This is a genomic window from Pseudomonas sp. NPDC087598 (genome assembly GCF_044743525.1).
Classification (GTDB): domain Bacteria; phylum Pseudomonadota; class Gammaproteobacteria; order Pseudomonadales; family Pseudomonadaceae; genus Aquipseudomonas.
The window spans coordinates 54,107-98,132 of sequence record NZ_JBIUWQ010000021.1 but is presented as its reverse complement, the minus strand read 5'-3'; the positions used below and the strand labels follow the sequence as shown (position 1 = coordinate 98,132).

The following is a 44,026-nucleotide window of genomic DNA, read 5'->3' as shown; positions in this document are numbered from 1 at the left end:
CTGACCAAGCTCGGCGGCACCGCCATGGGCGGGGTGATTTTCGCCCTGGCCAAGCAATTCGGCCTGCCGATCCGTTACATCGGCGTCGGTGAAGGCATCGACGATTTGCGTACCTTTGAAGCCGAACCCTTTGTCCAGGCACTGTTTGCCGAACGGGAGCGTTCATGATTCGTTTCGAACAGGTCGGTAAACGCTACCCGAACGGTCACGTCGGCTTGCATGAGCTGAGCTTTCGAGTCCGTCGTGGCGAGTTCTTGTTTGTCACTGGCCACTCCGGTGCCGGTAAATCCACCCTGTTGCGCCTGCTGCTGGCGATGGAGCGTCCGACCAGCGGCAAACTGCTGCTCGCCGGCCAAGACCTGAGCACCATCAGCAACGCGCAGATTCCGTTCCTGCGTCGGCAGATCGGCGTGGTGTTCCAGAACCACCAGTTGCTGTTTGATCGCACGGTGTTTAACAACGTCGCGTTGCCGTTGCAGATTCTCGGGCTGTCCAAGGCTGAAATCGCCAAGCGTGTCGATTCGGCGCTGGAGCGTGTGGCGCTGTCGGACAAAACCGATCTGTACCCGGGCGACCTGTCCACCGGTCAGCAACAGCGTGTCGGCATCGCCCGCGCCATCGTTCACCGCCCGGCCTTGCTGCTGGCGGATGAACCGACCGGTAACCTCGACCCGCGTCTGGCGGCCGAGATCATGGGCGTGTTCGAGGACATCAACCGTCTAGGCACCAGTGTGCTGATCGCCAGTCACGACCTGGCGCTGATCGCACGCATGCGTCACCGCATGCTGACCCTGCAACGCGGCCGATTGATTGGCGACGGGGAGGCAGGGGAATGAGCGCAACACGTAGCCCCAAGGTTTCCGAGCGTGTGGCCCCGAAAGCCGCCGATCCGCAGCCGCCAAAGAAGAAAAAACACGACGATGACGATGGTCCGGATTTCGCCACGCTATTGCGTGCCTGGATCGAAAGCCATCGCGCCAGCCTGCTCGACAGCCTGCGCCGACTCGGTAAACAGCCGATCGGCAGCTTCTTTACGTGCATGGTGATGGCGGTTGCGCTGAGCCTGCCGATGGGCTTGTCACTGCTGCTTAACAACGTCGAGCGTCTCGGCGGATCGTGGCAGCGTGCCGCGCAGATTTCGCTGTACCTGCAACTCGATGCAAGCCCGGAGCAGGGCGAGTCGTTGCGCGAGCAGATCAAAGGCATGCCCGGCGTAGCTGATGCTGAATATGTCGGCCGCGATCAGGCGCTGGAAGAATTCCAGCAGCAGTCCGGCCTGGGCGAAGCCCTGCGCGAGCTGCCGGAAAACCCGCTGCCGGGCGTGGTACTGGTCACGCCGAACGAGGTCGACAAGTCGACGCTGGAAGCATTAAGACAAAAACTTTCCGAGCTGCCCAAGGTACAACAGGCACAACTTGATCTAGTCTGGGTCGAGCGTCTGGCCGCCATCCTCAAGCTTGGCGATCGTTTTGTCTTCGGTCTGACAGTGCTGCTGGTTTCTGCATTACTTTTGGTGATAGGCAATACCATTCGTCTTCATATTGAAAACCGCCGCACCGAGATAGAAGTGATTAAACTCGTCGGCGGCACTGACAGCTATGTGCGGCGTCCCTTCCTTTATATGGGCGCGTTGTACGGTTTCGGTGCGGGGCTGTTGTCCTGGGGAGTATTGGCGTTCGGCCTGAACTGGCTGAACGACGCGGTGGTTGGACTGGCCGGCTTGTACGGCAGTGATTTCGCGCTGGCCGGAGTGCCAGTTGCCGACGGTCTGTCGCTCTTGCTTGGCGCGGTGCTGTTGGGTTATATCGGTGCATGGATTGCAGTCGCACGTCATCTCAGGGAGCTGGCGCCGAAGTAGAATCTTTTTTGCGCGTGATTGGCCTTGCGGTTTTTTTGGGAACTTGTACTTGAATTCCCGGTCAATTTTTCGCAGTGCCGAGAGGCACGAGTATGTAAGTGGGAGGTTTTTTCGTATGACCAATTCTTTGCAACCTGCGTACGCGTTGGTTCCGGGTGCGAACCTGGAAGCTTATGTGCACACCGTCAACAGCATTCCATTGCTGACGCCGGAGCAGGAGCGTGAACTGGCCGAGAGTCTCTACTATGAGCAGGATTTGGGGGCGGCTCGGCAGATGGTGCTCGCCCACCTGCGTTTTGTCGTACACATTGCCCGTAGCTATTCCGGCTACGGTCTGGCTCAGGCTGACCTGATCCAGGAAGGTAACGTCGGCCTGATGAAGGCTGTCAAACGCTTCAACCCGGAAATGGGTGTGCGTCTGGTGTCGTTCGCTGTGCACTGGATCAAGGCGGAAATTCACGAGTTCATCCTGCGCAACTGGCGCATTGTGAAAGTCGCGACCACCAAGGCCCAGCGCAAGCTGTTCTTCAACCTGCGCAGCCAGAAGAAACGCCTGGCGTGGCTGAACAACGAGGAAGTCCACCGTGTGGCGGAAAGCCTCGGCGTCGAGCCGCGGGAAGTGCGCGAGATGGAAAGTCGCCTGACCGGCCATGACATGGCCTTCGACCCGGCTGCGGAAGCGGACGACGACAGTGCTTTCCAGTCGCCGGCCAACTATCTGGAAGACCACCGGTACGACCCGGCGCGTCAACTGGAGGATGCGGACTGGAGCGACAACTCCAACCACAACCTGCACGAAGCGCTGGAAGTGCTGGACGAACGTAGCCGTGACATCCTCTACCAGCGCTGGCTGGCAGAAGAGAAAGCCACGCTGCACGACCTGGCGCAGAAGTACAACGTGTCGGCCGAGCGTATTCGTCAGCTCGAAAAGAGCGCGATGAACAAGCTCAAGTTGTCGATCGCCGCATAACCGGCGCTCAGACAATAAAAAACGCCCCGATCAGCGATGATCGGGGCGTTTTCATTTGTGATTCACCACAACCCCTGTAGGAGTGAGCCTGCTCGCGATAGCGTCAGGTCTGTCACCACAAATGTGGCAGGCAAACCGCTATCGCGAGCAGGCTCACTCCTACAGGGATCTACTGCGTTTCAAATTATTGCGCCCAAGGTGCCCGGCGCGAATCGTTGAGCCCCAGCAGATAACTATCCCCGCCCAACTGGCTCATCTGCTGGCGAATCCACCCCGCCCGGCGCGACACGTAAGCCGTCGGATGGCTCGCACTCCATACGCGCGGGTTAGGTAGAACGGCCGCCAGATAGCTCGCCTGCTGCCGTGAAAGTGACTTGGCGCTCACGCCAAAGTGGTGGCGGGCCGCTGCTTCAGCGCCAAACACTCCGTCATCCCACTCGACGCTGTTCAGATAGACCTCAAGAATCCGCTGCTTGGGCCAAAACACTTCGATCAGCGCGGTAAACCATGCCTCCAGGCCTTTGCGCAGATAACTGCGGCCAGCCCACAGAAACAGGTTCTTCGACACTTGCTGGCTCAATGTGCTGGCGCCCCGGATCGAACCGCCCAGTTCGTTGTGCGCCAGCGCGGCCTGGATGGCGCCGAAATCAAACCCCCAATGCTCGGGAAACTTCTGATCCTCGCCGGCCATGACGGCCACTTTGAGGTCATCGGAGATCTCATCCCACGGTTTCCATGTCCGTTGCAGGTCGATCGGTTCGCCGTCGACCCAGGATTCAATCTTGCGTTCGACCATCAGCGCCGTTCCCGGCGGCGGCACGAAACGAAACACCAGGACCAGCAATACGCTGCCACCCGCGAACCAGAGCAGGGCCTTCGTGAGGCGACGAAAAATTGAACGCAGCATAGAGATGGCTTGGCCGAACCGGTGGAGCGGGCCATTATACAGACCCTGCCGATTGCGTCTGACTGGAGTTCTTCATGCTGCGTGGCTTTTTGATGCTGGCCGCTTTCTTCGGTTTTACTGGTGTTGCCTTGGGTGCGTTCGCCGCTCACGGTTTGAAAAGCCGCCTCACGCCCGAGTATCTGGCGATTTTCCACACCGGCGTCACCTATCAATTGGTGCACACCCTGGCGCTGTTCGGCGTCGCATTGCTGGCTACACAGATTCAGGGGCGACTGGTCACTTGGGCCGGCATTTCGTTCGCCATCGGAATTCTGCTGTTCTCCGGCAGCCTGTATGTACTGACCACCACCGGTATCAGCAAGCTCGGCATCATCACCCCGTTCGGCGGCCTGGCATTCCTGATTGGCTGGCTGTGCCTGGGGCTCGCCGCCTGGCGCTTGCAGCTAACCGCTTGACGCTTGGTGCTGACCTTTAGGTCATGATCGGGCTAGAATGCCAGCCCCTAAAAATGATGGCGGCGTTACGCATGCGCATTCAATTGAACGGCGAATCCCTTGAACTGCCCGACGGTGAAACCGTTGCGGCCCTGATTACCCGTCTGGAACTGACCGGACGCCGGGTAGCAGTCGAACTCAATCTGGATATCGTCCCGCGCAGCCAGCATGCCGACACCACGCTCAACGACGGCGACAACGTCGAAGTCGTGCACGCCATCGGTGGCGGCTAGTCGCCCGGCCTGCAAGGGCACAGAATTCTGCAAGACCCTCACCCCTCAAGAGGATTCCCCATGAGCATCGTTCGTAGCGACAAGCCTTTCGTCTTGGCCGGTCGTACTTACCAGTCGCGTTTGCTGGTCGGTACCGGCAAGTACCGTGACATGGAAGAAACCCGTCAGGCCATCGAAGCCTCGGGTGCCGAGATCGTCACTTTCGCCGTGCGCCGCACCAACCTCGGCCAGATCGAGGGCGAACCGAACCTGCTCGACGTGCTGTCGCCGGATCGCTACACCTTCCTGCCAAACACCGCCGGCTGCTACGACGCCATCGAAGCCGTGCGCACCTGCCGTCTGGCTCGTGAGCTGCTCGACGGCCACAACCTGGTGAAGCTGGAAGTGCTGGCCGACCAGAAAACCCTGTTCCCCAACGTGATCGAAACCCTCAAGGCCGCCGAAACGCTGGTCAAGGAAGGTTTCGACGTGATGGTTTACACCAGTGATGACCCGATCATCGCCCGGCAACTGGCGGAAATCGGCTGCATCGCGGTCATGCCGCTGGCCGGTCTGATCGGCTCGGGTCTGGGGATCTGCAATCCGTACAACCTGCAGATCATTCTTGAAGAAGCCAAGATCCCGGTGCTGGTCGATGCCGGTGTCGGCACTGCTTCCGACGCCACCATCGCCATGGAACTGGGCTGCGATGCCGTACTGATGAACTCGGCCATCGCCCACGCCGGTAATCCGGTGATGATGGCGCAAGCCATGCAACACGCGATCGTCGCGGGCCGTCTGGCCTATCTCGCCGGCCGCATGCCGAAAAAACTCTATGCCAGCGCCTCTTCGCCGCTGGATGGTCTGATCAAGTAAGAGCCATTGATGACTGAATCGAACGACACGCCTATCCAGACGGAAGAAGGCGACGAGCGCCAACACCGCCGCATCAAGAGTTTCGTGATGCGCGCCGGGCGCATGACCGAAGGCCAGCAACGCGGTCTGGATCAGGGCGCACCCAAGTTCGTGTTGCCGCTGGCTGATGCGCCAGTGGATTACGATCAGGTTTTTGGCCGTTCGGCACCGCGCTCGCTGGAGATCGGTTTCGGCATGGGTCACTCGCTGCTGGAAATGGCGGCGGCGGCACCGGAGCAGGATTTCATCGGCGTTGAAGTTCACCGTCCGGGTGTCGGCGCGCTGCTCAATGGCGTGCTGACTCAGGGCCTGACCAACCTGCGGGTCTACGATTGCGACGCGATCGAAGTGCTCAACCGCTGCATCGCCGACAACAGCCTCGATCGCCTGATGCTGTTTTTCCCGGATCCGTGGCACAAGAGCCGTCATCACAAGCGTCGTATCGTTCAGGCCTCATTTGCTGAACTGGTGCGCAGCAAGTTGAAAGTCGGCGGCATTCTGCACATGGCCACCGACTGGGAACCGTACGCCGAATACATGCTGGAAGTGATGAATGTCGCCCCGGGCTACCGCAACCTCGCCGAAGACGGCAAGTGCGTACCGCGCCCGGCCGAGCGCCCGATCACCAAGTTCGAACGCCGCGGCGAACGTCTTGGGCATGGCGTCTGGGACCTGAAGTTCGAAAAACTCGCTTAAGCATCACGCGATAAAAAATGTAGGAGTGAGCCTGCTCGCGATAGCGGACTGACAGTCACCGAATAGGTTGAATGTCAGTCCGCTATCGCGAGCAGGCTCACTCCTACAGTTGTTTTGGGTGTTCGAGAAGTTACAGGGTAGAGATGAAGCGCACCGGTACTTTCTCTGTCAGCCAGACACCGTTTTCTGCCTGATAGAACTTGAAGCCCTGTTCCTGCATCTGCCGTGCCGCGACTTTCAGGATCACCACAGTGCCGTAACGTTGCCCTACGGCTGAGGCGGTGGTGGTTTCTTGCGAGAGATGCACATGGTGACGCGATCCGGAGATCAAGCCTTGCTGGTTGATCGAGTCCATGAAGCGCGTTGCCGTACCGTGATATAGCGTCTCCGGCGGCTGCTTTTCCTCAAATTGCAGATCCACGCTCTGGGTCGAGTGACCCTGTACGGCGCGAATCTGCTGGCCGTCTGCGGAAATCGAAAAGCGCTTCTTGTCGCTGCTCGCAACAACGGTTTCGATCAGTGCGCGATCGAGAGTGCGACCGTCGCGTGCCGCACCGCTGATCAACACTTCGATATCCGCCCAGCCTTCTGAGTCCAGCGTAAGGCCAATGGCTTGAGGCTCGTGGCGCAAAACGAAGCTCAGAAATTTGCTTGTTTCATCCAGCAGTTTTTTACTCATGAACGTCCCTGTCTCTTCGCGCAATCCAATGTAGGAGCTGCGGCACGCTGCGATCTTTTGATCTTGAAAGAGCAGATCCAAAGATCGCAGCGTACCGCAGCTCCTACAGATGTTATGTGTGTACTGAAATCAGCGGCGGTCGGCGACTACGCCAATCAGCACCAGCACCACGAGCAGCACCGGCGCCAGGCTGTAGTTGTTGAACTGGCTCAGGCCCTTGATCACCCACGGTGTCGCGTAGATCAGTGCTGCGCCACTGCCGATCAGGCAGAGCAGTGCCATCAGTGGCACGCGCAGGGCGCCGGCGATGCTGCCCAGGCGTTGCTCGACCCAGCCTTTGAAGTCAGCGCCGAACAGCACCAACAGGCAGCCAACCAGCGCGAGGGCGATTTCCGAGAGGTTGCTGCGGCTCCAGCGGGAGACGGTGGCGAGCAGGTCGAGTATCAAATCCATGCGTTTTTCCTTGGGGCTGAAGTTGAGGGTTGGGCTCAGTTCAGAAATTGTTGCAGCAAGTCGTTGAGGAACAGCTGTCCGCGCTCGGTGGCCGCCAGACGTGACGGTTCGACCTGCAACAGACCGCTTTGTTCGGCCTCGCGCCGGCCTTCGGCAAGCGTGTCCAGCGACAGGCCGGTGCGCTCCGGATACAGACGCGATTCGACACCGGCGGTCAGGCGCAAAGCGTTCATCAGGAATTCAAACGGCATCTCGTCGTTGGTCAGCGCTTTTTCGCCAGCCTGGAAGCTTTTCGCCGGATTGAGATAGTCCTTCGGCAGACGCGTCTTCCACGTACGCACGATGCGCCCGTCCGGATGGCTGAGTTTGCCGTGGGCACCCGCGCCGATGCCGATGAAGTCGCCGAAACTCCAGTAATTGAGGTTATGCCGTGCCGGACGCCCCGCCTGGGCATACGCCGAGACTTCGTACTGCGCGTAACCGTGCTCGGCCAGCAGCGCTTGCCCGGCTTCTTGAATATCCCACAGCGTGTCGTCTTCCGGCAGCACGGGCGGCTGGTTCCAGAACACCGTGTTCGGTTCGAGCGTCAGTTGGTACCAGGAAATGTGCGTCGGCTTCAGTTCGATGGCCTGGCGCAAATCGCTCAAGGCATCGTCCAGCGACTGATCCGGCAAACCGTGCATCAAGTCGAGGTTGAAGTTATCGAACCCGGCCTGACGCGCCATGCCTGCCGCGCGCACCGCTTCGTCGCCGTTGTGGATGCGACCGAGGGCCTTGAGCTTTTCCTGCTGGAAGCTCTGGATACCGATCGACAGGCGATTGATCCCAAGTTTGCGGTAGGCGACGAACTTCTCTTGCTCGAACGTGCCCGGATTGGCTTCCAGGGTGATCTCGATGTCGTGAGCGAACGGAATGCGCTGCTCGACGCCTTCAAGCAAGCGTCCGAGGGCCTCGGCGCTGAACAGGCTTGGCGTGCCGCCACCGAAGAAGATCGAGCTGATTTCTCGGCCATAAACGGCATGCAGATCTTCATCGAGATCGGCCAGCAATGCATCGACGTATTCCTGCTCCGGCAAGACCGGGCTGGCGGTGTGCGAGTTGAAGTCGCAATACGGGCATTTGCGCACACACCACGGGATGTGGATGTACAGCGCCAGGGGCGGCAACGTCGGCAACGGCGCCCGAGGCGAAGAGGCGGCGCCGCCGACAATCAGCGACGACGCAGAAGAGTCACGGGTCATTTCAAGCCCAGACGCTGGCGCAGCAGATCCATTGCACGGGCGCGGTGGCTGATCTGGTTCTTGTCGGCCGGGCTCAGTTCGGCGCTCGACACGTCACGTTCCGGTACCCAGAACAGTGGGTCGTAACCGAAACCGTGCTCACCGCTGGCGGCGGTCAGAATCCGTCCATGCCACAAGCCTTCGCAGAGGATCGGCAACGGATCGTCAGCGTGACGCACCAGCGCCAGCACGCAGACAAACTGCGCGCCGCGCTCGGCTTCCGGCACATCCTTCAAGGCGTCGAGCAGTTTGGCATTGTTCGCCGCGTCGCCCTTGCCATCGGCATACCGCGCCGAGTAGATGCCCGGCGCACCGCCGAGGAAATCCACCGCCAGGCCGGAATCGTCGGCCAGCGCCGGCAACCCGGAAATGCGTGCGGCATTGCGCGCCTTGAGGATCGCGTTCTCGACGAACGACAGGCCGGTTTCTTCCGGCTCGACCTTGCTCCATTCGCCAATCGAGCGCAGTTGAACCGAGTCGCCGAGCATGGCCTGGAGTTCTTTGAGTTTGCCGGCGTTATGGCTGGCCAGTACGAGTTGCTTGAGGTTCATCATTCGCCGGGAAAGAGTTCTTGGTTGAAATTGATGGTGTTGATCTTGTCGCCGTTCTGCACCTTGATTTCAAAGGTGCGGGTTTCCTGCTGGTCCACCGGGTATTGGGCGATGTAGTAGATCGCACCCTGTTCGGTGATCTGGCGGAAATTCAACGGCACGCTCTGGCTGGTCAGGTCTTTGACCGTACCGGTGACGTTGGCGATCAACGGTTTGCCGTCCTTGATCACCGAGACATTGATCACGCCTTGATTCTTGCTGCGGATCAGCTCGGCAGCCTTGGCGATGTCCGGTTGCAGATACGTGGAGTTGAAGGTGTTGTAGTGCACCGTCACGTCGCCAAAGGTTTCCTTGCGCTCGCCCTTGATGACGTCGGCCGCCATGGCGCTGACGCTGAGGCAGGCAGTGAGTAACAACAACGCTAAACGACCCATGATCGTCTCCTCGAAAAGTCGTGGTTCAGACCGCGACCTTGTGATCGGCCAGCACGGGGCTGCTGACGCGGTAGATACCAATCTCACCTAATAGATTAGGCCATAGCTTACTGGCCCACCCGTGACGGTGCTGTTGATCCACGGCAAGCCGATCAATGACCTTCGCATCACGTTCGCGACAAAGTTCTTCAAAGTCTTCGAAGGTACAGAAGTGGATGTTCGGCGTGTTGTACCAGGTGTACGGGAGGAACTCGGACACCGGCATGCGGCCCTTGCTTGCCAAATACCAGCGGCAGCGCCAGTGGCCGAAATTCGGGAAGGTGATGATGCACTGACGGCCGACCCGGAGCATTTCGTCGAGGATCTTGTCCGGGTAATGCACGGCTTGCAGGGCCTGGGTCATCACGACGATGTCGAAACTGTTGCTGGCGAAGTTGCCCAGGCCCTTGTCCAGGTCCTGCTCGATGACGTTGACGCCTTTGGCCACGCATTGAGCGATGTTGTCGGCGTCGTTTTCCAGGCCATAACCGGTGACTTGTTTGTTGTCGCGCAGCCAGGTCAGCAGTTCGCCGTCACCGCAACCGAGGTCGAGGACGCGGCTGCCGGCGGGGATCCATTCCTGGATGATTTCCAGATCAGCTCTCATGGCTTTCTCACAACGTGATTCGGTTCATGTAATTGCCGAACGCCTGCAAGTAGCGCGGGATCGGAATCAGGAAGGCGTCGTGGCCCTGCGGCGCGTCGATTTCCAGATAGCTGACGTCTTTGCGCGCCGCCATCAGTGCATCGACCAGTTCGCGTGAACGGGCCGGGGAGAAGCGCCAGTCGGTGGTGAACGACATCACGCAGAACTTCGCCGTGGCGTTTTCGAAGGTCTTTGCCAGGTTATCGTCGAAGTTCGCCGCCGGATCGAAGTAATCCAGTGCCTTGGTCATCAACAGATAGGTATTGGCGTCGAAGCGCCCGGAGAACTCTTCGCCTTGGTAACGCAGATAGCTCTCGACCTGGAACTCGACACTGTGGAAGTCGTAGTTGAGCTTCTCGCTCTTCAGGCCTCGGCCGAATTTCTCGCCCATGGAGTCGTCGGACAGGTAGGTGATGTGCCCGACCATGCGCGCCAGCATCAAGCCGCGCTTGGGGATCACGCCCTGTTCCTGGAACGAACCGCCGTGGAACTCCGGGTCGGTGAGGATCGCCTGACGCGCCACTTCGTTGAAAGCGATGTTCTGTGCCGACAGTTTTGGCGCCGAGGCGATGGCCAGGCAGTGACGGACGCGATCCGGATACGTGATGGTCCACTGCAATGCCTGCATGCCACCGAGGCTGCCGCCAATCACTGCTGCCCATTGACCGATTCCGAGCAGGTCGGCCAGACGCGCCTGACTGTGCACCCAGTCTTCCACGGTGAGTACCGGGAAGTCAGCGCCGAACGGCTTGCCGGTCTCCGGGTTGATGCTGCTCGGGCCGGTGGAGCCGTTGCAGCCGCCCAGATTATTCAGGCTGACCACGAAGAACTTGTTGGTGTCGATGGGCTTGCCGGGACCGATGCAGCTGTCCCACCAACCGGGTTTGCGGTCGTCGGGGCTGTGATAACCGGCGGCGTGGTGGTGGCCGGACAAGGCGTGGCAGATCAGCACGGCGTTGCTCGCCTGTGCGTTCAGCGTGCCGTAGGTTTCGTAGATCAGGTCATAGGCGGGCAGCGAACGGCCACAGGCCAAGGCCAGCGGTTCGCTGAAGTGCGCCGTTTGCGGCGTCACCAGACCAACAGAATCGGGGGGAAAGGCAGCTGGCATCGACCCTGCTCTCGTTGAAATGAGGCGTAAGTCTAAAGACCGTGGGGGTTAGCGGCAAGCAACGATCAGGCCTGATCGTTCATTCAACACAACCCCTGTGGCGAGGGGATTTATCCCCGATCGGCTGCGCAGCAGTCGCAAAACCTGCTGACGCGGACTGGCTGGAAGAAAGCAAGGGGCGGCTTCGCCACCCATCGGGGATAAATCCCCTCGCCACAAGTACTGCACTGCTTGATCAGGGGCGCACCAGATCAGGCAAATTCGGCAGCTTCTTCGGCGAGCAGATTTTCACCCGCTTCTGCCGGTTCAACTCGCCACTGAGCAAACTGACCTGACTCTTGGAAACCCCAAACGCCTTGGCCAAAAAGCCCATCAGATAGGCATTGGCCTTGCCCTCGACCGGCGGCGCGGTCAGGCGAATCTTCAAGCGATCACCGTGCAGCCCGCAGAAATCATCGCTGCGGGCTGCCGGTTGCAGGTGACACTCGAGGATCAAGTCGTCACCGTCCCAGCGAAACCAGCTCACATCAGCAGGCGCAGGATTTCCGGCATCATCGTCATCACCGCCAGATTGTTGATCACCAGCATGTCGATCAGCTTCAACGCGAGGAAGGCGAAGATCGGCGACAGGTCCAGACCGCCCATGCTCGGCAGAAAACGGCGGAACGGCGCCAGGGCCGGTTCGCAGATCTGGTTGACCAGTTCAGCCCCCGGATTGTGGCTGCCCGGAGCGACCCACGAGAGAATCACGCTGATGATCAGGGCGAAGAAGAAAATCTTCAGGAACAGCGCGGTCACGCCGATGATCGACCAGATAAACAGTTGCAGCGGGTTGCCGGTGGTGCCGTAAGTCAGCAGCAGGGTCAGCGCCATCAGCGCCAGTTGCACCAGGATCGCCAGCACCAGCGACGACATGTCGAGGCCGAACAGGCTCGGGATGATCCGGCGCAGTGGCTTGAGCAGCGGCTGGGTGGCCTTGACGATGAACTGGCACAGCGGGTTGTAGAAGTTGGCCCGTACCAGTTGCAGCACGAAGCGCAGCAGTACGATCAGCAGGTACAGACTGCCGAGGGTTTGCAGCACGTAAACCGCTACGGTGTTCAATCCAATCATGTAAGGCTCCTTATTTGCCCAGTTGTTCGGCCATTTCGGCCGAGCGGTGCGCGGCGGCGCCGAGTGCGGTTTCGACCAGGGCTTCGAAGCCATTGGTCTGGAATGATTTGATTGCCGCTTCTGTGGTGCCATTTGGCGAGGTCACGCGGCGGCGCAGTTCGGCGGCATCGACATCGCTGGAAACCGCCATGTGCGCGGCGCCGAGGGCGGTTTGCAGGGTCAGTTGTTCAGCGATGTCTTGCGGCAGGCCGAGTTTCACGCCAGCCGCGGTCATGGCTTCGATCAGCAGGAAGAAGTACGCCGGGCCGGAGCCGGAGACCGCCGTCACGGCGTCCAGTTGCTGTTCTTCGTTCAGCCACAGCGCGATGCCGACGGCAGACAACAGCTCTTCGGCTTGCTGACGCTGCTCGGCGGTCACTTCACTGGTGGCGTAGAGGCCGCTGACGCCCTGACGCAGCAGCGCCGGGGTGTTCGGCATGCAGCGCACGATCGGTTGCTCGCCAAGCCATGCGGTCATGCTGGCGCAGGTGATGCCGGCGGCAATCGAGACCACCAGTTGATTCGGCTTCAGGCTCGGGCGAATCGCTTCGCACACGGCTTTCATGGCTTGCGGTTTGACTGCCAGCACGATCACGTCGACGCCATCGATGGCCCGAGCATTGTCGGCAAAGGTTTCAATACCGTGTTCGGCGCTGACCTTGGCGCGGGTTTCCTCGCCCGGATCGCTGGCGCGGATCTGCGCGGCTTCCAGACCCTTGGCGCGCAGGCCGCCAATCAGGCTGGCCGCCATGTTGCCCGCACCGATAAACGCAATACGTGTGTTGCTCATGTGTGGTCCTTATCTGGAAACGTTCAAGACTGGGAATAATCTCTGGCGCCAAACAGGGCCGTACCGATACGAACCCAGGTGGCGCCTTGGGCAATGGCCGACTCGAGGTCGTGGCTCATGCCCATGGACAATGTGTCGAGCGGCAGATCGAGGCTGGCCTGCAACTTCTGTACGGCAGCGAATGCGGCGTCCTGTTCGGCGCGATCTTCGGTCGGCTCGGGAATCGCCATCAATCCGCGCAGTTTCAGGCGCGGCAGTGCGCTGATCGCGGTGGCCAGCGCTGGCAGATCAGCCGGCGTACAACCGGATTTGCTGGCTTCGCCGCTGACGTTGACCTGAATGCAGATGTTCAGCGGCGGCAGTTCTGCCGGACGTTGTTCGGACAGGCGTTGGGCAATTTTCAGGCGATCCACGGAATGTACCCAGTCGAAATGCTCGGCAATGGCTCGAGTCTTGTTCGATTGAATGGGGCCGATGAAGTGCCAGATCAAGGGCAGGTCGGCCAGTTCGAGCTGTTTGCCCAAGGCTTCCTGCAGGTAGTTCTCGCCAAAGTCGCGCAGGCCGGCGGCATACGCTTCGCGCAGTGCTTCGGCGGGTTTGGTCTTGCTCACGGCGAGCAACTGGACGCTGTTTTCAGGACGGTGTGCGGCTTGGGTCGCGGTCTGGATGCGCGAACCAACGTGGAAAATGTTGTCTGCTATCGTGGACATCAAGAGGCGCCGGCGGTCTGAAGGTTCGCGGCATTCTACTGGAATTGAGGAGCGCTATGGATATCACTGAACTGCTGGCCTTCAGCGCCAAACAAGGCGCTTCCGACCTGCACCTGTCGGCCGGTCTGCCGCCGATGATCCGCGTCGATGGCGATGTGCGGCGGATCAATCTGCCGGCGCTGGATCACAAGCAAGTGCACGAATTGATCTACGACATCATGAACGACACCCAGCGGGTCGACTTCGAGAAACACCTGGAAACGGATTTTTCCTTCGAAGTCCCCGGTGTTGCACGTTTCCGGGTCAACGCCTTCAACCAGAACCGTGGCGCCGGCGCAGTGTTCCGCACCATTCCGTCGAAGGTCCTGAGCATGGAAGACCTCGCCATGGGCGACGTCTTTCGCAAGATCACCGATGCCCCGCGCGGGCTGGTACTGGTCACCGGGCCGACCGGTTCCGGAAAGTCGACCACGCTGGCGGCGATGATCGATTACCTCAACAGCCACCGCCATCACCACATCCTCACCATCGAGGACCCCATTGAGTTCGTTCACGAATCGCGCAAATGCCTGATCAACCAGCGCGAAGTCCATCGCGATACCCGCAGCTTCGCCACGGCGTTGCGCTCGGCCCTGCGTGAGGACCCGGATGTGATTCTGGTGGGCGAAATGCGCGATCTGGAAACCATTCGACTGGCCCTGACCGCCGCCGAAACCGGGCATCTGGTGTTCGGCACGCTGCACACCACCTCGGCGGCGAAAACCATCGACCGCGTGGTGGATGTGTTTCCCGGCGACGAGAAGTCGATGGTGCGTTCGATGTTGTCGGAGTCGTTGCTGGCGGTGGTGTCGCAGACGCTGATCAAGAAGATCGGCGGCGGCCGCGTGGCGGCGCACGAGATCATGCTGGGGACGTCGGCGATCCGTAACCTGATCCGCGAAGACAAGGTGGCGCAGATGTATTCGGCGATTCAGACCGGCGGGGCGTTGGGGATGCAGACACTTGATATGTGCCTGAAAGACCTGGTGACCAAAGGCTTGATCAGTCGCGAGCATGCGCGGGAGAAGGCGCGTACGCCGGATAATTTCTGAAGGTTGGAATGCAAATTTGTGGCGAGGGAGCTTGCTCCCGCTGGCTGCGCAGCGGCCCCAAAAGCTTGTGAGCGCTGCGCACTCAAGCGGGAGCAAGCTCCCTCGCCACAGGTGATTGTCTTAGCGTTGAACTACGCGCAGCTGCTTGCCGGCAGGTTCTTTCGGCAGCACACGCTTGGCAACCACGTAATGCTTTTCCCAATACGGCTTGTTCAGCGTATCGATGCTCACCGACTTGCCACGACGCGGCGCATGGATGAAGCGGTCGTTGCCCAGGTAGATGGCAACATGATTGACCCGACGGCTCTTGATGTTGAAGAAAATCAGGTCGCCGGGCTTCAAGTCCTTGCGTTCGACTTTCTCGCCGTGGCCGCTGGCCATTGCATTGGACGTGCGCGGCAGGTCGAATGTGGCGTCGTTGAACGCGTATTTCACCAGACCGCTGCAATCGAAACCTTTACTTGGGCTACTGCCGCCCCAACGGTATGGCGTACCGAGGACGTTGACTGCGCGGCTAAGGACGTTACTGCTTTCCTTGTTGGCCATCGGCGGTACCAGCTTGCCGTGGCTCTTGCTGCTCAGCGTGGTGACTTTGCTTTGCTTGCTTTTGCTCGATGGAGCAGAAGCATGGGATTTAGGGGTGAAACCGTTAACGTTGGGAAGACGTTGCTCACGATTGGTGGCGTGGGCGGCCAGTGGCATTAATAGGCAGATGGTTAGCCATGTCTTGAAAAATGGTCGCATTAGGCGTGGCTCTTCAGTGATAGCGCGCAACTTTATAACAGCTTTTTTGTCCCTTCCGAGGCCGTTGGTCGATTGACTCTGGAGGCAACGGAACCAAATAAGCGGCAAATTGACGCGATTGTCGGACAGAAGTCCTGTGCTACAAGGCTTTGAAGGTAGCAACGGTAACATTTGCCATACGTCGGCTACCTGTAAAAAAGTCACAAAGAATTCAAGAATATTTATCTATCGAGTGCAATGAGGTCTTCATGAACAGCTATCGGCTACCCCGAGTGAAGGAAAAAGATACCCACAGTAAATTGATCGGTTACCTGCTGTGGATCTTCGGATTCACCGGTGCTCACCGCTTTTATTACGGCAAACCGGTGACCGGGACGATCTGGTTCTTCACCTTTGGATTGCTGGGAATCGGATGGCTGATCGACGTGTTCCTGATCCCGGCAATGGATCGCGAGGCTGATCTGCGTTTTGCCGATGGGCCGATCGAATACAACGTGGCGTGGATTCTGCTGACCTTTCTCGGTGCGCTCGGCGTGCACCGGATGTACCAGGGGAAATGGATCAGCGGGCTGATCTACCTGCTGACGGGCGGATTATTCTTTATTGGCGTGCTGTATGACTTCTGGACGCTGAACGATCAAGTCTCGGTGCGCAACGCCGAAGGCAGAGGCGCCTTCCAGTAAGCCATCGCTGGCAAGCCAGCTCCCACAGGGATTAGTGGTGAACACAGAACCTGTGGGAGCTGGCTTGCCAGCGATTGGGGCAACCCGATATCAAGCCTGGTGGCTGATCCGCCCATCCACCAGGGTATAGCGAACCACACCCGGCAAACTGTGCCCCAGGAACGGGCAGTTCTCGCCTTTCGACAACCAGCCTTCACCCGCCACCGTCGAAGCCTTCGGGTCGAACAGCACGATATCCGCCGCACCGCCCACCGCCAGTTTCCCGGCCGGCAGACGCAGTGCCTCCGCAGGACCTGCGCTCAAACGTGCCAGCAAGGTCGGCAAGTCAAGCAAACCATCCTCCACCAGCGTCATCGCCAGAGGCAGCAGCAGTTCAACACTGCTGATGCCCGGTTCGGTCGCGCCGAACGGTGCCAGTTTGGCATCACGTTCGTGCGGCTGGTGATGGCTGGAAATCGCCGAGACCACACCGGACTTCACTGCTTCACGCAGACCATCGCGATCGGCACGGGTGCGCAGCGGCGGCTGCACGTGATAAAGGCTGCTGAAGTCGATCAGCGCTTCGTCGGTCAGGATCAGCTGATACAGCGCGACATCCGCCGTCACTTTCAAGCCACGAGCCTGCGCCTGAGCGATCAGGGCCACGCCGCGAGCGCTGGTCAACTGGCTGAAATGCGCGCGCACGCCGGTCTGTTCGACCAGCAGCAGATCCCGGGCCAGGGCCACGGTTTCCGCCGTTTCCGGAATCCCCGGCAGGCCGAGGAAACTGGCGACGGCGCCTTCGTGGGCCAGGCCACCTTCGGCCAGATCGTGATCCTGCGAGTTGAAAATCACCGTCAGATCGAACGTCGCCGCGTATTCCAGCGCCCGGCACAGGGTGCGGGTGTTGCGGAAGCTTTCCAGACCGTTGCCGAACGCCACGCAACCGGCGTCACGCAGCGCCACCAGCTCGGCGAGCTGTTCGCCGTCGAGGCCTTTGCTCAGTGCGCCAATCGGGAACACCTTGGTGTTGCCGGCCTCACGGGCGCGGTCGAGGATCAATTCGGCCACGGCGGAGGTGTCGAGCACCGGTTTGGTTTTCGGCGGGCAGCACAGGCTGGTCACACCGCCAGCCGCGGCCGCGCGGGTTTCGCTGGCAATCGAACCTTTACGGCTGTAGCCCGGTTCGCGCAGGGCGACATTCAGGTCTACAAGGCCAGGAGCGGCGACAAGGCCGCTGGCGTCGATGGTTTCTACTGCGCTGAAACCGGCCGGCGCGGCGCCGAGGGCGACGATCTTGCAGGCTTCAACGTGGATATCGGTGATTTGATCCAGGCCGCTGCTTGGATCGATGACGCGGGCGCCGAGAATGCTGAGCTTCACTGGGCGTTCTCCTGCTCGAATTGACGTTGCGCTGTTTGCCCGCTCATGGCCATCGACAGCACGGCCATACGGATGGCGATGCCGTAGGTCACCTGATTGAGGATCACCGAGTGTGGGCCGTCAGCCACCGCCGACTCGATCTCCACGCCACGGTTGATCGGCCCCGGGTGCATGACGATGCAATCGGGTTTGGCCCCGGCCAGGCGCGCGGTGGTCAGGCCGAACAAACGGTAGAACTCGCCTTCGCTCGGCAGCAGGCCGCCGGTCATGCGTTCGCGCTGCAGGCGCAACATGATCACCACGTCGACGTCTTTCAGGCCTTCGGTCATGTCGGTGTAGACCTTCACGCCGTATTGCTCGATGCCGATCGGCAGCAGGGTTTTCGGCGCGATCACGCGGATATCCGGGCAGCCGAGAGTCTTCAGGGCGAGCATGTTCGAGCGCGCAACCCGCGAGTGCAGGATGTCGCCGACGATGGCCACCGAAAGGTTTTCGAAGCTGCCCTTGTGCCGGCGGATGGTGAGCATGTCGAGCATGCCCTGCGTCGGGTGGGCGTGACGGCCGTCGCCGCCGTTGATGATCGCCACTTGCGGGCAAACATGTTCGGCGATGAAGTGCGCGGCGCCGGAATCACCGTGGCGCACGACGAACATGTCAGCGGCCATGGCTTCAAGGTTGCGCAGGGTGTCGAGCAGGGTTTCACCTTTACTCGCCGACGAGGTCGACACGTTCAGGGTGATCACGTCCGCCGACAGCCGCTGGGCCGCCAGTTCGAAGGTGGTGCGGGTTCGGGTGGAGTTTTCGAAGAACACGTTGCACACGGTCTTGCCGCGCAGCAACGGGACTTTCTTCACCGCCCGGGCACCGACTTCGAGGAACGAGTCGGCAGTGTCGAGGATTTCCGTCAGCAAGTCGCGGCGCAGGCCGTCGAGCGAGAGGAAGTGGCGCAGCTGGCCCTGATCATTGAGCTGCAGCGGGCGCTTGGTATCTAGAGGCGTCATCGCGAGGGGGACTCTCAATAGGGCGGATTAAGGGTTCAAGTCTTGCAGTTCGAGCGTCAGCGGCTCGGGGCCGGACAGCTTCACGCGCTCGTGGGCGGCCAGCGACAAGGTCGCGCCGACCACGTTCGGGCGGATCGGCAGCTCGCCGGCGTCGAGGTCGAGCAGGCAGACCAGGCTCACGCTGGCCGGGCGGCCGTAGTCGAACAGTTCGTTCATCGCGGCGCGGATGGTACGGCCGCTCATCAGTACGTCATCGATCAACACCAGATGCTGGCCTTCGATTTCGAAGGGCAGGGCGGACGGACGTACTTGCGGGTGCAGGCCGTTCTGGCTGAAGTCGTCGCGGTAGAAGGAAACATCCAGCGTGCCCAATGGTGCGTCGCTGCCCAGCTCCTTGAGCAAGGCCTGCGCGACCCAGATGCCGCCCGTGCGAATGCCGATAAAGCGCGGTTCGCTGATGCCACGCTGGGCAAGGTGCGCCGTGAGGCGTGTCGCCATCTGGCTGATCAGATCGGCGGGATTGGGCAGACTCATGGTTGCTCCTTCTTTGACCCGAGCCGCGTCCTGCCGGACGTGGCTGGGGATTTTAGCCAAAAGAAAAGCGCCGAAGCGCTTGTCAGGATTCAAATAGTGCGGTGTTTTCATCGAGCCAGCCCTGCAACAGCAGAGCGGCGGCGATGGCATCGACCGGGTTGTCGCGGTAACTGCCTTTTTGCCCGCCACGCACCAGACGCTCGCCCTTGGCCTCGAAGGTGGTGAGGCGTTCGTCGTGGGTATAGAACGGCACATTGAAGCGGCCATTGAGGCGGCGGGCGAATTTCTCGGCGCGCAGGCACATTTCGCTCGGCGTGCCGTCCATGTTCAGCGGCAGGCCGACGACGACGGCGTCGGGCTTCCATTCCTTGAACAGCGCTTCGACCTGATTCCAGTCCGGCACGCCATTCTGTGCTTTCAGGGTGCACAGTTCGCGGGCCTGGCCGGTGATCACCTGACCGACGGCAACGCCGATCTGTTTGGTGCCGTAGTCGAAACCGAGAATCAGGCGCAGGGCCATCAGGCGTGCCCCGCCTGGCTGGTCAGCAGGCTGAGGTTGATCCCCAGATGTCTGGCCGCTGCTTCCAGACGCAGTTCGCTGCTGGTGTTGAACAGGATGTCGGCGTCGTACGGGCAGGTCAGCCACGCATTGTCGGCCATTTCCGCTTCCAGTTGCCCGGCTTCCCAACCGGCGTAGCCGAGGGCAATCAGGCTTTTCGCCGGGCCGACACCGTCAGCGATGGCGAACAGCACGTCCTGCGAGGTCGACAGGGCCAGATCGCCGTCCAGTTGCGCGGTGGCCTGGAAGGTCTTGCCCGCCGGGTGCAGGACAAAACCGCGGTCGGTCTGCACCGGGCCGCCAATGAAAATCGGCACATGCTGGCAGAGCGCCGGCGGATCGATGTCCGGGCGCAGTTGCTCAAGAATGTCAGCCAGATTCAGCTCTTGCGGTCGATTGACCACCAGCCCCATGGCGCCATTGGCCGTGTGCTCGACGATGTAGGTCAAGGTGTGGGCAAAGTTCGGGTCGGCCATGTGTGGCATGGCGATCAGGAATTGATGCTTGAGGTAGCTGGGGCTGACGTTTTTCATGTGCGCTAGTGTGGCGTTCGAGGGGCGAACTGACAAGCTGGAGATGTATTGCAGATGGTCTTCACTGGACCTCTGTGGCGAGGGAGCTTGCTCCCGCTCGGCTGCGCAGCAGTCGTAAAACCTGATAACGCGGTGGGTCTGGAAAAAGCAGGGGGCCGCTTCGCAGCCCAGCGGGAGCAAGCTCCCTCGCCACAAGAGCCCTTCCAATCATATTCAGTTGCTCGAGAGTTTGTCGCCCCGGGCGAATTTCCAGGTGCGGATGATTTCCAGTCGGTCGATATCCGACAAGTCCCCGGTAAACGGGGCAAACGGCGCCGCCAGACGCACGATGCGCTGCGCCGCCTGATCCAGCAACGGCTGGCCCGACGACTCCAGGACCAGCACTTCATACAGCGAACCATCGCGGTTGATCGACACCATCAGGCGCAAATTGCCGTAGATCTGCTTGCGACGTGCTTCTTCGGGGTAATTGAGGTTGCCGATACGCTCGACCTTCTTGCGCCAGTCGTCCTTGTACCAGGCGCCCTTGTCGCGCATGGTCGAGGCCGCGCTCAAGCGGTGAATGCGCGGGCGCTTGGCGTAGAGCTGTTGTTCCTTGGCCAGCTCCGCTTCGAGGCTGGCAATGTCGCTGGACAGCTGCGAGCTGTCGAACTCTGGCGCGTCGACCGTCGGTTTGACTTCGGTTTTGGTTTCTTCTTTCTTGGTCGGCGCCTTTTTCGGCTTTGGCGCAACGGTGGTCAACGCAGCCTTGGGCGCGGCCTCCTGCACTTCCGGTTTGGCGGCCGGAGGCGGAGTCACCTTTTTCACCTGATTGTCCTGGAACGGCGCGACCTCTGTGGTCTTCGGAATCGCCTTCTTGTCCAGCGTGCCGCTGCCTTCCTGATGTTCCTGCGCGAGAAAATCAGCCTTCTCCGGCTTCTTTTCGCTCTTGAAAGTGGCGAGGGTGATTTCCAGGGTTTTGCTGATTTGCTTGGGCTCGACCATGGTGAAGCCGACGCCCAGCAGCAGCGCCAAGTGAATCAGCGCCGCAAGAAACAGGGTAAATCCGAGGCGATCAGCCGGGCGCACGCCACGATGGGCGAGTTCTGCGGGCAGATCGGACGGGAGAGTCATGACAAGAAAACCAACATCGCGTTTTTCAGAGGCTGCGCATGATAACGCAATGTTGGTTTCACGCCTTGGGCTTCACGCTTCAAGCGACAGACTGCATGTGACACACGTCAAGCTTGTGGCTTTTTGCCGGCGGCTTGCAGCTTCTTGTCGATCGCGTCCATCAACATGCCGCCGATGTCAGTGCCAAACGCGTTGTCGATTTCACGGATGCAGGTCGGGCTGGTGACGTTGATTTCGGTGAGATTCTCGCCGATCACATCGAGACCGACGAACAGCAGGCCTTTTTCACGCAGGGTCGGGCCGACCTGAGCGGCGATCCAGCGATCCTTGTCGGTCAGCGGACGGGCTTCACCACGGCCACCGGCGGCGAGGTTGCCACGGGTTTCGCCCTGCGCCGGAATCCGCGCGAGGCAATAATCCACCGGCTCGCCGTCGATCATCAGGATGCGCTTGTCGCCGTCCTTGATTGCCGGCAGGTAGGCCTGGCCCATGATCTGCTGGCCACCGAGGGCGGTCAGGGTTTCGAGAATCACCGACAGGTTTGGATCACCGGCGCGATGACGGAAGATCGAAGTACCGCCCATGCCATCCAGCGGTTTGAGGATCACGTCGCCGTGTTTCGCGGCGAATTCACGCAGTACATCGGCGCGACGGCTGACGATGGTCGGCGGTGTGCACTGCGGGAACAGCGTGGCGAACAGCTTTTCATTGCAGTCGCGCAGGCTCTGCGGCTTGTTCACCACCAGCACGCCGGCGGTTTCGGCTTGCTCGAGCAGGTAGGTGGAGTAGACGAACTCCATGTCGAACGGCGGATCCTTGCGCATCAGGATCACGTCCAGATCGCTCAGCAGGTTGTCCTGTTCGGCGTCCAGTTCGAACCATTTTTCCGGGTTGGCGAAGACTTTCAGCGGTTTCATCCGCCCGCGTGCCTGACCTTCGGCCTGATACAGGTCGCGCTGCTCCATATAGAACAGTTCCCAGCCGCGCTTCTGCGCGGCCAGCAGCATGGCCAGCGAGCTATCCTTTTTATAGGAGATGCTGGCGATAGGGTCCATGACAATCCCGACGCGAACGCTCATTGGGTTTTCCTCGAAAATTGGCTACCGGATCGGTATTGAAAAAGTGCCGCCAGAGTGGCGCTGGCAGGGTTTTCGGTCAAGGAAAAACCCGTCGATAGATTGCATCTGGAGACTGTGCTAAAAAGGCTGGCATAGCGTGCTGGCCCTTGAGCATCAAGGGTTTCCAGCCATTACTCATCGCAAAACGGACAATTTGATTCGCAAAGGCGACGGTAGAGCCCCCTTATGGAACAGCAGTCCAGCGCCTTGAAGGTCATGGTGATCGACGACTCGAAAACGATTCGACGCACCGCCGAAACCTTGTTGAAAAATGTGGGTTGTGAAGTCATCACGGCGATCGACGGTTTCGACGCACTGGCGAAGATCGCCGACAACCATCCCGGAATCATTTTTGTCGACATCATGATGCCGCGTCTGGATGGTTATCAGACCTGCGCTTTAATCAAGAACAACAGCGCGTTCAAGGCGACACCGGTGATCATGCTGTCGTCCAGGGACGGGCTGTTCGACAAGGCCAAGGGGCGGATAGTCGGTTCCGATCAATTTTTGACCAAGCCTTTCAGCAAGGAAGAACTGCTCAACGCGATTCAAGCCCATGTTCCGGGCTTCGCCGCCGTTTTGCCGCAGTAAGACACGTACAGTGACGCTCGGCCAGCGGGCCGGGAGTCGACAAGAAAAATGGGGAAAACCATGGCACGTATCCTGATCGTCGATGATTCGCCGACTGAAATGTACAAACTGACCGGCATGCTCGAAAAGCACGGTCACGAAGTGCTCAAAGCCGAAAATGGCGCCGACGGTGTCGCACTGGCCCGCCAGGAAAAACCCGATGCCGTGCTGATGGACATCGTCATGCCCGGCCTCAATGGTTTCCAGGCAACCCGTCAGTTGACCAAAGACCCGGAAACCGGGCATATCCCGGTGATCATCATCACCACCAAGGATCAGGAAACCGACAAGGTCTGGGGCACCCGCCAGGGCGCCAAGGACTACCTGACCAAACCGGTCGACGAAGACACCCTGATCAAAACCCTGAACAACGTGCTCAAAGGCTGATTGCGCGACCATGAGCGAATCGCTGACCGCGTTCGAACTGCTCTGGCAGATTGACCAGCGCTGCCGCTTGCTGGCGGCCGACCTGCCGTCGCAGGCCGCGCGCCAGGATCGCTGGAGCGGCATCGGTTTTCGCCTCGGCGAGCACTGGTACGTCGCGCCGATGGGCGAAGTCAGCGAAGTGCTGCACGAACCGCGCTTCACGCAGTTGCCCGGGGTCAAGCCGTGGGTCAAAGGTGTGGCTAACCTGCGGGGGCGGTTGCTGCCGATCATGGACCTGTGCGGTTTCTTCGGGCATGAGCTGTCGCCATTGCGCAAGCAACGGCGGGTGCTGGTGGTGGAGCATGGGGAGGTGTTTGCCGGGTTGATGGTCGACGAGGTCATCGGTTTGCAGCACTTCGAGCAGAACAGTTTTGAACCCGTATCGATCAGCAAACGCCAAGGCTCCAAGGCCGAGTTCGTCAAAGGCTATTTCCGGCGCGAGCAGAACTGGCGGGTGTTCAGTCTGTTTGCGCTGGCGAAGTCCCCGGTGTTCATGAGTGTCGCGGTATAACAGATTCAACACCGTCCCTGTGGGAGCGAGCCTGCTCGCGAAGAGGGCGTGTCAGGCAAGATAAATATTGGCTGACCCAGCGCTTTCGCGAGCAGGCTCGCTCCCACAGGGATTGCAGCAGGTTTGAAAGATGTGGGTTAAGGGCGAGGACCGATGACAAAAGCAAAAACAGGCAAGCCGGCGGAAGGATCGCGCAGTCGCTCGCAGATCATCGTGCTGTTCATCGCACTGATCGTGTTCATCATGCTGCTGTTTGCCAACTTCGCTTACCTCAACACCCAGGCGAACTACGACAAACAGTACATCGGCCATGCCGGTGAGCTGCGCGTGCTGTCGCAACGCATTGCCAAGAACGCCACCGAAGCCGCCGCCGGCAAGGCTGCCGCGTTCAAGTTGCTCAGCGATGCGCGCAATGATTTCGCCCAGCGCTGGGGTTACCTGAAAAAGGGTGACCCGGCCACTGGCCTGCCGCCCGCGCCGTCGACCGTGCGCCCGGAAATGCGCGCCGTGCAGCTCGACTGGGAACGCCTGCTGAAAAACACCGACGCGATTCTCTCCAGCGAACAGACTGTGCTGTCGCTGCATCAGGTCGCCGCAACACTGGCCGAAACCGTGCCGCAGTTGCAGATCGAATACGAAAAAGTTGTCGAAATCCTCCTGCAACGTGGCGCTCCGGCCGCGCAAGTGGCGATGGCCCAGCGTCAATCGTTGCTGGCCGAACGGATCCTTGGCGCGGTCAACACCGTGCTCGCCGGCGACGAAAACTCGCAGCAGGCCGCCGATGCCTTTGGACGCGATGCCACCCGTTTCGGCCAGGTACTCAACGGCATGCTGCAAGGCAACCCGACGCTGAAAATCACCCAAGTCGAAGACCGCGATGCCCGCGCCCGTCTGAGCGAGATTTCCGAGCTGTTCCAGTTCGTTTCAGGCTCTGTGGATGAAATCCTCGAAACCTCGCCGGAGCTGTTCAAGGTCCGTGAGTCGGCAACCAATATCTTCAGCCTCTCGCAAACCCTGCTCGACGAAGCCTCGCACCTGGCCAGCGGTTTCGAAAACCTTGCCGGCGGGCGCAGCACCGACACCATTGGTGGCTATGTCCTTGGTTTACTGGCCCTGGCCTCGATCATCCTGATCGGCATGGTCATGGTCCGTGAAACCAATCGCCAGTTGCGCGAGACCGCCGAGAAGAATGAACGCAACCAGAACGCGATCATGCGCCTGCTCGATGAAATCGAGGATCTGGCCGACGGCGACCTCACCGTGACCGCTTCGGTGACCGAAGACTTCACTGGCACCATTGCCGACTCGATCAACTATTCCGTCGACCAACTGCGCGATCTGGTCGCGACGATCAACCTCACCGCCGGCCAGGTCGCCGCTGCTGTACAGGAAACCCAGGCCACCGCCATGCACCTGGCGCAAGCCTCGGAGCATCAGGCGCAGCAGATTTCCGAAGCCTCGACGGCGATCAGCGACATGGCGCAGTCCATCGATCAGGTCTCGGCCAACGCCGCCGAGTCCTCGGCGGTGGCCGAGCGTTCGGTGGAAATCGCCAACAAGGGTAACGAAGTGGTGCACAACACCATCCACGGCATGGACAACATTCGCGAACAGATCCAGGACACTGCCAAGCGCATTAAACGCCTGGGCGAGTCGTCGCAGGAAATCGGCGACATCGTCAGCCTGATCGACGACATTGCCGACCAGACCAACATCCTCGCCCTCAACGCCGCAATTCAGGCGTCGATGGCCGGTGATGCCGGGCGTGGTTTTGCCGTGGTCGCCGACGAAGTGCAGCGGCTGGCCGAGCGCTCGTCGGCCGCTACCCGGCAGATCGAAACACTGGTGCGGGCGATCCAGACCGACACCAACGAAGCGGTGATTTCCATGGAGCAGACCACCACCGAAGTGGTGCGCGGCGCGCGGCTGGCGCAGGATGCCGGAGTGGCTCTGGAGGAAATCGAAGGCGTATCGAAGACGCTTGCGGCGCTGATCCAGAGCATCTCCAACGCCGCGCAGCAGCAGACGACCTCGGCCGGGCAGATTTCCCTGACGATGAACGTGATCCAGCAGATCACCACGCAAACGTCGTCGGGTTCCACTGCCACTGCCGAGAGCATCGGCAATCTGACGAAAATGGCCAGTCAGTTGCGCCGTTCGGTCTCCGGTTTCACCCTGCCGGCAGCGCCGACGACGGATAAAGCGTAAGCGGAGTGGTTATGGGTAATCGGCACGACTATGTGGCCCTCGAGTGGGTCAAAGGCGAAATTGCCGAAACGCTGAAGCTGGCGCATCAGGCGATTGAAGCCGTGCTCGATGATCCGCAGGCCTTTCCCGGGCTGGACGAGTGTCTGGCTTATATCCATCAGGTCCACGGCAGCTTGCAGATGGTCGAGTTCTACGGCGCCGCGCTGCTCGCCGAAGAAATGGAGCATCTGGTCGAAGCCCTGCAACACGAGCGTGTCAGCCATCGCGACGAAGCCCTGCACTTGTTGCTGCAAGCGCTCGGGCAACTGCCGATTTACCTCGACCGGGTGCAAAGTGCCCGCCGTGATCTGCCTTTGGTGGTGCTGCCCCTGATCAACGATTTGCGCAGCGCCCGCGGCGAAAGCCTGCTCTCGGAAACCAGTCTGTTCAGTCCGCAATTGCCGGAGCTGGTGCCGCTCGGCGAAGACGCGCTGGCGCTGCTGGAGCCGGCAGAGCTGCCGAACGTGCTGCGCAAGTTGCGACAGACGCTGCAAATGGCACTGGTCGGTTTGCTGCGCGAACAGGACGATCAGACTCACCTCGGTTACCTGGCGAAAGTTTTCAGCCGCCTCGAAGCACTCAGCGGCGAGGCGCCGCTGAGTCCGCTGTGGCAGGTCGCCTCCGCTTTGGTCGAAGGCATGCGCGAAGGTGTCATTGCCAACAGCCCGGCGCTGCGCAGTCTGTTCAAGGACGCCGACAAGGAACTCAAACGTCTGCTCGAACAAGGCATGCGCGGCCTCAACCAGCCGCCACCGCCGGAGCTGCTGAAAAGCCTGTTGTTCTATATTGCCAAGGCCGAACATCCCACCGGGCAGATGCTGACCATGAAAGATCGCTACTCCCTGGACGACGCGTTGCCCGACAGCGCGATGGTCGACGAAGAACGCGCGCGCCTGGCCGGCCCCGACCGCGATGCGATGCGCTCGGTGCTGGCGGCATTGTGTGAAGAGCTGGTGCGGGTCAAGGAACGCCTCGACCTGTTTGTGCGCAGCGACCGCCAGCATGCTGCCGATCTGGAAAGCCTGCTGGCGCCGTTGCGGCAGATCGCCGACACGCTCGCGGTGCTCGGTTTCGGCCAGCCGCGCAAGGTCATCATCGATCAGCTCGCGGTGGTGCTGAGCCTCGCCCAGGGCCATCGCGAACCCAACGATGCCACATTGATGGACGTCGCCGGCGCGCTGCTTTACGTCGAGGCGACGCTCGCCGGAATGGTTGGCACGGTCGAGCCGGAAAGCCCGGAAGACTCACGTCTGCCCACGACGGACCTGACGCAGATCCACCAGATCGTCATCAAGGAAGCGCGCATCTGCCTGCAACAGGCCAAAGACATGATCGTCGACTACATCGACGCCGATTGGGACCGCCAGCAACTGCAACCGCTGCCGGCGCTGCTGACCCAGGTGCGTGGTGCATTGGCGATGATTCCGCTGAATCGGGCCGCCAGTCTGGTCGAGGCCTGCAACGGATTTATCCGCGAACATTTGCTGCTTGATCCGCACGAGCCGGGCTGGGAACAACTCGATCACCTGGCCGATGTCATCAGCAGTCTTGAGTATTACCTTGAACGCCTGAGCGACGACCCGCAGGCCCCGAGCGAACAGTTGCTCGACGTCGCGCAGAAGAGTCTCGCCAGCCTCGGTTATTTTCCGGATGAAGAGCCCGACGTGCCGGTTCTCGAAGATGTACTCAGCCCCAGCGAAGCACTGGTGATGCAGGACATGCAGGCGCTGGACGATCCCGAGATTGTGCAGTCGTTGGCCGACGTTCTTGCCAGCCCGGTCTCGGCGGTCAATCCGCCGGCGCTGATCACCCCCGGCAGCCTGATGCCGCCGCCGGCCGATGAAGAACCGGTCGATGATGAGCTGCGCGAAGTGTTCCTCGAAGAGACCGACGAGGTCCTCGAAGTCCTCCACGAATACCTGCCGCGCTGGTCGGCCAATCCGCAGGACCGCGCCGCGCTGACCGAACTGCGCCGCGCCTTTCACACCTTGAAGGGCAGTGGGCGCATGGTCCGTGCGCTGATTCTTGGCGAACTCGCCTGGGCGGTGGAAAACCTGCTCAACCGTGTGCTCGAACAAAGCGTCGAGCCCGGCGCAGTGGTGCCGCAACTGCTCACCGACACGGTGCTGTTGCTGCCGGACTTGATCAGCGAATTCGCCACCCACTCGCAACGCCAGCGCAGCGATGTCGATCAACTCGCCGCCCGTGCTCACGCCTTGGCCAAGGGTGATGAGCCGCTTGGCGCCGAAGATGTCGACGATGTCGCGGCACTTGATCCGTTGTTGCTGGAGATCTTCCGCAACGAAGCCGAAACACACTTGGCCAGCCTCAACCGCTTCCTTGATCAAGCCGCCGAACATGTGCCGCTGCCGGCCAGCGACGAATTGCAGCGCGCCTTGCACACCCTCAAGGGCAGCGCATCGATGGCTGGGGTCTTGCCGATAGCCGAACTGGCGGCGCCGCTCGATCAACTGGCCCGCGAGTTCAAGGCCCATCAACTGCCGCTCGATCTCGATGAAGTGGAATTGCTCCTTGAAGCCGAAGGCCTGTTCCGTGTCGGTCTGCGTCAGCTCAAGCACGATCCGCTGGCGCCGATTGTCGGCGCGCAATCGCTGATCAAACGCACCGAAGCGTTGCTCGCCGAGCGCCTGGAATCGATCCTCAATGCGCCGAACACCGGTTTGCGCATCAAGCGTGATCCGCAGTTGCTCAACAACTTCCTCGCGCAGGGCATGGATATCCTGCTCGACGCCGAGAACCTCTTGCAGCGCTGGCAGCAACATCCCGGCGAACGTCAGGAACTCAGTGCGCTGCTGGATGAACTGACCACCCTGGGCGAAGGCGCGCACCTCGCGGACCTGCTCCCGGTCGATGTGCTCTGCGAGGCATTGCTCGACCTTTATGGCGCCGTGGAAGAGAGCAGCCTTGCGGTCAGCGACCGGTTTTTTCACGAGGCGCAAAATGCCCACGAAGCGCTGATCAACATGCTCGACGAACTGGCTGCCGGCCAGGAAGTCACGCCGCAGCCTGCGCGGATTCGTGCGTTGCATGAGCTGCTCGACGAAAGCCTCGATCCGTCCTCCATGGGCCTGATCCGCAGCGATGGCAGTCGCACCTTGAGCATCCGCGAACTGGGCGCGGCAACTGCCGAGCTGTCCCAAACCGGCTCCGCGAGCGAACCGGACGACGAGATCGTCGAGATCTTTCTTGAAGAAGCGGTGGATATTCTCGACAGCGCCGGGCAAGCCTTGCAGCGCTGGCTGAGCGACCCGGACAACGTCGCGCCGCTGTCGTCACTGCAACGCGATTTGCACACCCTCAAGGGTGGTGCGCGCATGGCTGAAGTCGAAGCCATCGGTGATCTGGCCCAAGAGCTGGAAAGCCTTTACGAAGGTCTGGCGAATCGCCGCTTCATTCACAGCGAAGCCGTTGGCCGATTGCTGCACAAGAGCCACGACCGCTTGGCGTTGTTGCTCGAACAACTGCAAAACCATCAGCCGTTGAACCCGGCGCTGGACCTGATCGAGTCGATCCGCCAGCTGCGTCAGGGCTCAGATGCCACGGCCGAAACGCCGCAACCAGCCATCGATCACGAAGGCGCCGGGCATGACCCGGAGTTGCTGGAAATCTTCCTCGAAGAAGGTTTCGACATCATCGAAAACTCCGGCGCCGCGCTGTTGCGCTGGCAGGCCGAGCCGGGCAACCGCCAGGAAGTGGAAACCCTGCTGCGCGATCTGCACACCCTCAAGGGCGGCGCGCGTATGGTCGAGATCGGTCCGATTGGCGATCTGGCTCATGAACTCGAATACCTTTACGAAAGCCTTTCTGCCGGCACGCTGCCTGCGTCGACCGAGCTGTTTGCGCTGGTGCAGCGCGGCCATGACCGACTGGCGCAAATGCTCGATGCCGTGCGCGCCGGGCAACCGTGCCCGCCGGCGGATCGGCTGATCAATGCAATCCAGAGTTTCAGCCATCCGGTGACGCCTGAAGCGCCGCCACTGTTGCCTTCGCCGGTCAAAACCGAGACCACGCCACCCGCTGCCGAGGCGGCAGCGGACATGGTCAAGGTCTCTGCCGAATTGCTCGACGAACTGGTCAATCTGGCGGGGGAAACCTCGATCTTCCGGGGTCGTATCGAGCAGCAAGTCAATGATGCGCAGGTCGCGCTCAACGAGATGGAAACCACCATCGAGCGCATGCGCGATCAGTTGCGCCGTCTCGACACCGAGACCCAGGGGCGGATTCTCAGCCGTCAGCAGGTCGATGCCGAACGCCTCGGCTACGAAGAATTCGATCCACTGGAAATGGACCGTCATTCGCAGTTGCAGCAGCTGTCGCGGGCGCTGTTCGAATCGGCCTCTGACTTGCTCGACCTCAAGGAAACCCTCGACCGACGTAACCACGACGCCGAGAACCTGTTGCAGCAACAGGGGCGGATCAACACCGAATTGCAGGAAGGCCTGATGCGCACGCGCATGGTGCCGTTCGAGCGCATGTTGCCGCGCCTCAAACGCATTGTCCGCCAAGTCGCCGAAGAGCTGAACAAAGACGTCGCCTTCGTCGTCGGCAATGCCGAAGGCGAGATGGATCGCAACGTGCTGGAACGCATGGCCGCACCGCTGGAACACATGCTGCGCAACGCCGTCGACCATGGTCTGGAATCTGCCGAGGCGCGGCTGGCGGCGGGTAAACCGGCGCAAGGACAGATCAGCCTCGACCTGTCCCGCGAGGGCGGCGACATCGTTTTCGACATCCGCGACGATGGCGCCGGCGTGCCGCTGGAAGCCGTGCGGCGCAAGGCGATCAAGCGTGGTTTGCTGGCGCCGGACGCCGAAATCAGCGACCGCGACGTGTTGCAGTTCATCCTCCAGCCGGGGTTCTCCACCGCCGAGAAAATCACCCAGATTTCCGGGCGCGGCGTCGGCATGGACGTGGTTCACGAAGAAGTCCGCCAGTTGGGCGGCAGCATGAGCATCGATTCGGTGCCGGGGCAGGGCGTGCATTTTCGCATTCGCTTGCCATTCACCGTGTCGGTCAACCGTGCGCTGATGGTGCAGTGCGGTGAGGATCAATACGCGATTCCGCTGAACACCATCGACGGTATCGTTCGTGTCTTGCCGAATGATCTGGACGGGCATTTCCGTCTCGATCCGCCGATTTATCAGTACGGTGGTCAACGCTATGAGCTGTGCTATCTGGGCGAGCTGCTGAAAACTTCATCACGGCCGAAACTGCTTGGCCAAAGCCTGCCGTTGCCAGTGTTGCTGGTGCAGTACAACGACCGGCGCATCGCCGTGCAAGTCGACACCATGGCCGGCACTCGCGAGATCGTGGTGAAGAGCCTCGGCCCGCAGTTCGCAGCGGTGCAGGGCGTGTCCGGTGCGACGATTCTGGGTGATGGCCGGGTGGTGCTGATTCTTGATCTGTTGGCGCCGATCCGCGCGATGCAGGCGCGGGTTGCGCAGTATCCGACGCTGCCGGACATCGACAGCGAGCCGCAAAAGCCGTTGCTGGTGATGGTGGTCGACGACTCGGTCACCGTGCGCAAAGTCACCAGCCGTTTGCTCGAACGCCACGGCATGAACGTGCTGACCGCCAAGGACGGCGTCGACGCCATGCTGCTGCTGGAAGAACACATGCCCGACCTGATGCTGCTCGACATTGAAATGCCGCGCATGGACGGTTTTGAAGTCGCCACGCAAGTGCGTAACGACGAACGCCTGCAACACCTGCCGATCATCATGATCACTTCGCGCACCGGTCAGAAGCATCGCGACCGCGCCATGGCCATTGGCGTCAACGACTACCTCGGCAAGCCGTATCAGGAATCGGTGCTGCTCGAAAGCATTGCCCACTGGAGCAAGAAACATGCATGAGCGCCGGCACAATCAGCGCAGCAGCCAACTCACCGGTCTGTTGCTGCCGCTGGCGGATCGCAATCTGATCCTGCCCAACGTGGCGGTCGCGGAGCTGATCGACTACCAGGCCAGCGCCTTCGATCTGGACACGCCGCCGTGGTATCTGGGGCGGGTGATGTGGCGTGAGCGGCAGATTCCGTTGCTGAGTTTCGAGTCGGCGTGCGGGCAGAAAATCGTCATTGGCGAGCGGGCGCGGATTGTCATTCTCAATGCGCTGGGCGGGTTGCCGGAGCTGAAATTCATTGCGCTGTTGGTGCAGGGGATTCCGCGCTCGTACAAGCTCGACAGTCAGTTGAGCTATGTCGATGTGCCGTTGTGTGCGCTGGAGCAGGCGGCGGTGCAGGTCGGCGAGCAAGTGGCGAAAGTGCCGGATCTGTTGGGGCTGGAGAAGTTGTTGGTGGATGCGGGACTTGTTGACTGATCCAGGGTTTTCAGTGATCTCGCAGACCTCATCGCTGGCAAGCCAGCTCCCACAATGTCCGAGTTGAATTCGGTTTTTGTGAATCACAAAAAAACCTGTGGGAGCTGGCTTGCCAGCGATGGGGTCAGTGGCATCAGCAACTTCCTGCCGGCCAACCCCCTGACTCATCGGCGGACTTATCCAGAACTTACGCTGCTTCGGCTGGCCTCTTCGCGAGCAGGCTCGCTCCCACATTAGATCTTCAGTGCCCCCCGGTTTTTTGCGGACGACAGAGATCCCCTGTGGGAGTGAGCCTGCTCGCGAAGGCCGCAGTGAACGTTACGCTCAGCGTAATGATTCACCGCCATGCTTGATTGATGCCCTCACCCCACACGCCTAAGTTAGCTCCACGACAGCGAACCCCGTGGAGTGAGCATGACAACAACAATTTCCCCCGACTCGCGCTGGACGCGGCGGCGTGACGAGAAGCAGCGTCGCCTCGACAAGGTGCGCGGGCTGGCCGACGGTGTGGTGTTGCCCACCGACAAGATCGTCGCCGCGCTCGAAGCGCTGATTCATCCCGGCGATCGTGTGGTGCTGGAGGGCAACAACCAGAAGCAGGCGGATTTCCTTTCCCGCTCGCTGGCCAAGGCTGATCCCGAAAAACTCCACGACCTGCACATGATCATGCCCAGCGTCGGCCGCTCCGAGCACCTCGATCTCTTCGAGCGCGGCATCGCCCGCAAGCTTGATTTTTCCTTCGCCGGCACCCAGAGCCTGCGCATCAGCCAGTTGCTTGAAGACGGTTTGCTGGAAATCGGCGCGATCCACACCTACATCGAACTCTACGCCCGACTGGTGGTGGACCTGATCCCCAACGTCGTGCTCTCGGCCGGGTTCATGGCTGACCGCGCCGGCAACATCTATACCGGCCCGAGCACCGAAGACACTCCGGCACTGATCGAGCCGGCCGCGTTCAGCGACGGCATCGTCATCGTCCAGGTCAACCAATTGGTCGACGACGTCAGCGAACTGCCCCGCGTCGATATCCCGGCCTCATGGGTCGATTTTGTCGTGGTCGCCGACAAGCCGTTCTACATCGAACCGCTGTTCACCCGCGACCCACGCCACATCAAGCCTGTGCATGTGCTGATGGCGATGATGGCGATTCGCGGGATCTACGAAAAACACAACGTGCAGTCGCTCAATCACGGCATCGGTTTCAACACCGCCGCCATCGAACTGATCCTGCCGCCCGACGGCGAATCCCTCGGCCTCAAAGGCAAGATCTGCCGCAACTGGACGCTCAACCCGCACCCGACGCTGATCCCGGCGATTGAAAGTGGCTGGGTCGAAAGCGTGCATTGCTTCGGCACCGAACTGGGCATGGAAAACTACATCGCCGCGCGCCCCGACGTGTTCTTCACCGGCCGCGACGGCTCACTGCGTTCCAACCGGATGTTCTGCCAACTCGCCGGACAGTACGCGGTGGACCTGTTTATCGGCGCGACGCTACAAGTCGATGGCGACGGCCATTCCTCAACCGTCACCCGTGGGCGTCTCGCTGGTTTCGGCGGTGCACCGAACATGGGCCACGACCCACGCGGTCGTCGTCATGGCACCCCGGCCTGGCTGGACATGCGCCACGACGACTCGCAGCAACCGATGCTCGAACGCGGCAAGAAGCTCGTGGTGCAAATGGTCGAGACCTTCCAAGAGGGCGGTAAACCGACCTTCGTCGAAACCCTCGATGCGGTGGACGTGGCGAAGAAAAGCGGCATGCCGCTGGCGCCGATCATGATCTACGGCGACGACGTCACCCACCTGCTCACCGAAGAAGGCATCGCCTACCTGTACAAGGCGCGCTCGCTGGAAGAGCGCCAGGCAATGATCGCTGCGGTCGCGGGCGTGACTGCCATCGGCCTGCGCCACAACCCGAAAGACACCGAACGCATGCGCCGCGAAGGTCTTATCGCCCTGCCTGAAGACCTCGGCATCCGCCGCACCGACGCCACCCGTGAACTGCTCGCGGCGAAGAGCGTGGCCGATCTGGTCGAGTGGTCCGGCGGCCTCTACAACCCGCCCGCCAAATTCAGGAGCTGGTAATGCACGCACTTAACCTGCAAGCGAAACCGCTGTCTCTGGCTGACCGATTGGCCGATCTGGCGGTGGACGCGTTGATCGACGAAGCCGATCTGTCGCCGAAACCGGCATTGGTCGATCGTCGTGGCAATGGCGCGCACACCGATTTGCACCTGGGCCTGATGCACGCGTCGGCGCTGTCACTGTGGCCGGCGTTCAAGGAGATGGCCGAGGCAGCGTTGGACATCGGCGACGTCAGTCTGCCGTTGCGCGAAGCGATTGGCCGGATCGGCCGGGAAGGCGAGCAGGCGATGCTCACGACCACCAACGGTGTGAATACGCATCGCGGCGCAATTTGGGCGCAGGGATTGTTGGTGACGGCCGCTGCACTGGAACCGCAATCCTCCAGCGCCAATGCCGTGACGCTGCGCGCCGCACGTCTGGCCTTGCTGGATGACCGCTACGCACCAAAACCTTTGAGCCACGGCGCCCAAGTCGCCCTGCGTTACGGCGCACGAGGTGCCCGCGAAGAGGCGCAACTCGGCTTCCCCGCGGTGCTGCAACGTGGTCTGCCGCAACTCAAAAGCAGCCGTGCCAACGCAAACGGCGAGCAGAACGCCCGGCTCGACGCCTTGCTGGCGATCATGACCGACCTCGCCGACACCTGCGTGCTCTACCGCGCCGGGGAACAAGGCCTGCACGCCATGCAACACGGTGCGCAAGCGGTGCTCGACGCCGGTGGCAGCGCCAGCCTCAGCGGCCGTCGTCGCCTGCATGAACTGGATCAACAACTCATCGCATTGAATGCCTCGCCCGGTGGCGCCGCCGACTTGCTCGCCGCCACTTTGCTGCTCGATCGAATCGAGCGCGACGGCATCCTTCAGGGAGCGTTTTGATGGAAACCCTATCGTTTGAATTCCCCGCCGGGCAGCCGCCACGCGGTCGCGCGCTGGTGGGTTGTGTCGGCTCGGGTGATCTGGAAGTGCTGATCGAACCGGGACTGGCCGGCAAGCTGACGATCAATGTGCAGACCTCGGTCAACGGTGCGCAGCAGCGCTGGCAGCATCTGTTTGCGCGGATGTTCGACGGCACCACGCCGCCGGCCATGGCCATCGATATCCACGATTTCGGCGCGACGCCGGGCGTGGTGCGTTTGCGTCTGGAACAAGGTTTCGAGGAGATCGGCCATGACTGACAGCGCAGTGCTTTTGCACAAACACAGCTTCGTCGAACTCGGTGCGCGGCAACGGGCGAAAGCCTTGCTCGATGCCGGGAGCTTTCGCGAATTGCTCGACCCGTTTCAACGCGTCATGTCGCCATGGCTCGAACGCCAGGGCGTGGTGCCGCAAGCCGATGACGGCGTGGTGATCGCCAAGGGCAACCTCGACGGCTTGCCGGTGGTGATCGCGGCGATTGAAGGTGCGTTTCAGGGCGGCAGCCTCGGTGAAGTCGGCGGGGCGAAGATTGCCGGCGCGCTGGAGCTGGCCGCCGAAGACAACCACAAAGGCATCCCGACCCGCGCCATCCTGTTGCTGGAAACCGGCGGCGTGCGTTTGCAGGAAGCCAATCTCGGGTTGGCGGCGATTGCCGATATTCATGCGGCGATTGTCGATTTGCAGCAGTACCAACCGGTGGTCGGTGTGGTCGCCGGTAGCGTCGGTTGCTTTGGCGGCATGTCGATTGCCGCGGCGCTGTGCAGCTATTTGCTGGTGACTCAGGAAGCACGCCTCGGTTTGAACGGCCCGCAAGTGATCGAACAGGAAGCCGGGATCGAGGAATACGATTCCCGCGACCGTCCCTTCATCTGGAGCCTGACCGGTGGCGAGCAGCGATTCGCCAGTGGTCTGGTGGATCGTTATGTCGCCGATGACGTGGCGCAGATTCGTCAGCAGGTTGGCGAACTGCTGCAACAAGGTCTGCCGGTGCAACCGCGGAGTCAGCGCGCCGAGTGGTTTCTGCAACGGCTGGCGAGCCTGGACACTGACAAGCAAATCGAGCCTTCGGTGGTTCGCGATCTGTATCAAGGAGAGCGCTCATGAGTGGTTATTCCGTGCGCGGTTTGAACTGGTTCAACGCCTTGAGCGCGGGCGCTGTGGCGGTCGAAGGGCTGCCGGCCTCGTTGAAGGTTGCTGACGGTCAACTGGGGCGTTTTATCGCTGTGGTGGCTGACCCGGACAGTTGTTTTCCTCGCGCTCGTAATGGCGAAGTCGGTTTGCTCGAAGGCTGGGGTCTGGCCAAGGCTGTGGATGACGCGATCACTGCCGATCGTGATAAAGCCCGGAAGCGCCCGATCATCGCCATCGTCGATGTGCCGAGCCAGGCTTATGGCCGTCGCGAAGAAGCCCTCGGCATTCATCAAGCGCTGGCCGGTGCGGCGGACAGTTATGCCCGCGCACGTTTGGCCGGGCATCCAGTGATCGCGTTGCTGGTGGGCAAAGCCATGTCAGGTGCGTTTCTGGCTCACGGTTATCAGGCCAACCGCTTGATCGCCCTGCGCGATCCCGGGGTGATGGTGCATGCGATGGGCAAAGCGTCGGCGGCGCGGGTGACGTTGCGCAGTGTCGAGGAACTGGAAGCACTGGCCGCCAGTGTGCCGCCGATGGCGTATGACATCGACAGCTATGCCAGCCTCGGTCTGCTCTGGGAAACCCTCTCGGTGCAGCAGATCGAACAGCCGACCGCCGAAGATCTGGCGCGAGTGAGCGAGTGCCTGAAACAAGCCATTGGCGATATCTCCGCTACAGACTTGAGCAATCGTCTCGGCGCAAAAAATCGTGCGGCCTCCAGCAAAGTCCGTGAGTTGCTGAGGGCGCAGTGGTGAAAACGCTTCTGGCTCATGACTTGCTCTGGGGCATGACCCCGACGCAGTTGCCGGCGGATGCGCCGCTGTGGGCGGTCGAGTCGCTTGCCGCCGGACAACCGGTGGTGGTGCGGCGGGCGTTGAGTGCTGAAGGTTTTGTCGCGGTCGGCGTGCGCGGTGTGTCGCGCGAGCAGCGGCTGGCAGCGTTCATGACGGTCGATTCGATCGCCTGTCGGGTCAGCCCCGAAGCGCTGTGTCATGTCGATTGCGAGCGCGATTTACCGGTCATGCAGGCGCTCAAACGACTGCGACCGATGCTCGATGACTGTGGTTGGGTCTGGGGCGTCAGCGGCAGCGTCGGGTTTGAGTTGGCCAGTGGTTTTACAGCGATGCACGCGGCCAGTGATCTCGATCTGATCCTCCGGACCCCGCAACTGCTCACCCGTAATCAGGCACGCAAACTGGTCGCGTTATTCGATCAGGCGGTGTGCCGGGTCGACCTGCAGTTGCAGACGCCGTTCGGCGCAGTGGCCCTGCGTGAATGGGCCAGCGGTGCGTCGCGGGTGCTGCTGAAAAATGCCGATCAGGCTTGCCTGGTCGCCGATCCGTGGAACCCGCAGGAGCAGGCAGCGTGAGCAGTCTGTTGGTATTCCCCGGCCAGGGTGCGCAGCAAGCAGGCATGCTTCAGCGTTTGCCTCGCGAAACTTTGGTCGAGGCCAGCGATGTGCTTGGCGAAGATGTCTCGTTGCTGGATTCCAGCGAAGCGTTGCGCAGCACGCGGGCGGTTCAGCTTTGCCTGCTTATCGCAGGCGTCGCTGCGTCGCGGCAGTTATTGCAGGACGAGCTAACGGCGGATTACGTCGCCGGTCTGTCCATCGGCGCTTACCCGGCAGCGGTGGTCGCCGGGGCGTTGAGCTTCAGCGATGCGTTGCATCTGGTCAGCCTGCGCGGTGAATTGATGCAACAGGCTTATCCACAGGGCTACGGCATGACCGCGATCATCGGCCTGCAATTATCCACAGTCGAAACGCTGCTGGCGCAGGTGCACAGCGAGGCAATGCCGGTGTATCTGGCCAACATCAATGCCGATAACCAGGTGGTGATCGCCGGCAGCGACAAGGCCATGCAAGTCGTGGCCGAAAAAGCGCGCAGTCGTGGTGCCGGTCTGGCGAAACGTCTGGCGGTGAGTGTGCCGTCGCACTGTCCGCTGCTGGAAAACCCGGCGCAAACCCTCGCCGAAGCTTTCGCCAAGGTTGAACTGAAAACGCCGCAGATTGCTTACCTGAGCGGCAGCCGCGCGCGTCCTGTGACCAAAGTAGCAGCGCTGCGCGACGATCTCGCCTGCAACATGTGCCGCGTGGTGGATTGGCGCGGCACCGTGCAAAGCGCCTACGAGCGCGGTGTGCGTCTACAAATCGAATTGCCGCCCGGTGCCGTACTGACCGGACTGGCGCGCCGGGTGTTCGAGCAAGGCACCGTCACTGCCTTCGACAGTGCTCGCCTCGACACCTTGCAGGCGCTGCTGCGCGAGGAGGGAAGCCGCCCACTCTAAACCGCCGCGACTCAAGCTTCGAACAACAAAAACAACATTCGACGATGCACTTTGAGGACTACAACAATGATTATTTACGGTGTGGCGTTTCTCGCTTTTTGTACGCTGGTGGGTATCTGGGTCGGTGAGCTGCTCGGCAAGTTGATCGGCGTGCCGGCCAACGTCGGCGGCGTCGGCATTGCGATGCTGCTGTTGATCGGTCTGGGCAGTTACCTGAACAAAAGCGGCTGGCTCAAGGGCAAGACCGAGCAGGGCGTCGAGTTCTGGAGTGCGATCTACATTCCGATCGTGGTCGCCATGGCGGCGCAGCAGAATGTTTACGGCGCGCTGAAGGGCGGGCCGATGGCGATCCTCGCGGGAACCCTGGCGGTGGTGATTGCCTTTGCCATGGTGCCGGTGCTGGTACGCCTCGGTAACAAGGATGCGACGCCAATCGCTCCTGCCAAGACTGCGGGGTGAGCGCCATGTACGAATCCATGATGAAAGTCATCACCGGCTACGGCTTGATCAGCGGTTTCCTGATTGTCGGCTTGACCATGTGGGTGTCCTACTGGATGTCCAACACTTTCACCAAGGGCCGTTTGCACGGCTCGGCCATCGCCATTCTGCTTGGGCTGCTGCTGTCGTATGTCGGCGGTGCGCTGACCGGCGGGCAGAAAGGCGTGGTGGATATTCCGCTGCTGTCGGGCATCGGTTTGCTCGGCGGCGCCATGTTGCGCGATTTCGCGATTGTTGCGACGGCGTTTGGCGTCAGTGTCGATGAGCTGAAGCGCGCCGGGTTTGTCGGGGTGCTGGCGCTGTTTGTCGGTGTGGGCACGTCGTTTGTCACCGGGGTCGGTGTGGCGATGGCCTTCGGTTATACCGATGCGGTGAGCCTGACCACCATTGGCGCGGGAGCGGTGACTTACATTGTCGGACCAGTGACGGGGGCGGCGATTGGGGCCAGTTCGGAAGTCATGGCGTTGTCGATTGCGGCGGGGCTGATCAAGGCGATTCTGGTGATGGTGATGACGCCGTTCGTGGCGCCGATGATCGGCCTGAACAACCCGCGCAGTGCGGTGATCTTTGGCGGCTTGATGGGGACGTCCAGCGGCGTGGCTGGCGGTTTGGCGGCGACCGATCCGAAACTGGTGCCTTATGGGTGCCTGACGGCGGCGTTCTATACCGCGCTTGGGTGTTTGCTCGGGCCTTCGCTGTTGTTTCTGCTGATGCGCGGCTTGTTGGGCTAAGGCATCTGCTGTCTGGACTGACGCCTTCGCGAGCAGGCTCGCTCCCACACTTGGAATGCATTTCCCTGTGGGAGCGAGCCTGCTCGCGAATGAGGCGCCTCGGTTTCAGGCCTGGCGATTGGCATACATCCGACATTCCGCCAGCAACGCCAGCAAATTCGGATCGCGCTCCTTGGCCTTCAGAAACACCACGCCAATGTGCTGCTGCAACCGATACTTCTCCTGCAACGGAATCAGCTTCACCCGATTTTCGTACACCGCCGCAATCCTTCCTGGCAGCAACGCATAACCGACCCCGGAACTGACCATGCTCAGCAGCGTGAAGATGTCATTCACCTGCATCGCGACTTTCGGTTCGAACCCCGCTTGCTTGAACACCCGATTACCGTCCTGATGGGTGGCAAAGCCCTGGGTCAGGGTGATGAAGGTTTCATCGCGCACTTCTGCCAGATCGACCTCACTGCGCTGGGCGAACCTTGAATCCGCCGGCGTCGCGAGGAAGATGTCATCGGAGAACAGCGCAATCTGCTCGCAATCCGGGTCGTTGATGCTGTCGTCCAGCGACACCAGAATCGCGTCGACTTCCATGTTTTTCAGCTTGTAGAGCAGGTCGATGTTCGAGCCGAGGATCAGATCGATGTTGAGTTCGCTGCGGCGGATCTTCAGACCCATGATCAGTTGCGGCACGGTCTTCACCGTCAGCGAATACAGCGAGCCAAGCTTGAAGCGTTCGGCAGAAAAACCGGCAGCTTCGCGGGTCAGGCGTACGCTTTCGACCACGTCCTGAATCAGTTTCTGCGCGCGTTCTTCCAGCACATAGGCGCTTTCCAGCGGCGTCAGGTTGCGGCCTTCGTGTTTGAACAGCGGACAGCGCAGGGCGCTTTCCAGCGAGTGAATCGCGCGATGCACGCTGACATTGCTGGTCTGCAACTCGGCAGCGGCGCGGGCGAGGTTGCCGGTGCGCATGAAGGCGAGGAACACCTCGAGTTTTTTCAGGGTCAATTCTTCGTCGATCAGCATGGCGCGGACTCTTTTTGGTATCGGCCGATTGTGCCCAATAACCACGACGTGCGCAGGCTCGTGTTGAACAGAAACATTGCGCTTTTACGCTCAAGGCCTGAGCCTTGCGCGCTGCGGTAATGAATTTTGAGGTAAGCGATACATGTATCACGGAGAACGATTGAACGCCTGGACGCATCTGGTCGGGGCGGTGGCAGCATTTATCGGCGGCGTATGGATGCTGGTGATCGCCAGCCTCGACGGCAGTCCGTGGAAGATTGTCAGTGTGGCGATTTACGCGTTCACTTTGCTGGTGCTCTACAGCGCCTCGACCGTTTATCACAGCGTGCGCGGGCGCAAAAAAGCCATCATGAAAAAGGTTGATCACTTTTCGATCTACCTGTTGATTGCCGGCAGTTACACGCCGTTCTGTCTGGTGACCTTGCGCGGGCCGTGGGGCTGGACGCTGTTCGGGATTGTCTGGGGGCTGGCGCTGATCGGCATTCTGCAAGAGATCAAGCCGCGCTCCGAGGCGCGGATCCTGTCGATCGTGATCTATGCGGTGATGGGCTGGATCGTGCTGGTGGCGGTTAAACCATTGATCGCGGCGCTGGGCACCACCGGGTTTGCCTGGCTGGCGTCGGGCGGGGTTTTGTACACGGTGGGGATTATCTTTTTTGCCCTTGATCACAGGCTGCGGCATGCGCACGGGATCTGGCATCTGTTCGTGATTGCCGGGAGTTTGCTGCACTTCGTCGCGATTTTGTTTTATGTCCTCTAGACCGAGTCATCCCCAATCCCCTGTGGGAGCGAGCCTGCTCGCGAAGGCATCAGTCCAGCCGATGCTGATGTTGGCTGATACACCGCTTTCGCGAGCAGGCTCGCTCCCACAGTAGATATCCAGTGAACACAACATGTGTGCACACACAGGATCTCTTGTGGGAGCAGGCTTGCCAGCGATGGGGCTTTAGAAATCACCCCAAAGTTGCTGGGCCACCGCCAGTGCAACCACCGGCGCCGTCTCGGTGCGCAACACGCGCGGGCCGAGGCGGGCGGCGTGGAAGCCGTTGCCTTTGGCCTGCTCGACTTCGGCGTCAGTCAAACCGCCTTCAGGCCCGATCAGGAACGCCAGCGTCGCCGGTTTGGCATGACTCACCAGCGGCTCGGCCACCGGGTGCAGCACCAGTTTCAATTCGGCCTCAGTCTGCTTCAGCCAATCGGCCAGCAACACCGGCGGATGAATCACCGGCACCCGCGAACGCCCACACTGCTCGCAAGCGCTGATCGCTACCTGGCGCCAGTGCAGCAGGCGTTTGTCGGCGCGTTCGTCCTTGAGGCGGACTTCGCAGCGGTCGCTGAAGATCGGGGTGATTTCATTCACACCCAGTTCAGTGGCTTTCTGGATCGCCCAGTCCATCCGCTCGCCACGGGACAAGCCTTGGCCGAGGTGGATCTGCAGCGGCGATTCGACCTGCCCGGCGAATTGCTCGTCGATCTGCACGACCACGCGTTTCTTGCCGACTTCCACCAGCGATCCGCGAAATTCATGGCCGGAACCGTCGAACAGCTGCACCGCATCGCCCTCGGCCATGCGCAGCACGCGACTGATGTAATGCGCCTGGGCCTCCGGCAATTCGTGTTCGCCGGTGCTCAGGGGGGCGTCGATAAAGAAGCGGGACAGTCTCATTTCGGGTCTCTAAAAAATGGGCTCAGAGTTACGGCTTACTGATGTCTTGCTTGTGTGGCGAGGGAGCTTGCTCCCGCTCGGCTGCGCAGCAGTCGTAAAACCAGTCGGCGCGGTATTTCTGCTGTATTGCGTCGGCCGGTTTTGGGAGTCCTTCGGCCTCCAGCGGGAGCAAGCTCCCTCGCCACAGGGGGGGCATGATCGTTCAGGAGATCAGCCCGGATCGCGGAAGCCCGGGTGGAAATCCTTCGGCACGGCCACGCTGACGCTGTCACGCGTAGCAATGTCGATGCCTTCGCTGGCGACTTCGGCGAGGAAGTCGATCTGCTCCGGGGTGATCACGTACGGTGGCAGGAAATACACCACACTGCCCAGCGGCCGCAGCAACGCGCCGCGCTCCAGCGCATGCTGGAATACCTTCAAACCACGGCGTTCCTGCCAAGGGTAGGGCTCTTTCGTGGCTTTATCCTTGACCATCTCGATGGCCAGAACCATGCCGGTCTGACGCACTTCGGAGACGTTCGGGTGATCGACCAGATGCGCCGTTGCCGAGGCCATGCGCTGAGCCAACACCTTGTTGTTCTCGATGACGTTGTCCTGCTCGAAGATATCCAGCGTTGCCAACGCCGCCGCACAGGCCAGCGGATTACCGGTGTAGCTGTGCGAGTGGAGGAAGGCGCGCAGGGTTGGATAGTCGTCGTAGAACGCGCTGTAGACCTCGTCGGTGGTCAGGCACGCCGCCAGCGGCAGATAGCCGCCGGTCAGGGCCTTGGACAGGCAGAGGAAGTCCGGACGGATGCCGGCCTGCTCGCAGGCGAACATGGTCCCGGTGCGGCCGAAACCAACGGCGATTTCGTCGAGGATCAAATGCACGCCGTAACGGTCGCAGGCCTCGCGCAGCAGTTTGAGGTACACC

At 60.9% G+C, this 44,026-nt stretch carries 48 protein-coding genes and 1 pseudogene (1 of these 49 only partly in view); 26 read left to right on the top strand and 23 right to left on the bottom strand.

Annotated features, from left to right (window positions below):
- The 4 genes and pseudogenes from ACIOWE_RS14185 to rpoH all read left to right on the top strand — a co-directional run.
- Positions 1 to 168, top strand: a pseudogene (locus tag ACIOWE_RS14185) (signal recognition particle-docking protein FtsY); the annotation flags it as partial.
- Complete coding sequence (gene ftsE / locus ACIOWE_RS14180; RefSeq protein WP_008065082.1) at positions 165 to 836, top strand: cell division ATP-binding protein FtsE; 672 nt, start codon at positions 165 to 167, stop codon at positions 834 to 836. The pseudogene ACIOWE_RS14185 and the gene ftsE, both read left to right, overlap by 4 nt.
- Positions 833 to 1,858: a permease-like cell division protein FtsX gene (gene ftsX, locus ACIOWE_RS14175; RefSeq protein ID WP_201236427.1), complete on the top strand. Its 1,026-nt coding sequence runs from the start codon at positions 833 to 835 to the stop codon at positions 1,856 to 1,858. Before ftsE ends, ftsX begins: the two co-directional genes overlap by 4 nt.
- 115 nt (positions 1,859 to 1,973) lie before the next feature.
- Positions 1,974 to 2,828, top strand: a complete 855-nt coding sequence (gene rpoH / locus ACIOWE_RS14170) for an RNA polymerase sigma factor RpoH (protein WP_003229146.1) — start codon at positions 1,974 to 1,976, stop codon at positions 2,826 to 2,828.
- Between the two features lie 184 nt (positions 2,829 to 3,012).
- Here the strand turns inward: rpoH and mtgA are convergent, their stop codons facing one another.
- On the bottom strand, positions 3,013 to 3,735 hold the full coding sequence (mtgA, locus tag ACIOWE_RS14165; RefSeq protein WP_401392280.1) for a monofunctional biosynthetic peptidoglycan transglycosylase: 723 nt from the start codon (positions 3,733 to 3,735) through the stop codon (positions 3,013 to 3,015).
- Between the two features lie 74 nt (positions 3,736 to 3,809).
- Here mtgA and ACIOWE_RS14160 point away from each other — a divergent pair, with 74 nt between their 5' ends.
- The 4 genes from ACIOWE_RS14160 (at position 3,810) to trmB (ending at position 6,052) form a co-directional block, all read left to right on the top strand.
- Positions 3,810 to 4,190 carry a DUF423 domain-containing protein gene (locus tag ACIOWE_RS14160; RefSeq protein ID WP_401392277.1) on the top strand — a complete coding sequence of 127 codons (381 nt, stop codon included), beginning with the start codon at positions 3,810 to 3,812 and terminating at the stop codon, positions 4,188 to 4,190.
- A 71-nt stretch (positions 4,191 to 4,261) separates the two neighbouring features.
- The gene (gene thiS / locus ACIOWE_RS14155) at positions 4,262 to 4,462 is read left to right on the top strand and encodes a sulfur carrier protein ThiS (protein WP_122604433.1); all 201 of its coding nucleotides are present in this window, start codon (positions 4,262 to 4,264) and stop codon (positions 4,460 to 4,462) included.
- A gap of 60 nt (positions 4,463 to 4,522) precedes the next feature.
- A complete protein-coding gene (locus tag ACIOWE_RS14150; protein WP_166221526.1) occupies positions 4,523 to 5,317 on the top strand; it encodes a thiazole synthase in 795 nt (264 codons plus the stop codon).
- 9 nt (positions 5,318 to 5,326) lie between these two features.
- Positions 5,327 to 6,052 (top strand): tRNA (guanosine(46)-N7)-methyltransferase TrmB, encoded by a 726-nt coding sequence (trmB, locus tag ACIOWE_RS14145; RefSeq protein ID WP_085646976.1) that lies wholly within the window; start codon positions 5,327 to 5,329, stop codon positions 6,050 to 6,052.
- Between the two features lie 130 nt (positions 6,053 to 6,182).
- Here trmB and ACIOWE_RS14140 read toward each other — a convergent pair whose 3' ends face one another.
- The 11 genes from ACIOWE_RS14140 to ACIOWE_RS14090 form a co-directional block, all read right to left on the bottom strand.
- On the bottom strand, positions 6,183 to 6,731 hold the full coding sequence (locus ACIOWE_RS14140) for an RNA 2'-phosphotransferase (RefSeq protein WP_401392274.1): 549 nt from the start codon (positions 6,729 to 6,731) through the stop codon (positions 6,183 to 6,185).
- A 129-nt stretch (positions 6,732 to 6,860) separates the two neighbouring features.
- Positions 6,861 to 7,184, bottom strand: coding sequence for a DUF3392 domain-containing protein (locus ACIOWE_RS14135; RefSeq protein ID WP_008083808.1), 324 nt, complete (start codon positions 7,182 to 7,184; stop codon positions 6,861 to 6,863).
- Between the two features lie 35 nt (positions 7,185 to 7,219).
- Entirely contained in the window at positions 7,220 to 8,425 is a 1,206-nt protein-coding gene (gene hemW, locus ACIOWE_RS14130) for a radical SAM family heme chaperone HemW (protein ID WP_401392271.1), read from the bottom strand.
- A complete protein-coding gene (gene rdgB / locus ACIOWE_RS14125) occupies positions 8,422 to 9,018 on the bottom strand; it encodes an RdgB/HAM1 family non-canonical purine NTP pyrophosphatase (RefSeq protein ID WP_095186987.1) in 597 nt (198 codons plus the stop codon). Before rdgB ends, hemW begins: the two co-directional genes overlap by 4 nt.
- Positions 9,015 to 9,449: a DUF4426 domain-containing protein gene (locus tag ACIOWE_RS14120; protein WP_401392268.1), complete on the bottom strand. Its 435-nt coding sequence runs from the start codon at positions 9,447 to 9,449 to the stop codon at positions 9,015 to 9,017. Before ACIOWE_RS14120 ends, rdgB begins: the two co-directional genes overlap by 4 nt.
- 25 nt (positions 9,450 to 9,474) lie before the next feature.
- A complete protein-coding gene (gene metW / locus ACIOWE_RS14115; protein WP_401392265.1) occupies positions 9,475 to 10,095 on the bottom strand; it encodes a methionine biosynthesis protein MetW in 621 nt (206 codons plus the stop codon).
- 7 nt (positions 10,096 to 10,102) lie between these two features.
- Positions 10,103 to 11,242, bottom strand: a complete 1,140-nt coding sequence (locus ACIOWE_RS14110; protein ID WP_401392262.1) for a homoserine O-acetyltransferase — start codon at positions 11,240 to 11,242, stop codon at positions 10,103 to 10,105.
- Between the two features lie 235 nt (positions 11,243 to 11,477).
- A complete protein-coding gene (locus ACIOWE_RS14105; protein WP_401392259.1) occupies positions 11,478 to 11,768 on the bottom strand; it encodes a DUF167 domain-containing protein in 291 nt (96 codons plus the stop codon).
- Positions 11,765 to 12,355 carry a YggT family protein gene (locus ACIOWE_RS14100; RefSeq protein ID WP_201236435.1) on the bottom strand — a complete coding sequence of 197 codons (591 nt, stop codon included), beginning with the start codon at positions 12,353 to 12,355 and terminating at the stop codon, positions 11,765 to 11,767. Before ACIOWE_RS14100 ends, ACIOWE_RS14105 begins: the two co-directional genes overlap by 4 nt.
- Positions 12,356 to 12,365: 10 nt before the next feature.
- Complete coding sequence (gene proC / locus ACIOWE_RS14095; protein ID WP_401392256.1) at positions 12,366 to 13,184, bottom strand: pyrroline-5-carboxylate reductase; 819 nt, start codon at positions 13,182 to 13,184, stop codon at positions 12,366 to 12,368.
- Positions 13,185 to 13,207: 23 nt separating this feature from the next.
- Positions 13,208 to 13,894, bottom strand: coding sequence for a YggS family pyridoxal phosphate-dependent enzyme (locus ACIOWE_RS14090; protein WP_401392253.1), 687 nt, complete (start codon positions 13,892 to 13,894; stop codon positions 13,208 to 13,210).
- Between the two features lie 56 nt (positions 13,895 to 13,950).
- On the opposite strand from ACIOWE_RS14090, the gene ACIOWE_RS14085 reads away from it, so the two are divergent.
- The gene (locus ACIOWE_RS14085) at positions 13,951 to 14,985 is read left to right on the top strand and encodes a type IV pilus twitching motility protein PilT (protein ID WP_201236438.1); all 1,035 of its coding nucleotides are present in this window, start codon (positions 13,951 to 13,953) and stop codon (positions 14,983 to 14,985) included.
- Positions 14,986 to 15,105: 120 nt separating this feature from the next.
- Here the strand turns inward: ACIOWE_RS14085 and ACIOWE_RS14080 are convergent, their stop codons facing one another.
- Positions 15,106 to 15,729, bottom strand: coding sequence for a C40 family peptidase (locus tag ACIOWE_RS14080; RefSeq protein WP_103304303.1), 624 nt, complete (start codon positions 15,727 to 15,729; stop codon positions 15,106 to 15,108).
- A gap of 248 nt (positions 15,730 to 15,977) precedes the next feature.
- Between ACIOWE_RS14080 and ACIOWE_RS14075 the strand changes: the two genes are divergently transcribed.
- Positions 15,978 to 16,412: an NINE protein gene (locus ACIOWE_RS14075; RefSeq protein WP_401392249.1), complete on the top strand. Its 435-nt coding sequence runs from the start codon at positions 15,978 to 15,980 to the stop codon at positions 16,410 to 16,412.
- A gap of 90 nt (positions 16,413 to 16,502) precedes the next feature.
- On the opposite strand, the gene ACIOWE_RS14070 is transcribed toward ACIOWE_RS14075, so the two are convergent.
- The 7 genes from ACIOWE_RS14070 to gshB form a co-directional block, all read right to left on the bottom strand.
- Complete coding sequence (locus ACIOWE_RS14070) at positions 16,503 to 17,774, bottom strand: dihydroorotase (RefSeq protein ID WP_401392246.1); 1,272 nt, start codon at positions 17,772 to 17,774, stop codon at positions 16,503 to 16,505.
- Positions 17,771 to 18,775, bottom strand: a complete 1,005-nt coding sequence (locus ACIOWE_RS14065) for an aspartate carbamoyltransferase catalytic subunit (protein ID WP_401392243.1) — start codon at positions 18,773 to 18,775, stop codon at positions 17,771 to 17,773. Before ACIOWE_RS14065 ends, ACIOWE_RS14070 begins: the two co-directional genes overlap by 4 nt.
- Positions 18,776 to 18,802: 27 nt before the next feature.
- On the bottom strand, positions 18,803 to 19,309 hold the full coding sequence (gene pyrR / locus ACIOWE_RS14060; protein ID WP_401392240.1) for a bifunctional pyr operon transcriptional regulator/uracil phosphoribosyltransferase PyrR: 507 nt from the start codon (positions 19,307 to 19,309) through the stop codon (positions 18,803 to 18,805).
- Between the two features lie 82 nt (positions 19,310 to 19,391).
- Positions 19,392 to 19,829 (bottom strand): Holliday junction resolvase RuvX, encoded by a 438-nt coding sequence (gene ruvX / locus ACIOWE_RS14055; RefSeq protein WP_003229101.1) that lies wholly within the window; start codon positions 19,827 to 19,829, stop codon positions 19,392 to 19,394.
- Positions 19,829 to 20,401 (bottom strand): YqgE/AlgH family protein, encoded by a 573-nt coding sequence (locus tag ACIOWE_RS14050; RefSeq protein WP_201147622.1) that lies wholly within the window; start codon positions 20,399 to 20,401, stop codon positions 19,829 to 19,831. The genes ruvX and ACIOWE_RS14050 overlap by 1 nt, the downstream gene beginning before the upstream one ends.
- Positions 20,402 to 20,614: 213 nt before the next feature.
- Positions 20,615 to 21,514, bottom strand: a complete 900-nt coding sequence (locus ACIOWE_RS14045; protein ID WP_401392236.1) for an energy transducer TonB — start codon at positions 21,512 to 21,514, stop codon at positions 20,615 to 20,617.
- Between the two features lie 107 nt (positions 21,515 to 21,621).
- Positions 21,622 to 22,593 carry a glutathione synthase gene (gene gshB / locus ACIOWE_RS14040; RefSeq protein ID WP_401392233.1) on the bottom strand — a complete coding sequence of 324 codons (972 nt, stop codon included), beginning with the start codon at positions 22,591 to 22,593 and terminating at the stop codon, positions 21,622 to 21,624.
- Positions 22,594 to 22,818: 225 nt separating this feature from the next.
- Between gshB and pilG the strand changes: the two genes are divergently transcribed.
- The 15 genes from pilG to madM all read left to right on the top strand — a co-directional run bounded on the left by pilG (position 22,819) and on the right by madM (position 40,427).
- A complete protein-coding gene (gene pilG, locus ACIOWE_RS14035) occupies positions 22,819 to 23,223 on the top strand; it encodes a twitching motility response regulator PilG (RefSeq protein WP_007913673.1) in 405 nt (134 codons plus the stop codon).
- Positions 23,224 to 23,283: 60 nt separating this feature from the next.
- Positions 23,284 to 23,649 (top strand): twitching motility response regulator PilH, encoded by a 366-nt coding sequence (gene pilH, locus ACIOWE_RS14030; RefSeq protein ID WP_026000666.1) that lies wholly within the window; start codon positions 23,284 to 23,286, stop codon positions 23,647 to 23,649.
- A 10-nt stretch (positions 23,650 to 23,659) separates the two neighbouring features.
- A complete protein-coding gene (locus ACIOWE_RS14025) occupies positions 23,660 to 24,199 on the top strand; it encodes a chemotaxis protein CheW (protein WP_401392230.1) in 540 nt (179 codons plus the stop codon).
- Positions 24,200 to 24,352: 153 nt separating this feature from the next.
- Entirely contained in the window at positions 24,353 to 26,407 is a 2,055-nt protein-coding gene (locus ACIOWE_RS14020) for a methyl-accepting chemotaxis protein (RefSeq protein ID WP_401392227.1), read from the top strand.
- A gap of 11 nt (positions 26,408 to 26,418) precedes the next feature.
- Entirely contained in the window at positions 26,419 to 32,322 is a 5,904-nt protein-coding gene (locus ACIOWE_RS14015; RefSeq protein WP_401392224.1) for an Hpt domain-containing protein, read from the top strand.
- Positions 32,315 to 32,785, top strand: coding sequence for a chemotaxis protein CheW (locus tag ACIOWE_RS14010; protein ID WP_201236447.1), 471 nt, complete (start codon positions 32,315 to 32,317; stop codon positions 32,783 to 32,785). The genes ACIOWE_RS14015 and ACIOWE_RS14010 overlap by 8 nt, the downstream gene beginning before the upstream one ends.
- A 414-nt stretch (positions 32,786 to 33,199) precedes the next feature.
- Positions 33,200 to 34,870, top strand: a complete 1,671-nt coding sequence (mdcA, locus tag ACIOWE_RS14005) for a malonate decarboxylase subunit alpha (RefSeq protein ID WP_401392220.1) — start codon at positions 33,200 to 33,202, stop codon at positions 34,868 to 34,870.
- Positions 34,870 to 35,742, top strand: coding sequence for a triphosphoribosyl-dephospho-CoA synthase (locus ACIOWE_RS14000; protein ID WP_401392217.1), 873 nt, complete (start codon positions 34,870 to 34,872; stop codon positions 35,740 to 35,742). Before mdcA ends, ACIOWE_RS14000 begins: the two co-directional genes overlap by 1 nt.
- A complete protein-coding gene (locus tag ACIOWE_RS13995; RefSeq protein WP_003229075.1) occupies positions 35,742 to 36,041 on the top strand; it encodes a malonate decarboxylase subunit delta in 300 nt (99 codons plus the stop codon). The genes ACIOWE_RS14000 and ACIOWE_RS13995 overlap by 1 nt, the downstream gene beginning before the upstream one ends.
- Positions 36,034 to 36,885, top strand: a complete 852-nt coding sequence (locus tag ACIOWE_RS13990; RefSeq protein ID WP_401392214.1) for a biotin-independent malonate decarboxylase subunit beta — start codon at positions 36,034 to 36,036, stop codon at positions 36,883 to 36,885. The genes ACIOWE_RS13995 and ACIOWE_RS13990 overlap by 8 nt, the downstream gene beginning before the upstream one ends.
- Complete coding sequence (gene mdcE / locus ACIOWE_RS13985; protein WP_401392211.1) at positions 36,882 to 37,667, top strand: biotin-independent malonate decarboxylase subunit gamma; 786 nt, start codon at positions 36,882 to 36,884, stop codon at positions 37,665 to 37,667. Before ACIOWE_RS13990 ends, mdcE begins: the two co-directional genes overlap by 4 nt.
- Positions 37,661 to 38,281, top strand: coding sequence for a malonate decarboxylase holo-ACP synthase (locus ACIOWE_RS13980; RefSeq protein WP_401392208.1), 621 nt, complete (start codon positions 37,661 to 37,663; stop codon positions 38,279 to 38,281). Before mdcE ends, ACIOWE_RS13980 begins: the two co-directional genes overlap by 7 nt.
- Positions 38,278 to 39,198: a malonate decarboxylase subunit epsilon gene (gene mdcH / locus ACIOWE_RS13975; RefSeq protein WP_401392205.1), complete on the top strand. Its 921-nt coding sequence runs from the start codon at positions 38,278 to 38,280 to the stop codon at positions 39,196 to 39,198. Before ACIOWE_RS13980 ends, mdcH begins: the two co-directional genes overlap by 4 nt.
- Positions 39,199 to 39,264: 66 nt before the next feature.
- Complete coding sequence (gene madL, locus ACIOWE_RS13970) at positions 39,265 to 39,657, top strand: malonate transporter subunit MadL (protein ID WP_201236455.1); 393 nt, start codon at positions 39,265 to 39,267, stop codon at positions 39,655 to 39,657.
- Positions 39,658 to 39,662: 5 nt separating this feature from the next.
- Entirely contained in the window at positions 39,663 to 40,427 is a 765-nt protein-coding gene (madM, locus tag ACIOWE_RS13965) for a malonate transporter subunit MadM (protein ID WP_401392201.1), read from the top strand.
- 105 nt (positions 40,428 to 40,532) lie between these two features.
- On the opposite strand, the gene ACIOWE_RS13960 is transcribed toward madM, so the two are convergent.
- Positions 40,533 to 41,447, bottom strand: coding sequence for a LysR substrate-binding domain-containing protein (locus ACIOWE_RS13960; protein WP_095187015.1), 915 nt, complete (start codon positions 41,445 to 41,447; stop codon positions 40,533 to 40,535).
- 142 nt (positions 41,448 to 41,589) lie between these two features.
- On the opposite strand from ACIOWE_RS13960, the gene ACIOWE_RS13955 reads away from it, so the two are divergent.
- On the top strand, positions 41,590 to 42,207 hold the full coding sequence (locus ACIOWE_RS13955; protein WP_025109169.1) for a hemolysin III family protein: 618 nt from the start codon (positions 41,590 to 41,592) through the stop codon (positions 42,205 to 42,207).
- Between the two features lie 186 nt (positions 42,208 to 42,393).
- Here the strand turns inward: ACIOWE_RS13955 and ACIOWE_RS13950 are convergent, their stop codons facing one another.
- Together ACIOWE_RS13950 and ACIOWE_RS13945 are read right to left on the bottom strand one after the other, a co-directional pair.
- Positions 42,394 to 43,113, bottom strand: a complete 720-nt coding sequence (locus ACIOWE_RS13950) for a 16S rRNA (uracil(1498)-N(3))-methyltransferase (RefSeq protein ID WP_401392197.1) — start codon at positions 43,111 to 43,113, stop codon at positions 42,394 to 42,396.
- 210 nt (positions 43,114 to 43,323) lie between these two features.
- Positions 43,324 to 44,026, bottom strand: partial view of an adenosylmethionine--8-amino-7-oxononanoate transaminase gene (locus ACIOWE_RS13945; RefSeq protein WP_201236457.1) — the end only. The gene runs 704 nt beyond the window's last position; 703 of the gene's 1,407 nt are visible here — the last part of the coding sequence; the start codon falls outside the window, past its right edge; it ends in the stop codon at positions 43,324 to 43,326.

What these genes read in the sequence shown, in the direction of transcription:
- ACIOWE_RS13990 (WP_401392214.1), top strand. Translation starts at nt 36,034, where the DNA reads ATGACTGACAGCGCAGTGCTTTTGCACAAACACAGCTTCGTCGAACTC.
- madL (WP_201236455.1), top strand. Translation starts at nt 39,265, where the DNA reads ATGATTATTTACGGTGTGGCGTTTCTCGCTTTTTGTACGCTGGTGGGT.
- ftsX (WP_201236427.1), top strand. Translation starts at nt 833, where the DNA reads ATGAGCGCAACACGTAGCCCCAAGGTTTCCGAGCGTGTGGCCCCGAAA.
- thiS (WP_122604433.1), top strand. Translation starts at nt 4,262, where the DNA reads ATGCGCATTCAATTGAACGGCGAATCCCTTGAACTGCCCGACGGTGAA.
- ACIOWE_RS14010 (WP_201236447.1), top strand. Translation starts at nt 32,315, where the DNA reads ATGCATGAGCGCCGGCACAATCAGCGCAGCAGCCAACTCACCGGTCTG.
- ACIOWE_RS13955 (WP_025109169.1), top strand. Translation starts at nt 41,590, where the DNA reads ATGTATCACGGAGAACGATTGAACGCCTGGACGCATCTGGTCGGGGCG.
- ftsE (WP_008065082.1), top strand. Translation starts at nt 165, where the DNA reads ATGATTCGTTTCGAACAGGTCGGTAAACGCTACCCGAACGGTCACGTC.
- rpoH (WP_003229146.1), top strand. Translation starts at nt 1,974, where the DNA reads ATGACCAATTCTTTGCAACCTGCGTACGCGTTGGTTCCGGGTGCGAAC.
- ACIOWE_RS14090 (WP_401392253.1), bottom strand. Translation starts at nt 13,894, where the DNA reads ATGTCCACGATAGCAGACAACATTTTCCACGTTGGTTCGCGCATCCAG.
- pilG (WP_007913673.1), top strand. Translation starts at nt 22,819, where the DNA reads ATGGAACAGCAGTCCAGCGCCTTGAAGGTCATGGTGATCGACGACTCG.
- rdgB (WP_095186987.1), bottom strand. Translation starts at nt 9,018, where the DNA reads ATGATGAACCTCAAGCAACTCGTACTGGCCAGCCATAACGCCGGCAAA.
- ACIOWE_RS13950 (WP_401392197.1), bottom strand. Translation starts at nt 43,113, where the DNA reads ATGAGACTGTCCCGCTTCTTTATCGACGCCCCCCTGAGCACCGGCGAA.
- ACIOWE_RS14065 (WP_401392243.1), bottom strand. Translation starts at nt 18,775, where the DNA reads ATGACGCCTCTAGATACCAAGCGCCCGCTGCAGCTCAATGATCAGGGC.
- proC (WP_401392256.1), bottom strand. Translation starts at nt 13,184, where the DNA reads ATGAGCAACACACGTATTGCGTTTATCGGTGCGGGCAACATGGCGGCC.
- ruvX (WP_003229101.1), bottom strand. Translation starts at nt 19,829, where the DNA reads ATGGCCCTGCGCCTGATTCTCGGTTTCGACTACGGCACCAAACAGATC.
- ACIOWE_RS14140 (WP_401392274.1), bottom strand. Translation starts at nt 6,731, where the DNA reads ATGAGTAAAAAACTGCTGGATGAAACAAGCAAATTTCTGAGCTTCGTT.
- metW (WP_401392265.1), bottom strand. Translation starts at nt 10,095, where the DNA reads ATGAGAGCTGATCTGGAAATCATCCAGGAATGGATCCCCGCCGGCAGC.
- ACIOWE_RS14045 (WP_401392236.1), bottom strand. Translation starts at nt 21,514, where the DNA reads ATGACTCTCCCGTCCGATCTGCCCGCAGAACTCGCCCATCGTGGCGTG.
- ACIOWE_RS14100 (WP_201236435.1), bottom strand. Translation starts at nt 12,355, where the DNA reads ATGATTGGATTGAACACCGTAGCGGTTTACGTGCTGCAAACCCTCGGC.
- ACIOWE_RS14135 (WP_008083808.1), bottom strand. Translation starts at nt 7,184, where the DNA reads ATGGATTTGATACTCGACCTGCTCGCCACCGTCTCCCGCTGGAGCCGC.
- ACIOWE_RS14075 (WP_401392249.1), top strand. Translation starts at nt 15,978, where the DNA reads ATGAACAGCTATCGGCTACCCCGAGTGAAGGAAAAAGATACCCACAGT.
- pyrR (WP_401392240.1), bottom strand. Translation starts at nt 19,309, where the DNA reads ATGAGTCTGCCCAATCCCGCCGATCTGATCAGCCAGATGGCGACACGC.
- ACIOWE_RS14020 (WP_401392227.1), top strand. Translation starts at nt 24,353, where the DNA reads ATGACAAAAGCAAAAACAGGCAAGCCGGCGGAAGGATCGCGCAGTCGC.
- ACIOWE_RS13995 (WP_003229075.1), top strand. Translation starts at nt 35,742, where the DNA reads ATGGAAACCCTATCGTTTGAATTCCCCGCCGGGCAGCCGCCACGCGGT.
- mdcA (WP_401392220.1), top strand. Translation starts at nt 33,200, where the DNA reads ATGACAACAACAATTTCCCCCGACTCGCGCTGGACGCGGCGGCGTGAC.
- ACIOWE_RS14110 (WP_401392262.1), bottom strand. Translation starts at nt 11,242, where the DNA reads ATGCCAGCTGCCTTTCCCCCCGATTCTGTTGGTCTGGTGACGCCGCAA.
- ACIOWE_RS13960 (WP_095187015.1), bottom strand. Translation starts at nt 41,447, where the DNA reads ATGCTGATCGACGAAGAATTGACCCTGAAAAAACTCGAGGTGTTCCTC.
- trmB (WP_085646976.1), top strand. Translation starts at nt 5,327, where the DNA reads ATGACTGAATCGAACGACACGCCTATCCAGACGGAAGAAGGCGACGAG.
- ACIOWE_RS14085 (WP_201236438.1), top strand. Translation starts at nt 13,951, where the DNA reads ATGGATATCACTGAACTGCTGGCCTTCAGCGCCAAACAAGGCGCTTCC.
- ACIOWE_RS14025 (WP_401392230.1), top strand. Translation starts at nt 23,660, where the DNA reads ATGAGCGAATCGCTGACCGCGTTCGAACTGCTCTGGCAGATTGACCAG.
- gshB (WP_401392233.1), bottom strand. Translation starts at nt 22,593, where the DNA reads ATGAGCGTTCGCGTCGGGATTGTCATGGACCCTATCGCCAGCATCTCC.
- ACIOWE_RS14015 (WP_401392224.1), top strand. Translation starts at nt 26,419, where the DNA reads ATGGGTAATCGGCACGACTATGTGGCCCTCGAGTGGGTCAAAGGCGAA.
- ACIOWE_RS14160 (WP_401392277.1), top strand. Translation starts at nt 3,810, where the DNA reads ATGCTGCGTGGCTTTTTGATGCTGGCCGCTTTCTTCGGTTTTACTGGT.
- ACIOWE_RS14000 (WP_401392217.1), top strand. Translation starts at nt 34,870, where the DNA reads ATGCACGCACTTAACCTGCAAGCGAAACCGCTGTCTCTGGCTGACCGA.
- ACIOWE_RS14050 (WP_201147622.1), bottom strand. Translation starts at nt 20,401, where the DNA reads ATGAAAAACGTCAGCCCCAGCTACCTCAAGCATCAATTCCTGATCGCC.
- ACIOWE_RS14150 (WP_166221526.1), top strand. Translation starts at nt 4,523, where the DNA reads ATGAGCATCGTTCGTAGCGACAAGCCTTTCGTCTTGGCCGGTCGTACT.
- mtgA (WP_401392280.1), bottom strand. Translation starts at nt 3,735, where the DNA reads ATGCTGCGTTCAATTTTTCGTCGCCTCACGAAGGCCCTGCTCTGGTTC.
- ACIOWE_RS14080 (WP_103304303.1), bottom strand. Translation starts at nt 15,729, where the DNA reads ATGCGACCATTTTTCAAGACATGGCTAACCATCTGCCTATTAATGCCA.
- hemW (WP_401392271.1), bottom strand. Translation starts at nt 8,425, where the DNA reads ATGACCCGTGACTCTTCTGCGTCGTCGCTGATTGTCGGCGGCGCCGCC.
- pilH (WP_026000666.1), top strand. Translation starts at nt 23,284, where the DNA reads ATGGCACGTATCCTGATCGTCGATGATTCGCCGACTGAAATGTACAAA.
- mdcE (WP_401392211.1), top strand. Translation starts at nt 36,882, where the DNA reads ATGAGTGGTTATTCCGTGCGCGGTTTGAACTGGTTCAACGCCTTGAGC.
- madM (WP_401392201.1), top strand. Translation starts at nt 39,663, where the DNA reads ATGTACGAATCCATGATGAAAGTCATCACCGGCTACGGCTTGATCAGC.
- ACIOWE_RS14120 (WP_401392268.1), bottom strand. Translation starts at nt 9,449, where the DNA reads ATGGGTCGTTTAGCGTTGTTGTTACTCACTGCCTGCCTCAGCGTCAGC.